Raw genomic sequence first — 57,671 nt, forward strand, 5'->3', positions numbered from 1 at the left:
ACGACGGCGCCGCAGTGCGGGAGGGCGACGAGGGGGAGCAGGGCGTTGCCGCCGCAGTCGATGGCGTACAGGTGGGCGTCGGAGGGAGCGCAGGTGGCGGCGAGGGAGCCGGCGAGGGTGCGCAGGACCGTGGAGCGGCCGGAGCGCGGCGAGCCCGCGACGTACACGTGGCCGCCCTGGACGAGGTCGAGGGCGAGGACGGAGCGGGTCTGGGCGGACGGCAGGTCGGTGAGGCCGAACGCGAGCGGCGGCACGTCGTCGTGGTCGGTGAACACGGCGGGCAGGTCGCCGAGGGTGACGCGGGCCGGGAGGGGCTCGAGCCACGGCGCCGGCTGGTCGTCGAGGCCGGCGCGGTCGGCGGCGTCGCGGATCGCGGCGACGAGGGCCCGCAGGTCGGTGATCGTGGTCGCGTCGTGGTCGGCCGGGCCGGTCACCGGGAGGGGACGGCCGAGGCCCTGCCAGGGGAGGGGGACGACCTCGGCGGGGGTGGTGGCGTGGGCGCCGGGGCGGCGGCCGCCGATGCGGGCCGACTGGACCGCGTGCGGTGCGGCGGCGCCGGATCGTACGTAGCAGCGGCCGGGCGTGGCCTTGGAGATGCGGGCGGCGGACGGGTCGTCGATGATGTCCGTGGACTCCTCGGGCGCGGTGACGCGCAGGGCGATCCGCAGGTTGGTGTTGGCGCGGATGTCGGCGGTGACGACGCCGGCGGGGCGCTGGGTGGCGAGGAGCAGGTGGACGCCGAGGGACCGGCCGCGGCGGCCGATGTCGACGAGACCGTCGACGAAGCCGGGAAGCTCGGCGGCGAGGGTGGCGAACTCGTCGATGACGAGGACGAGGCGCGGCATCCGGATGGAGGCGCGCGGGTCGCCGTCGTCGTGCAGCTCGCAGTAGTCCTCGATGTCCTTGGCGCCGGCGTGCAGGAGGATCTCCTCCCGGCGCCGTAGCTCGGCGCCGAGGGATTCGAGGGCGCGTTCGGTGAGGTGGCCGTCGAGGTCGGTGACCACTCCGGTGACGTGCGGGAGCGCCGCGCAGTCCTGGAACGCGGCGCCGCCCTTGTAGTCGATGAGGACGAAGGTCATCTCGTCGGGGCGGTTCGCGACGGCGAGGGACGCGATGAGGGTCTGCAGGAGCTCGGACTTGCCGGCGCCGGTGGTGCCGGCGATGAGGCCGTGCGGTCCGTCGACGCGCAGGTCGACGGTGAAGACGCCGTCGGCCGACAGCCCGATGGGGACGGCGGTGGTACGCCCGCCGGCGGCCCAGACGGCCTGGACGTGGGCGGCGGTGGGGTTCTGCATGCCGAGGACGTCGAGGAGCCGGGCCTCGCGGGGGACGGCCGACTCGGCGTCGTCGCGGGACACGTCCCGTACGGGGGCGAGGGCGCGGGCCATGCGGTCGCACCAGCCGGTGGAGACCTGGTCGGCGAGGATCGGGCCGGCGGAGTCGAGGCCGTGGCCGCGCAGCCGTACGTGCGTGGGGTGGTCCCAGTCCCACATCGCGACGGCGGTGCACTCCTCCGGCAGGAGACGTTCGTCGTCGTCGATGCAGATCGCGTGCAGCCCGTACGCCGGGCCGCTGGACAGGACCTGCGGCATGCCCGGCATCCGGCGCAGGCGGCGCGCGCCGTCCATGACGAGGAGGATGTTGTACGGGCCGGCGCCCTGGGGGCCGAAGAGGCCGCCGGTGGAGCGGTCGGCGGTGCGGCGGCGTTCGGTGACGCGGATCGCCAGCTCGGTGATGCGGTGCGCGACGGAGGCGGGGTCCGCGCCGATCAGGGCGACGCACTCCTCGCCCTCGCGGGGGGCGGAGTGCGGCAGCCAGCGGACCCAGTTCCAGTGGTCGCCGCCGTCGGGGTCGGCGCAGAGCACGACGATGGCGAGGTCGCGGGGGCTGTGCAGGGCGGCGGCCTGCGCGACGAGCCAGCGGGCGAGCGCGCGGGAGCGGTCGCGGGGGCCGGCGAGCCCGATGACGCCGAGGTCGGCGAGGGGCAGGGTGACGGGGACGGCGTGGGCGACGGGCTGTTCGGGCATGACGGGGTCGGTGTCGCCGCCGCGACCGGGGACGAGCTCGATGTTCGCGGGCTGGTCGGCGAGGCCGACGCGCAGGTGCAGGGTGTCGGCGTCGGAGCGGCGGCGTTCCCAGAGCCGCCGGCGCGGGCCGGTGGCGGTCAGCAGCACCTCGGCGGGGTCCGGCGCGAGGGCGCGGCGGTCCTGCTCGTCGGCGTGGCGCAGTTGCTCCAGCGCGGCGTCGAACTCCTCCTTGGCCCGCCGATGGGCCTTCATCGCCCTCTTGTAGGAGGTGCGGCCGTACATCCGGTCGCCGATCCACTCGCCGACCTGGATGACGGGGTACGCGAGCGCCATCAGCGCCCAGTACCACTGGCCGGTGACGACGGCCATGACGACGCCGGTCGCGGCGAACAGCAGTGAGCCGAGGAGCCGGAGCCGTACGCGCTGCGTCTTCGGCGGCTCCTGCGGGACCTCCAGCCTGGTGCGCCGCTCGGGCGGCAGCAGGCGGGGCGGCCGGTTGTAGGCGAGCCCGCCGTCGTCCAGCGGCGCGAGGTGGGCGTCGGGGGCGGTGGCGGGGACGTAGGTCAGGACGGACGAGCCGACGGTCAGCATCGCGCCGGGCCGCCACTGGGCGGTGCCGTCGAGCGGGGCTCCGTCGAGGAGGGCGTCGCCGGCGGCGGCGACGGCGACGCTGACGGTGACGCGGTGCGACTCGACCGTGACGGTCAGGGCGTGCGCGGGGACGGCCGGGTCGCCGAGGCGTACGTCCACGTCGGGGCCGCTGCCGAAGGTCGTCTCGCCGATGCCGACGCGGTGCACGGCGCCCGCGGCGGGGCCGCCGGTGACGCGGATCTCGGCGCTGCCGGTGGGCTCGGTCAGGACCGTCGCGACGGCGCCGGCGGGGTCGAGGGCCACGAGGGCGCCGTCGCGCAGGACCCGCGCGGCGGGCACGGCCGGATCGAGCATGCGGCCGCCCGCCCACAGGGGCGGCGCGGATTCGGGCACCCAGCGTGCGCTTGGTAGGTGGACGACTTCCGCGAGGGCCTCTTTGACCGGCTCGGTGTTGAGCGCCGTAATTAGTGATCTCGCAACGGTTTCTACCGTCATATCGGAATCACCGTTGACCACGACGTCACGGGGACCTTGATCGGTCATCACCGTGAGCGAGATTCGCATTACCCCTCCGGATTCGCCGTCTGCCGGACCAGGATAGAGAGGGTTCCGGGGTCTCTCCAGCGGCTTCGACCGAGTGCAGTCTTGATCACTTAACAGGACGGCGACATCCGGGACGAAACAATCTGTGGATGCCGCATTGACGCGGAGCGGTAAGGACGGAACGATGGTTCGCCGCGTCCCGTCAACGCCGACAGTCCGCAATCCCCCGAATTGGCGGAGTATCCAGTGACGACGAGCAGTGATCGCAAGAGCGTCGCCGACACCTCCGGGCGGCCGTCGCTCGCGGTGGCGGCCGGCCACCGGATTCCCGTGCCGCCCCGGGAGCGCAAGCCGGCGATGGCGGCGCTGGCCGTCCTGCTCATCGTCGGAGGCGCGCTGGTCAGCGCCTATCTGGTGATGGCCAGCGGGCAGCGCGTCCCGGTCATCCGGGTGGCCAAGCCGGTCGCCGCGGGGCAGCGCATCCCGGCGTCCGCGCTCCAGGAGGTCCAGGTCTCCTCGACCGGCGGCCTGGACTACATTCCGTGGCGGGACCGCGCGAAGGTCACGCAGACGTACGCGACCGTCACGCTCGTCAGCGGGTCGCTCCTGACCAACGGGATGATCAGCACGGCCGCGTCGGCGGCCAAGGGCACCGTCGTCGTCGGGCTGGCGCTCAAGCCCGGTCAGCTCCCGGCGGGCGGCCTGCACCCGGGCGACCGCGTCGCGGTGTACGCCGTGGCGGTCGAGGGACAGACCGCGATCCAGGCCGGTGCCGTGCTCGCGCCGGCCGCGATGGTCTACGACGTCGCCGGGCCCGGTCAAAACGACATCCAGAGCGACCAGGTCCAGGTGTCGGTGACCGTGCCCACGGACGAGGCCCCGCTCGTCACCCAGGCCGCGTCGGCGGGCGCGGTCGCGGTGGCCGTCCTCGCGCCCGGCGAGCAGGCGTCCGGGAAACGGCCGCGCGCCGCCACCGCCCCGACCGCCGTGCCCCCGACGCCGCAGCAGTCGGCGACCGGCCGGCAGCCGGCCCCCGGCCGCACAACACCACACCGGCCGTCCTCCGGCGCCTCCGGTGGCGCGACGGGCAGGCCCTGATGGGGCTCATCGTCCTCGCGGCCGACAAGGGAGCGCCGGGCGTCACGACCGCCGCGATCGCCATCGCGGCGGTGTGGCCGCGCCCGGTGCTGCTGGCCGAGTGCGACCAGGCGGGCGGCGACCTGGTCTACCGGCTGCCCGCCGAGGACGGCGGCATGCTCAACCCCGCGCGCGGCATGCTCAGCCTCGCCGCCACCGCGCGGCGCGGGCTGCGCGCCGACCAGGTATGGGAGCACACGCAGCGGCTCGTCGGCGGCCTCGACGTGCTCGTCGGTCTCACCAACGCCGAGCAGGCGCAGGGGCTCACCTGGCTGTGGGGCCCCCTCGGCCGCGCGTTCGCGGGTCTAGGCGCCCCGGCCCCGTACGCCGACGGCGCCGCGCATCCCGCGAACGGCACGCCGCCGCACGGCCTGACGGCCAACGGCACCCCGCCGAACGGCCTGACCGTGAACGGCGCGCATCCCGGGGCCGGCGCCACGCCCGGCGCCGAGCGGCCGGGGAACGGCACGACGCCGAGCGGCGGGTTCCCCGTCCAGGGCGGCCCGCAGGGCATCGCAGCGGCCGCTCCCGCGCTCCAGACCCCGGTGGACGTGGTCGCGGACTGCGGGCGGCTGGGCGCCGGATCGGCCGTGACCGACCTGCTACGCGAGGCGTCCACCATCGTGCTGTTCACCCGCGCCACCCTCGAACAGGTCGCTCACCTGCGCGAACGCATAAACGCGCTCGCCACCGAACTCGGCGGTCACGCCGCGCCGCCGATCGGGGTCGTCGTCGTGGCCGATCCCCGCGAATACCGGACCGCCATCACCGAGGTCGGCCGCATCATTTCCCACGCCGAATTGCCCGCGAGCGTTCTGGGGGGTTTCGCGCTGGATCCCAAGGGTGCTGAAATGCTGAGGGGACGTTGGGGCGGGAGGCTTGACAAATCACTGCTGATTCGTTCGGCCCGGCAGATCGCGGGCGATCTCGCCGCGCGGGTCGCGGGCGGCCCGGAGGGCCGCGAGGCGCAGGGAGCGGCTAGTGGATCACAGTCTCGTTAAGCGACTCCGGCAGGAGGTGGGCGGGCGGCTCGCCGACCAGCGCCGGCTCGACGCCGCGAACGGCATCGCGCCGATGCTCCCGGAGGACGAGCGCCAGTTCGCCCGCGCCCTGATCGGACAGGTCCTCGAGGAGTACGCCCGCGCGGAGATCGCCGCGGGCCGCCGCCCGCCGAACGCCGAAGAGGAGGAGCAGCTCGCGGCCGGCGTGCACGCCGCCCTCTTCGGCGTCGGACGCCTCCAGCCCCTGCTCGAGGACCCCGAGATCGAGAACATCGACGTCAACGGCTGCGACCGGGTGTTCATCGGGTACGCCGACGGCCGGGAGGTCATGGCCGAGCCGGTCGCCGAGTCCGACGAGGAGCTCGTCGAGCTCATCCAGATCCTGGCGGCCTACAGCGGGCTGTCGAGCCGGCCGTTCGACTCCGCCAACCCGCAGCTCGACCTGCGGCTGCCCGACGGGTCCCGGCTGTCCGCCGTCATGGACGTCACCGTACGGCCCGCGCTATCGATCCGGCGGGCCCGGCTGGGCAAGGTGTTCCTGTCCGACCTCGTCGGCAACGGCACCCTCAGCACCGAGATCGGCCTGTTCCTGCGGGCCGCCGTCGCCGCGCGCAAGAACATCATGATCGCCGGGGCGACGAACGCCGGGAAGACGACCCTGCTGCGCGCCATCGCCAACGAGATCCCCACCGCCGAGCGGCTCATCACCGTCGAGCGCGCCCTCGAGCTCGGGCTCGACCAGTTCCCCGAGCTGCACCCGAACGTCGTCGCCCTGGAGGAGCGCCTGCCGAACTCCGAGGGCCAGGGCACGATCACGATGGCCGAGCTCGTCCGCCGGTCGCTGCGCATGAATCCCTCCCGCGTCATCGTCGGCGAGGTCCTCGGCGACGAGATCGTCACGATGCTCAACGCCATGACGCAGGGCAACGACGGTTCCCTGTCCACCATCCACGCGAACTCCTCCTGGGAGGTGTTCAACCGCATCGCGACGTACGCCCTGCAGTCCGACGAACGCCTGCCGATCGAGGCGACGCATATGCTCATCGCAGGTGCCATCGACTTCGTCGTCTTCATCGAGAAGCGCAACGACTACGCCCAGGGCGGTCGGCTGCGGCGCTTCGTCTCCAGCATCCGCGAGGTGACCGGCTGCGACGGCCGCGTGCTGTCCAGCGAGATCTTCGAGCCCGGCCCGGACGGCTCCGCCGTGCCCGCCGCGCCGATCGCCTGCGCCAACGAACTCGTGCCCTTCGGCTACGACCCGGCCCGCGGGGTCTCCTGGTGAGCGGCGGTCTGACCGACCTCGCCGCGCTGCCCGCGATCCTCGCGGGCGCGATGGCCGGCGGCGGCGTGTTCCTGCTGATCCTCGCCCTCCGCGGCGTACGCCCCCGGCCCGGACGGCCGACGGGACGCAGCCGCGAGGAGATCATCCGCACGCTGAGCACCCGTACGGCGCTGGCCGTCATCGCCGGCGTCGTCGTGCTGATCGTCACGCAGTGGCCGGTCGCCGCGCTCGGCAGCGGCCTGCTCGTCCTCGGCTGGAACACCGTCGGCGGCGGGGCGGCCGAGGAGCGCCGCGCGATGGCCCGGCTGGAGGCCCTCGCCGCCTGGACCGAGTCGCTGCGCGACACGATCGCCGGCGCGGTCGGCCTCGAACAGGCCATCCCCTCCTCGCTGCGGGCCGTCGCCCCGGTCCTGGAACCGCACGTACGGACCCTGGTCGACCGCCTCCACACCCGCGTGCCGCTCGCCGACGCGCTCCGCAGGTTCGGCGACGAGCTGAACGACCCGTCCGCCGACCTCGTCGTCGCGGCGCTCATCCTGAACGCCCGGCTGCGCGGCCCGGGCCTGCGCGACATGCTCGGCGCGCTGTCCACCTCCGCCCGCGCCGAGCTCGACATGCGGCGCCGCGTCGAGGCGAACCGCCGCACGACGCGCCGCAGCGTCCAGATCGTCGTCGGGGTCTCGGTCGGCACCGCGATGCTCCTCGCCGTCTTCAACCGGTCCTACGTGAAGATGTACGACACAGTCACCGGCCAGCTCGTCCTCGGTGTGGTCGTCGGGCTGTTCGCCCTCGGGTTCATCTGGCTGCGCCGGCTCGCCAGGTACGAGATGCCGCAGCGCTTCCTCGGCGGCACCGACACCGACCGGCCCGGCGTGCCCGCCGAGGTCCCCGAGACGGTCGCGCGCTGGCAGGGCCGTACGGGCACCGGCCCCAACCCCACGGTCAAGGGAGGCACGCGATGACGATCGCACTGCTGGCCGGGGCGATCTTCGGGCTCGGCGGCTACCTCCTGTTCCGAGCGTTGTTCCCGCCCCGGCCGGGGCTGGCGGCGCGCCTCGCGGCCTTCGACACGGCCCGCCGGCGCGGCGAGACCGCGCCGGAACGCCGCCCCACCGGCGACTCGGGACGGTTCCCCGGGCTGCGCGCCCGGGTCGGCCGCTCCCTGGCCGCGTTCTACCAGGCACGGGGATGGCAGCAGCGCTCGGCCCGCGCGGACCTGGCCCTGCTGGACCGGTCCTTCGAGGGATTCCTCGCGACGAAGTTCCTGCTGTCGGCGGCGGCGATCGTGTTCATTCCCCTCCTCGCCGGCTACTTCGCCATCCTGGGCCTCGGCGTCGCGGTCTCCGTCCCCGTCTGGGTCGGCCTGTTCTTCGCCGTCATCTTCTTCCTGCTGCCGGACCTGCAACTGCGCCAGGAGGCCGCGGCGCGGCGGCGCGACTTCCGGCACGCCGTCAGCGCGTTCCTCGACCTCGTCGCCATGAACCTCGCGGGCGGGCGCGGCGTGCCCGAGGCCCTCATGACCGCGGCGAACGTCGGGGACGGCTGGGCGATGCGCCGCATCCGCGACGCCCTGTCCAACGCGCGCATCACCGGCATCACGCCGTGGCAGGCGCTCGGACGGCTCGGCGAGGAGATCAGCGTCGACGAGCTCCGCGACCTGTCCGCGGCGCTCGCGCTGGTCGCCGACGACGGGGCCAAGGTCCGCCAGTCGCTGGCCGCCCGCGCCGTCAGCATGCGCAGCCGCGAGCTCGCGGACATCGAGGGGAAGGCGGGTGAGCAGTCCCAGTCCATGCTCGTCGCCCAGCTGCTGCTGTGCGCCGGTTTCTTGATCTTCCTCGCCTATCCGGCGGTGATGCGGGTCATCGCCACCTGACGACGAGGACCGTCCCCCGAGACATCCGAGGTGTTCCATGCAGTGGTTGAATCCGATGAACGACCCCGTCGTCGTCTACGTGCGGTCCCACGTCGAGGCGCGCATCGAGCGGCTCCGCGAGGACTCCGAAAGGTCACGGGGCGCCTCCGCGATCGAGTGGGCGATCATCACCGGGATCCTCGCGCTCATCGCGATCACCGTCGGCTGGGTGATCTTCCGGCGGGTCAAGTCCGCCGCCAACAAGATCAACGTTGACAACGGTCCTGGAGGCTGAGGTGCGCCACCGGACGACGCGGGAGGGCGCTGCGGCGGACGAGGGCGCGAGCACCCTCGAACTCGCGTTGCTGACGCCGATCCTCCTCATGGTCATCCTGCTGGTGGTCCAGTTCGCGATGGTCTACCACGCCCGGCACGTGGCGCTCGCGGCGGCGCAGTCCGGCGCCCGGGTCGCCCGCGAGAGCGGGGCCGCCGACTGGAAGGGAGAGGCGGAGACGAAGGCACGCGAGTACGTCCGGCGGATCGGCCCGGAGCTCCTGACCGGCGTGACACCGCAGGCCGGCGGCGACCAGAAGACGCGGTGGGTCACGGTGACCGGCAGCGCGGTGCGGGTCGTGCCCTTCCTCACGTTCCACGTCAGCCAGCGATCCGGCGGGCCGATCGAGTGTTACCGGCCCGACGTCGGCGCCGGCACGACCTGCGCGGACCGGCCGTGACGAGCCCCGCGGCGAACCCGAACCCGAATCCGCATCCGAAACCGGACCAGCACCGGGACCGGAACCCGGACCGGGACCGGGGCACGATGGCGCTGGAGATGGCCATCCTCACCCCGGTGCTCGTGGCGTTCATGATGCTGATGGTCGGGCTCGGCCGGATCGTGGAGGCCCACGGCCAGGTGGAGGGCGCCGCGCGGGACGCCGCCCGCGCCGCCTCGGTCGCACGCGACCGGACGACCGCCCGGTCCGACGCCGAGCAGGCGGCTCAGGCGACCCTGAACGGCGGCAAGCGGTGCCGGGGCGGGCCGCGCACGGAGCCGGACTTCCGCGACTGGCGTCCGGGCGGCCAGGTCACCGTCACGGTGCGGTGCGACATCGACCTGGGCGGGCTGTCCCTGATCGGGCTGGCCGCTTCCCGGACGATGGTCGGTACGGCGACCGCTCCCCTCGACACGCTGCGGAGGATCGGTTGACGCGGTGGCATCGGGCGGTGGCCGAAGACCGCGACCGTGGGACGGTCGCGATGTTCACCACGATCTTCGCCCTGTTCGTGATCGTGCTGGCCGGCCTGGTCGTCGACGGCGGCCAGGCGATCCACGCCCGCCAGCGCGCGGCGGACATCGCCGAGCAGGGCGCCCGCGCCGCGGCCGACGAGATCGACCTGGACGTCCTGCGGCGTACCGGGCAGGCGCGGATCACCGACCCGCGCGCGGCCTGCGCCCGCGCCGAACGCCTCGTCGCCGCCTACCCCGAGGTGACGGGGCGGGCCAAGTGCCAGATCGAGGGCGGCCGTACCGCGCGGGTCGTCGTACAGATCAAGGTCCGGCTGCAGCTCCTCGGCATCATCCCCGGCTTCAACGACTTCACCATGACGTCGGCGGCGACCGCCCACCCTCAGGAGGGGATCTGATGAGACCGGTCACTCCTCCGGCGAAGGAGAATCCGTGAGTACCATCCGGCGACCGCCGGTGCGGATCGATCGCGGGCGCGGGCCCGGTGACGTGGCCGTCGGCGTGCTCGCGCTCGCCGCCATCGCCGCGCTGCTGGCCGGTGTGCCGTTCGCGCTGGTCACCTTCTTCGGCTCGCCGATTCCCAGCCGGCCGCCGTCGATGGAGACGCTGACGCAGCGGCTCGACACCGCCGCGCTGATGCGCATCCTCGTCATCGTCGTGTGGCTGGCGTGGCTGCAGCTGGCCGCCTGCGTGCTCGTGGAGGTGTACGCCGGGATCCGCGGGGTCGGCGTGCCCGCCCGGGTGCCGTTCGCCGGTGGACCCCAGGCGGTCGCGCACCGGCTCGTCGTCGCCGCCCTGCTGCTGTTCACCGCCACGACGGTGGTCGTGCCCGCGCTGACCGCGCCGCGCGCCACGCACGTCCAGGTCAAGGAGCCGCCACGGCAGCAGCCGCGGCCGGCCGAACGCCCCGAGACCGTGGCCCGGCAGGCTCCGGAGCAGGACGCGGCGCCGACCCCCATGGAGGAGAACGCCGTCCGCAAGATCTACCGGGTCCGGCCGCCGGAGGGACGGCACCACGAGAGCCTGTGGGAGATCGCGGAGAAGTGCCTCGGCGACGGCCGCCGCTACCGCGAGATCTACGCGCTGAACAAGGGCAAGGTGCAGCCGGACGGCACCCGGCTGACGATGGCGAGCCTGATCCGGCCCGGCTGGGTCCTCGACATGCCGGCCGACGCCACGCACGTCGAGGTGATCCACCGGGGGCCGCACGACGGGCAGCACGAGCACGGCGTGCCCCACGCCCAGGTTCCCGGCGGCGTCCACCACCGCAGCGGCGTCACCACCGAGCAGCAGGCGGTCGACGCGGCCCGGCGGGCGGCTCGCCAGGAGGCGCGGGACCATCAGGCCGGTCACGAGGCGCACGAGGGAAGCGGGCCGGGAGCGGAGCACCAGGGCGGCGCCGCGTCGGGTCGCCCGCCCGCCGCGCGGCCGCCGCAGGCGACCTCACCGGGCACGGCCCCGCCGGCCCGGCCGCCCGCGCACGCGTCGCCGCGCGCCGAGCATCCCACTCCGGCCCGGCCGGAGCATTCCGGGCACCCCTCCGAGCAGCGGCAGTCACCCGCCGGGCAGGGGCAGTCACCTGCCGAGCAGCACAGGCCCGCCGAGCAGCATCGGCCCGCCGAGCGGCAGCCGTCCCACCTGCCGGCCTTCGGCTGGCCCGAGGAGCTCGCGGTGGCGTCGCTCCTGGCCGCCGGAGTGCTCGCCGTCCTCGGCCGCCGCCGGCGCGAACAGCTGTGGCGGCGGGCGTTCGGCACCAGGATCGCCCGGCCCGACGGGGAGGCCGCGCTCGCCGAGCAGGCCCTGCGCATCGGCGCGGACACCGACGCGACCCGCCTGCTCGACCTCGGCCTCCGGCAGATGTCTCAGGCCCTCGCCGCCGAGGGGCGCACGCTGCCCACCGTGTACGGCGTGCACCTCGGCGCCGACAGCCTCGACCTGTGGATCGCGCCCGCCGACCGCAACCCGCCGGCGCCCTGGGAGGAGTACGACAACGGGCAGGTCTGGCGGCTGAACGCCGGCGCCCTCGACGGGATGGCCACCGCCGACCTCGCCGACGTCCTGGCGCCGTACCCGGGGCTCGTCTCGATCGGCACGAACGACACCGGCCGGATCCTCGTCGACCTGGAGACCGCGCACGGGCTGATCTCCCTGCAGGGCCCGGACGAGGTGCGCCGTGCCGTCCTCGCCGCCGTGGCCGTCGAGCTCGCGACGAACCGCTGGTCCGACCACATGCGGATCACCCTCGTCGGCTTCGGCGAGGAGCTCTCGCTGATCGCGCCGGACCGCATCCGGGCCGTCGCCACCCTCGCCGAGGCGCTGCCGGAGCTGGAGAGCCGGACCGAGGAGGTGCGGCAGGCCCTCGCCGCCTCGGGCGCGGACTCGGTGCTCACCGGCCGCTGCCGCGGCGTGTTCGGCGAGGCGTGGATGCCGCACTACCTGATCATGGCCGACCCGCCGGCGCCCGACGAGGCCGAACGCCTGGTCGCCCTGGCCCGTACCGGTCAGCGGATGGCGGCCGGGTACATCGTCGCGGGTGAGACGCCCGGCGCCACGTGGACCTGGGACGTCACCTCCGACGGGCGGCTCCGCGCCGGGGTCCTCGGTTTCGACGTCGAGGCCCAGCTCGTTCCCGAGCGGCACTACCGGGCCGTCCTCGAGCTGTTCCGCACGGCCGGGCGGGCGGACGGCGTCCCGTACGGCGGCCTCGACGAGGAGCCGTCGACGGCGCCCGTCATGGGCGAGGTACGGCCGGCCGTCGACATCCGGATCCTGGGCCCCGTCGAGGTGGACGCGCCGGGCGTCGTCGAGGAGAGCCGCCGGGCGCTGTGCACCGAGGTGCTCGTTCACCTGGCCACCCATCCCGAGGGCGTGCACCCGACCGTGCTGGGCGGCGCGGTGTGGCCGCGCGGGGTCTCGGCGCCGGTGCGCGACGCCACCGTCGCCCGGGTCGCCGACTGGCTCGGCCGCGACTCCCGTGGCCGCCCCAACCTGTACTACGACGAGAGCGGCCGGATCCGGCTCGGGTCGGAGGTCCGGGTCGACTGGGAGATGTTCCGCTGGCTCGTCTGGCGGTCCGCCGCCGAACCCGCCTCCGAGACGGCCTACCTCGCCTACGCCCTCGACCTCGTACGGGGCCCGCTGCTGGACGGCCGCCCGCGCGGCCGGTACTCCTGGCTGGCCGCGGAGGACCTGGAGTACGAGGCGACCGCGCGCGTCGCGGACGTCGCGCACCGGCTCGTGCTGATGCGCCTGGACGACGGCGACGCCCGGGGCGCGGTGTCGGCGGCCCGCGCCGGCCTGCGGCTGGCCGTGGAGGACGAGGGCCTGTGGCGGGACCTGCTGCGCGCGACCCACGCGACGGGCGACCAGGCCGCGGTGTACGACGTCGTCGACGAGCTGAGCGAGCGCGTCACCGCCGACCCGTTCGCCGCGCAGTTGCAGCCGGAGACCGAGGCGCTGGTCGAGGAGCTCGTTCCCCAGTACCGCGTCGCCGAGGGAGCGGGCTGAAGGTCCCTACCGGTAGATGCCGGTGTGGCCCAGGGAGAACCGGCCGGGCTGCGGGAAGACGCACAGGCCGTGCGGGGCGGGTCCGGCGGGGAGCCGCCGGATGACCCGCCCGGTGCGCGTGGAGACGGCGAAGACCGTGTCGGCCTGCCGGGCGGACAGCCACAGCACCCGGCCGTCCGCCGACACCCCGCCCATGTCGGGCGCGGCCGGAAGCCGCCACCGGCCGGCCAGGCGGCGTTCGGCGACGGAGATCAGCGAGACGGTCCGCGCGGCGCCGTCGGTGACGTAGAGGGTGGCGGCGTCGCGGCTGGGGTACAGCCCGTGGGCGCCGCGCCCGGTGGCGATGAACCCGGCCGGCCGCAGGCTCGCGGCGTCGACGGCCCACACGCCGCCGCGACCCGCGTCGGCGACGAAGAAGGCCGTGCCGTCCGGCGCCAGGCGGACGTCCCGGAGCAGTGCGTCGCCGGCGAGGGGGGCCGTCCCCGCGGCGACCCGCCGCTGGAGGTCGACGCGGACCAGCCGCCCGCCGCCGCACGCCACGGCCATCGTGGATCCGTCGGCCGACAGGTCCGCCGCCGCCGGGTCGGGGCAGGGCAGGGCGACGGCCGACCGGAGCCGGAGGGTCCGCGGGTCGCGGATCTCCAGCCGTCCCGGCCGCGCGCCCAGGACCAGGGCGGACCGGCCGTCGAGCGTGAAGTACAGGTCGACGGGATCGGGGACCGGCACCGTACGGCCGCGCGTGCCGGTGCGCGCGTCGATCGGCAGGAGCCCGGCCGCCTCCGTGACCCACAGCGTCCGCAGGTCCCAGGAGGGAACGACCTGCCGTGGCACGCGCCCGACCGGGATGCGGCGGATCGGGCGGTACGTGCGGGCGTCGACCACGTCGATCGCGGTACCGCCGCTGACCGGGACGTATACCCGAGGCGGCAGGCGACGCGCGACGGGCCCGAGCATGCCGGCCCGCGTCGCGGCGTAGACCCCCGACGGCCGGTCGGGCGAGGCGGCGGGCCGGCCGAGCGGGGAGGGCGGCGGCGTGACGGGCGGCCGGACGTACGGCGCGGGCCCGCCCAGCGCCAGGACCGGTGACCCGGGCCCCGGCCGACCCCGGAAGGGCACCGTCCGGCACCCGCAGAGCGCCGGCCCGCCGACGGTCAGCGTCAGCGCGACCGCGACCCGCGACGCCGCTCTGCACCCCTTCATATGCGCCGGACTCTAGCCGCCCGAGGGCGGATCGTGAGCGTGTAATTACGAAGAGGTCGCCATCGGCTCGAACGGATTGAGCGTACGCACGCCGGTCCGCTCGACATCCTTGACGTTCCGCGTGACGAAGGTCCAGTCGTTCAGGTACGCCGTCGCCGCCATCAAGCCGTCGACGACAGGGATCGGCGACACCGCTTGCCATCGTCCCCAGATGATCGCCGCCGCGGTGTCGACCGGGATGATTCGCGAGGCGTATTGCTCCTTGATTCCGGTCAGCCAGGCGGCCAACGTGGTCGCCTGGGGAAGGTCGCGCTTACTGAGCTGGTGGATGCCGCGTGTGAGTTCCCCAATGACAAGGGAGCTGAGGTACTCGGTGGAGCCTTCGATCGAGCGGTACCAGGCGCGCACGTTCGGGTCGCATCCACGTGACTTCCGGAGTTCGGAGACCACATTCGTGTCGAGGAGGTAGGCCACTCTCACTCCTCGAGGAGGAACGATATGTCGCGCCCATAGTCCTCGTCACGCTTGATGAGGTCGTCGAAGTCCTCTGGGAACGGGGGTCCGGACAGCAGGTAGTCGTGGAAACTCATCCTCTTCGCCTGCGTATGGCGGTATTCGCTCATGTCGATGATGACTGCCACCTCTTCCCCGTGCCTCGTGATGATTTGGGGGCCTTCGTCGTGGGCCCGGCGTAGGACCTCACTGAAGCGCTGCTTCGCCTCTTGGACCTGCCAGTGCTGTGCTGGGTCGCGATCGTGTGCTGCGGGCATGCCATCACTCTCCTCTGTCCATACAGTCTAGACCGAGGGGGCATTCCGTGTTCACCTGAACACGAAGTGTGCTGGTATTTACGGCAGGGCGCTGGTGCGCCAGGTGCCGGGGCCGTGGGGGAGGGGGCGGCGGAGCCGGCGGGAATGGTCGGCCCAGGCCGAGCGGCGCCGCGGGGGCGTCGCCCGCGCCGCTTCGGCGGCGCGGGCCCGTGCGGTCAGCACCGCCACGAGGGCGGCGATATCCTCCGGCGTCGCGTCTCCGCGCACGACCTGCAGGAAGGGGCGCTCGCTCATCAGGTCCTCTCCTACAGCGGGATGTTGCCGTGCTTCTTGGGCGGCAGGGTCTTGCGCTTGTCGCGGAGCGCGCGCAGCGCCTTGACGACCTGGCCGCGCGTCTCGGACGGCTTGATCACCGCGTCGACGTAGCCCCGGGACGCGGCGATGTAGGGGTTGGCGAGGGTGTCCTCGTACTCGGTGATCAGCTCGGCCCGCCGGGTGTCGGGGTCCTCGGCGGCGGCGAGCTCACGGCGGTACAGGATGTTGACCGCGCCCTGCGCGCCCATCACGGCGATCTGCGCGGTCGGCCACGCCAGGTTGATGTCCGCGCCGAGGTGCTTGGAGCCCATGACGTCGTACGCCCCGCCGTACGCCTTGCGGGTGATCACGGTGACGAGCGGGACGGTGGCCTCGGCGTAGGCGTACAGCAGCTTGGCGCCGTGCCGGATGATGCCGTTCCACTCCTGGTCGGTGCCGGGCAGGAAGCCGGGGACGTCGACGAAGGTCAGCACCGGGATGTTGAACGCGTCGCAGGTGCGGACGAATCGCGCGGCCTTCTCCGACGCCTCGATGTCGAGCGTGCCGGCGAAGTGCATCGGCTGGTTGGCGACGATCCCGACCGAGCGGCCCTCGACGCGGCCGTACCCGCAGATGATGTTCGGCGCGAACATCGCGTGGACCTCGAGGAACTCGCCGTCGTCGAGGACGTGCTCGATGACGGTGTGCATGTCGTACGGCTGGTTCGGCGAGTCCGGGATGAGCGTGTCGAGATCGAGGTCCTCGTCGGTGATCTCCAGTGCCGCCGCGGCGTCGTACGCGGGCGGGTCGGACAGGTTGTTCGACGGGAGGTACGACAGCAGCGTCTTGACGTACTCGATCGCGTCCTGCTCGTCCGACGCCTGGTAGTGCGCGACCCCGGACTTGGTGTTGTGGGTGTGCGCGCCGCCGAGGTCCTCGAACGTCACCTCCTCGCCGGTGACCGTCTTGATGACGTCCGGTCCGGTGATGAACATGTGCGAGGTCTGGTCGACCATGACGATGAAGTCGGTGAGGGCGGGGGAGTAGACCGCGCCGCCCGCGCACGGGCCCATGATCAGGGAGATCTGCGGGATCACTCCGGAGGCGTGGGTGTTGCGCTTGAAGATCTCGGCGTACAGGCCGAGCGCGACCACGCCCTCCTGGATGCGCGCGCCGCCGGAGTCGTTGATGCCGATGACCGGGCAGCCGGTCTTCAGCGCGTGGTCCATGACCTTGACGATCTTCTCGCCGAACACCTCGCCGAGCGAGCCGCCGGCGACGGTGAAGTCCTGGGAGAAGACCGCGACGGGCCGGCCGTCGACCGTGCCGTGGCCGGTGACGACACCGTCGCCGTACGGGCGGTTCCTCTCCACACCGAAGCCGTACGCGCGGTGCTGCGCCAGCTCGTCGAACTCGACGAACGACCCCTCGTCGAGGAACGCGTCGATCCGCTCGCGGGCGGTCATCTTGCCCTTGGCGTGCTGCTTCTCGACCGCGCGCGCGGAGCCGGCGTGAACCGCCTCGTAGCGGCGGCGCTCCAGGTCTGCGATCTTGCCCGCCGTGGTGTGGATGTCGATCTCGTCCGCGGGCAGGGGCTCGGGAGCTTGCGTGGCCATGGAGATCAGGTTAGCCAGCGGCCGGAACGTCCCGCCAGGAGGGTCACGATCTCGGCGCTCGCTGCGGCTTCTCACCAGGCGAGACGGACTCGGATCGCCTTGCGGGACGAACTACCCTGAGGTGCGTGTCGACACGAAACTCAGCTCGGCAGGAGATGCCCGAGCCACTGCGCCGTGACGTCCGGTTGCTCGGTTCGCTCCTGGGCAACGTTCTCGTCGAGTACGGGGGGCAGAGCCTGCTCGATGACGTCGAGGCCCTGCGCCACGCGGTGTTCGCCGCGCGCCGGGGCGAGACCTCCGTCGACGACGTCGCCGCGATCGTCGGCGGCTGGGCGATCGACCGCGCGGAGCTGGTGGCCCGCGCGTTCACCGTGTACTTCCACCTGACCAACCTCGCCGAGGAGCACCAGCGGATCCGCACGCTCCGGGAGCGGGACACCGGCGAGACGCCGCAGCGCGAGTCCGTCGCCGCCGCGGTCGCCGAGATCGGGGAGGACCGCGTCCGTGAGCTGCTGGAGGACCTGGAGCTGCGCCCGGTCCTGACCGCGCACCCGACGGAGGCGCGCCGCCGCGCGGTCGTCACCGCGATCCTGCGGATCAGCAAGCTGCTCACCGACCTGGACGACCCGCGCGCGGGCAGCGGCGAGCGCGAGGAGACCACCCGCCGGCTGGTCGAGCAGATCGACCTGCTCTGGCGCACCTCGCAGCTGCGCCGCACGAAGCCGGACCCGCTCGACGAGGTCCGCACCGCCATGGCGATGTTCGACGAGACGATCTTCCGGGTCGTCCCGGTGATCTACCGCTCGCTGGACGCGGCGCTCGCGCCGGGCACCGGCGAGCGGCCGCCGCTGGCCAAGCCGTTCCTGCACTACGGCAGCTGGATCGGCGGTGACCGCGACGGCAACCCGTTCGTCACCGCGCAGATCACGCGGGAGGCGATCGGCGTCCAGGCCGACCACGTCCTGCGCGCGCTGACCAACGCGTGTACCCGGATCGGCCGCACGCTGACCGTGCACGAGACCACGACGCCGCCGTCCGAGGCGCTGCGCGGCGCGCTCGCCGCCGCCCGTGCCGCCCAGCCCGAGCTGTTCGCCGAGATCGCCAAGCGGTCGCCGGGCGAGCCGCACCGGGTGTTCCTGCTGCACGCCGCCGAGCGGATCAACGCGACCCGGCTGCGCCACGCCGACCTGGCGTACCGCGGCCCCGCCGACCTGCTGGCCGACCTGCGCGTCGTCCAGGAGTCCCTGGTCGAGGCGGGCGCGCGCCGTCAGGCGTACGGCGAGCTGCAGCACCTGATCTGGCAGGTGGAGACCTTCGGGTTCCACCTGGCCGAGCTCGAGGTCCGCCAGCACTCCGCGGTGCACGAGAAGGCCCTCGCCGAGGTCCGCGCCGGCGGGCCGCTCAGCGAGCAGACCGAGGAGGTCCTCGACACGCTGCGGGTCGTGGCGTGGGTGCAGGAGCGGTTCGGCGTCGACGCCTGCCGCCGGTACGTCATCTCCTTCACCCGCACCGCCGACGACGTGGCCGCCGTGTACGAGTTGGCCGAGGCCGCCGCGATCGGCGGCCGCGCGCCGGTGCTCGACGTCGTGCCGCTGTTCGAGACGGGCGAGGACCTCGACCGGTCCCCGGCCGTGCTGGACGGCATGCTGCGGCTCGCGCCGGTGCGCCGCCGCCTGGAGGAGACCGGCCGCCGCCTGGAGGTCATGCTCGGCTACTCCGACTCGGCCAAGCAGCTCGGCCCGACGACGGCGACGCTCAAGCTGTACGACACGCAGGCCGCGCTCGCCGCCTGGGCGGACGAGCACGACGTGCGGCTGACCATGTTCCACGGCCGCGGCGGCGCGCTCGGCCGCGGCGGCGGCCCGGCCAACCGGGCCGTGCTGGCGCAGGCGCCGGGCTCGGTCGCCGGCCGGTTCAAGGTCACCGAGCAGGGCGAGGTCATCTTCGCGCGGTACGGCCACGCGGAGATCGCCCAGCGCCACGTCGAGCAGGTCGCCAACGCGGTGCTGCTCTCCTCGACCGAGGCGGTGCAGGAGCACGCGGTGGCGGCGGCCGAGCGGTTCCGGCCGCTGGCCGACAAGATCAGCGTGGCCGCGGAGCGGACGTTCCGGTCGCTGGTGGAGACGCCGGGCTTCCCGGAGTGGTTCGCCCATGTCAGCCCGCTGAACGAGCTGGGCAACCTGCGGCTCGGCTCCCGGCCGTCCCGCCGCAAGGCGACGACGTCGCTGGACGACCTGCGCGCGATCCCCTGGGTGTTCTCCTGGACGCAGACCCGGGTGAACCTGCCGGGCTGGTACGGCCTGGGCAGCGGTCTGGCCGCCGCGGAGGACCTCGACGCGCTGCGCGAGGCGTACCGGTCGTGGCCGCTGTTCGCCGCGCTGCTGGACAACGCCGAGATGAGCCTGGCCAAGACCGACCGGGCGATCGCCGAGCGCTACCTCGCCCTCGGTGACCGGCCGGAGCTGACCGAGACGGTCCTGGCCGAGTACGACCGCACGAGCTCCCTGGTCCTGGAGGTCACCGGGCACACGCGGCTCCTGGAGAACCGCCGCGTGCTGTCCCGCGCGGTCGAGCTGCGCAACCCGTACGTCGACGCGCTGTCCCACCTGCAGCTCCGCGCGCTGAAGGAGCTGCGGGCCGGGATCGACGACGACGCCGAGCGCGAGCGCATCGAGGACCTGCTCCTCCTCGCCGCCGCCGGCGTCGCCGTGTCCGAGGGCCGTTTCCCCGCCCGACGGCCTGCTTCGTCGTCGCGGTGGTCACTTCGCCGCCGCGGTGGCCGGGCCTCGTCCCGATCGCGCGTTTCGTCCCGTCAACGCCGACGGCAGGGCTCCGTGCCGCGCGTGCGGGGACGGCGCCAAGATCGTGGCGGACGGCCGGCTTCCATCGGCGCCGGCTCCCATCGGCCTGCCCGTGGTTACGCTTCCCGGATGTCCTCGCTGAGATTGCGGCACTCGGCGCGCGCCATCGTCCTGGACGAGGACGACCGCATCCTGTTGTGCCGGTTCACTCCGCCCCAGCCCGCCGGGACCGTCGTGTGGGCGGCGCCCGGCGGGGGTGTCGAGCGCGGCGAGTCGGCGCTCGCCGCACTGCGCCGGGAACTGCTCGAAGAGGTCGACCTCGTCATCGGCGCCGACCCGCCGCACGTCTGGCGCCAGCGAGTCGTGGCGGCCGACCACGCGCCCGGCTACGACGGTGTGGTGAACGACTACTTCGTCGTCCGCACCCAGCGGTTCCGTCCGCGCGGAACGCTGTCCGACGTCGAACTCGCCGATGAGAACATCAGCAGGTTCCGGTGGTGGTCGCCCCAGGAGATCGCCGCGTACGGCGGTCCCGACCTGTTCTCGCCTCGCGACCTCGCCACCCCGCTGGTGGCCTTGATCGATCACGGCGTTCCGGCGCACGTGGTCGAGCTCGGCCTGTGAGCGGCGTCCCGGCGACGTGTGCCGGACGGCGCCCGGCTCGGAGATCATGCGAGCCGTGTCGGGTAGATTCGGATGATTCTCGTCGATCTGACGGTTAGGGATGGGCATGGGCATCAGGCTGGCCGAAGCCGTCGACCAGGACGCGGTAGAGGCGATCGTCAAGGCTGCGTACGACCCGTGGATCCCGGTGATCGGCGTGGCACCCCTGCCGCTCGTCGCCGACTACGCGGAGCTGATCTCTCGCGGGTACGTGTACGTCCTCGAGTACGACCAGGTGGACGCGTTGATCGTCCTCGTTCCCGAGGACGAGACGCTGCTCGTGGAGAATGTCGCGGTGCGTCCCGACCGCCAGGGGCGGGGGCTGGGGCACCGGCTTCTGGCCTTCGCCGAGTTCCGTGCCCGGTCGCTCGGGCTGTCCGCGGTGCGGCTGTACACGAACGAGAAGATGACCTCCAACATCGGCCTGTACGAGTCCCTCGGTTACCGCGAGACGGGCCGGGAGGGCATCGACGGCCGGCACGCCGTCCACCTGCGCAAGGACCTGCTCCCCGAACCCGACCGCGTCTGACCTGGCGGGCGCTTCCGCCCGGCGCCCGGCGGAACGTACGCGCCCGGCCGGTCAGCGGGGGGCGTGGTCGTGGCGGCGTTCGCGGTCCCACATCGCGCGGTACGGGCCCGGGCGGGCCAGCAGCTCCGCGTGGGCACCGCGCTGCACCACCCGGCCGGCGTCGAGGACAACGATCTCGTCAACGGCGTCCAGCCCGGCCAGGCGGTGCGTGACGAGCAGGGTGGTACGGCCCTCGGTGGCCGCCAGCAGGTCGGCGGTGAGCTCGTCGGCGGTCGCGACGTCGAGGTGCTCGGCGGGCTCGTCGAGGAGCAGCACGGGAAAGTCGGCCAGCAGCGCGCGGGCGAGCGCGATGCGCTGGCGCTGCCCGCCGGAGACCTGGGCGCCCTCCTCGCCGACGCGGGTGTCCAGCCCGCGCGGCAGCGTCTCCACCCAGTCCAGCAGCCGGGCCCGGCGCAGCGCGTCGCGGATCTCCTCGTCGGTGGCGGAGCGCCGGGCGAGCCGGATGTTCTCCCCGATCGTCGTGTCGAACAGGTGCGCGTCCTGGCCGCACAGCCCGACCACGCGGCGTACGTCGTCACCGGCCAGGTCGCTCAGGTCCACGCCGTTCAGCGTCGCCAGGCCCGACTCGTAGTCGAGGAGGCGCAGCAGCACGGTGGTCAGCGTGGTCTTGCCCGATCCGCTCGGCCCGACGACGGCGCACCGCCGGCCCGGCGGCAAATCCAAGGAGACGCCGTCGAGCGCGTACGGGCCGCCGGGCGTCCACCGGGCGCGCAGGTCCGTGGCCCGCAGGGTGCACGGCGGCTCGGGCAGCGGGACCGGCGCGGCGGGGTCGCGCACCGGCTCCTCGCGGTCGAGCACGGCGAACACGCGGGCGGCCGACCGGCGGACCCGCTGCAACTGCTGCGCCGCGAGCGGCAGGCCCGCCACCACCTCGAACGCCGCGAGGGGGAGCAGGACGATCACGGCGAGCAGCGTTCCGTCGAGGTGGCCGGACCGCACGGCCGGGATGCCGACGGCGAGGGCGCCCCACACGGCGAGCCCGCCGGCCAGCGCCGTGACGGCCGCGCCGGCGCCCGCCGTCGCGGCGGACCGGGCCGACGCCCGGGTGAGCCCGTCGTCGAGGCGCGCGGCCGTGGCGAGCCGGTCGGTGGCGGCGCCGTAGGCGACGAGCTCCGGCACCCCCTGGAGGACGTCGACCACGTGCGCGGTCAGCTCGCCGCGCAGATCGGCGGTCCGGTGCTCCGCACGCCGCGACGCGGCGGCCGACAGCCACGGGGCGACGACTCCGGCCAGCAGCAGGCCGGCGAGCAGGAGGACGCCCGCGGACGGCAGCAGGCTCCACGCGAGCGCCACCGACGCCCCGCCGACGAGGACGGCGGCCGCGGCGGGCAGCAGCACACGCAGGTAGAGGTCCTGGACGGCGTCGACGTCGGCGACGAGCCGGCCGAGCAGGTCGCCGCCGCGCGCCTCCGGCAGCCCGGCCGGGACGAGCCGCTCCAGCCGCTCGTACACCCGGGCCCGCAGGTCGGCGAGGACCCGGAACGTCGCGTCGTGCCCGATCAGCCGTTCGGCGTACCGGAAGACGCCCCGCCCGATCCCGAACGCCCGCACCGCCACGATCGCGACCATCAGCACCAGCACCGGCGGGTGCTGCGCGGCCCGCGAGATCAGCCAGGCGGAGGTCGCCATCAGCCCGACGCCGCTGCCCAGCGCCAGCGCGCCGCACAGCGCCGCCAGCGTCAGCCTGCCGCCCGCGGGGCGTGCCGCGGCGAGCAGCCGCAGCACCGGCCCATGCTCCGGACCGATCCTCATGACGGTCACGCGGCCACCTCCAGTGGCGCTCCGACGCGGACGACCCGGTCGGCCAGGTCGGCGAGCGCCGGGCGGTGGGCGACGAGGACGACCGTGCGCCCGGCCGCCAGGCGCCGGACGGCCTCGATCACCGCGGCCTCGCTCTCGGCGTCCAGGCCGGACGTCGGCTCGTCGAGCAGCAGGATCGGCGCGTCGCGCAGGAACGCCCGCGCGAGGGCGATCCGCTGCCGCTGCCCGGCGGACAGGCCGGTCCCGCGCTCGCCGAGCGGGGTGGCGAACCCCTCCGGCAGCGCGTCGACGAACTCTTCGGCGCGGGCGTCGCGCGCCGCGCGCCGTACCTCCTCGTCGGAGGCGCCGGGGCGGCCCAGCCGGATGTTGTCGGCGACCGTGCCGGCGAACAGGTACGGCCGCTGGGGGACCCAGGCGATCCGTTCCCGCCAGGCGTCCGGGGCGAGGTCGGCCAGGTCGGTCCCGCCGAGGAGGACCCGTCCGGCGTCCGGGCGGACGAAGCCGAGGAGCACGGCGAGCAGCGTCGACTTGCCGGAGCCGCTGGGCCCGGTCAGCGCGACGGTCTCGCCGGGCCGTACGACGAGGGAGAAGCCGTCGAGGGCGGGCTCGTCCCGGCCCTCGTACGCGACGGTGACCTCCTCCAGGCGGAGCGGCGCGGACGCCGGGTCGGGGACGTCGGTACGGGTGCCGTGGCGGGGGAGCGGCGTCTCGAGCACCTCGAAGATCCGCTGGGAGGCGGTGAGCCCCTCGACGCTGGCGTGGTACTGCGCGCCGACCTGGCGCAGCGGCAGGTACGCCTCCGGCGCGAGGATGAGGACGAGCAGCGCGGTCCGCAGGCCGACCTCCCCGTTGACGAGGCGCAGGCCGATCGAGACGGCGACGAGCGCGACGGAGATCGTCGAGAGCATCTCCAGGACCAGCGCGGACAGGAACGCCACCCGCAGGCTCGCCATCGTCTCCGTGCGGTACCGGCCGGTGACCTCGCGGATCGCCCGCGCCTGCGCCTTCGCCCGGCCGAACACCTTCAGGGTCGGCAGGCCCGCGACGACGTCGAGGAAGTGCCCGGACAGCACGGACAGCGTGCGCCACTGGCGGTCCATCCTCCGCTGGGCGGCCAGCCCCACGAGGATCGCGAAGATCGGGATGAGCGGGAGCGTCAGCGCGATGGTCAGCGCGGACGGCCAGTCGCCGAACAGGATCCGCGCGCCCACCGCCGCCGGGACGAGCACGCCGAGCACGAGCTGCGGGAGGTAGCGGGAGAAGTAGGCGTCCAGCGCGTCGATCCCGCGGGTGGCGAGGGTGGCGAGCTCGCCGCTGCGCTCGCCGGACAGCCACCGCGGGCCGAGGCCCACCGCCCGTTCGAGCAGCAGCCCGCGCAGCCGCGACTTCACCGCGGCGGACGTGCGGTGCGCGGCGACCTCCTGCAGCCAGGCGACGAGCGCCCGGCCGGCGACGACGGCGAGGAGGAGCAGCAGCGGCGTGCGGGAGGCGGCGAGCGAGGCACCGCCGACGAACGCGTGGGCGATCAGGCCCGCGAGCAGCGCCGCCTGGGCGATGACCAGGCCGGCGGTGGCCGCGCCGAGAACCACCGACAGGGCCAGGTACGCCCGGGTTGTGCGGGCGTACCTCAGCAGCCGGGGGTCGAAGGGCCTCATCGCGCAGGCTCCGGCTCCCGCGCCGGCTGCGGGACGTGCGAGGCGTCGATGCGCCGCCGGAACACCCAGTACGTCCAGCCCTGGTAGAGCACGACGAGCGGCGTGAACGCGACCGCCGCGATCGTCATGATCTTCAGCGTGTACGGGGAGGAGGCGGCGTTGGTCGTGGTGAGGCTGTTCGCGGCGGCGATCGTCGACGGCATGACGTCCGGGAACAGCGCGACGAAGAGGGTCGCGACCGCGGACACGATGGCCGTGCCCGTGCCGACGAACGCCCAGCCGTCGCGGCCGCGGGCGATCGCGACCGCCGCGCCGGCCAGGCCGGCGGCGGCGACCGCCACGGTGGCCCAGGTGACCGGCTTGCCGTGCTGCACCTGCGTGATGAGCAGGAACGTCCCGCCCACCGCGATGGCGGCCACCACGGCGGCCCGCGCGGCGCGGACGGCGCGGGCGCGCACGTCCCCGGCCGTCTTGAGCGCCAGGAAGACCGCGCCGTGCAGCACGAACAGCGTGAGCGTGGTCAGCCCGCCGAGCAGCGCGTACGGGTTCAGCAGATCGGTGAGGGTGCCGGCGTACTCGTGCCGGGCGTCCAGGGGGACGCCGCGGCTCAGGTTCGCGAAGACCACGCCCCACACGAACGCCGGGACGACGCTGCCCCAGAAGATGGCGCGGTCCCAGCGGCGGCGCCAGTGCGGCTCGTCCCGCTTGCCGCGGTACTCCAGCGCCACGCCGCGCACGATCAGCGCCAGCAGGATCGCCAGCAGCGGCAGGTAGAAGCCGCTGAAGAGGGTGGCGTACCAATCCGGGAACGCGGCGAACGTCCCGGCTCCGGCGACGATGAACCAGACCTCGTTGCCGTCCCAGACCGGCCCGATGGCGTTCAGCAGGACGCGGCGCTCGGTGTCGTCGCGGCCGAGCACCGGCAGCAGCGCGCCGACGCCGAAGTCGAAGCCCTCCAGGAGGAAGTAGCCGGTCCACAGGAAGGCGATGGCGACGAACCAGACGGTCGTGGCCTCCATGGCACAACCCCTTGTCAGTTGGTCAGTAGGCGAGGGTGAGCGACGGTTCGGCGGCGGAGCCGCCGTCGGACGGGGGCGGCGCGACGTCCTCCTCGGAGGGCGGACCGGCCTTGACGTACCGCGCCATCAACCCGGTCTCGATGACGATCAGTACGGCGTACAGCGCGGTCAGCGCGAGGACGGAGATGAGCATCGACGTGGCCGAGACGCCGGGTGAGACGCTCGCGGAGGTCTTCAGGACGCCGTAGACCGACCAGGGCTGGCGGCCCATCTCGGTGAAGATCCACCCCGCGGAGTTGCCGACGAACGGCAGGACGAGCGACAGCACGCCGGCGCGCCACACCCACCGGTTGCGCGGCAGCCGCCCGCGGCGCATGAGCCACAGGCCGAGCAGGGCGAGGAACGCGGTGAGGAACCCGACGCCGGCCATGATCCGGAAGTTCCAGTAGGTCACCGGGACGACCGGCCGGTAGTCGCCCGCGCCGTACCGGGCCTGCTCGGCGGCCTGCACGTCGTTGATGCCGTCGACCTTGCCGTCGAAGCGGCCGGTGGCGAGGAACGACAGGACCCGCGGCACCTTGACGCTGAAGACCTCCTTGCGGCCGTCGAGCGTGCCGACGGTGACCAGGGAGAACGACGCGGGCTTCTCCGTCTGGTACAGCGCCTCCGCGGCGGCCATCTTCATCGGCTGCTGCCTCGTCATGACCTTGCCCTGCAGGTCGCCGGTGACGGCGACGCCGAGCGATGCGATCAGCGTGACGGCCAGGGCGATCTTCAACGAGGGCCGGAACACCTCGACGTGCCGGCGCCGGGCCAGGTGCCACGCGCTGATGCCGACCATGAACAGGCCCGCCGTGACGAACGCCGCGGTGATCGTGTGCGGGAAGGCGACGAGCATCGTCGAGTTGGTCAGCACGGCCCAGAAGTCGGTCAGCCGGGCCCGTCCCGTCGCCGGGTCGAGGTGGTAGCCGACCGGGTGCTGCATCCAGGAGTTGGCGGCGAGGATGAAGTACGCCGACAGGAGCGTTCCTACAGAGACGATCCAGATGCAGGCCAGGTGGATCTTCTTCGGCAGCCTGTCCCAGCCGAAGATCCACAGGCCGAGGAAGGTCGACTCGAGGAAGAAGGCGAGCAGTCCCTCCAGGGCCAGCGGCGCGCCGAACACGTCGCCGACGAACCGGGAGTAGGCGCTCCAGTTCATCCCGAACTGGAACTCCTGCACGATGCCGGTGACGATCCCCATCGCGAAGTTGATCAGGAGGAGCTTCCCCCAGAACTTCGTCGCGCGGAGGTACCCCGTGTTCCCGGTCCGCACCCACGCCGTCTGCAGGGCCGCGACGAGCGCGGACAGGCCGATGGTCAGGGGTACGAAGAGGAAGTGGTAGACGGTGGTGATCCCGAACTGCCACCGGGCGATGTCGAGCGGGTTCATGCCCGCGCCCTCCCGTTCATCTACTACGACTCGTAGTACTACGTCTCGTAGTGGATCCTATGGTGTGTCCGCCCCCCATGCGTCGTTACCTCGATCACAGCGCCGCGTGCGGATAACGGGCGGCACCGTTCCCGGAATACCGTGCGACCGGAGAGCGGGAACAGCGAGAAAGGCAGCACAACCGAGGACGGGGGGCTGATCTTCACCTAAAGTCATAGGTGATGACTGTTCGCGAGTCCGTGTCTCAACCACCGCCGCTGCCGCGCTACGCGATCCTCGTAGACGTGGGGTACCTCTACGCCGCGGCGGGTGACCTCCTGTTCGGCATCTCCTCCCGCCGCTCCTACCGGGTGGACGCCGAGGGCCTCATCAAGGCCCTGCAGGACCGCGCGAAGACCTGCATGCGCGGCAAGGAGCTGCTGCGCATCTACTGGTTCGACGCCGCTCGCGACCGCGTGCCGACGATCGACCAGCGGGTCGTCGCGCCGCTGCCCCAGGTGAAGCTCCGCCTCGGCAACCTCAACAAGCACAATCAGCAGAAGGGCGTCGACGCCCAGATCCGCGAGGACCTGGAGACGCTCGCCCGCCACGGCGCCGTCACCGACGCCATCCTGCTGGCCGGTGACGAGGACATGCTCCCGGCCGTGGAGGCCGCGCAGACCTACGGGGTCCTCATCCACCTGTGGGGGGTCGAGCCGCCGTACGGCACGAACCAGGCCGAGCGCCTCATCTGGGAGTCCGACACCGTCGACGTCGTGAACACCGACTTCGTCAAGCCGTACTTCACCCTCGACACCTCCCGCGAGCCGGCCTCGGAGACGCCCGTCACCCCGCCGATCCCGTCGCCCACCGCGGTCTTCGGCTCCCGGCCGCCCCGGCCCACTCCGCCGCCGGTCCGCCCGGCGCAGCCGAGCCCGGTAGCCAAGCTCGGCCCCAGCCGCGACCGCGTCGAGGAGATCGGCGAGCACATCGCGCACAAGTGGATCCTGACCCGGGGCCGGGACAACATCCGCGACCTGCTGCCCGGCCCGATCCTGCCCACGGTCATCGACAAGGAGCTGCTGATCGAGGGCGAGAAGGAGCTCGGCCACTCGCTGCGCCCCTACAAGGAGGCCCGCGACTGGCTGCGCGAGGGCTTCTGGGCGCGGGTCTACCGCGAGTTCGACTTCGGCGTCGGCATCTCCGGCAAGGCCCCTCGCTGACGCTCCGGCTCCCGCCCCTCGGCGGCCCTGCGGGCCGTGGAGGCTGGGGGCCGGAGGATGTCATACGGTCGGTGACGGTGATCAGTACATGCGCGAACCACGGCTCGGGCGGCCCGTGCCGGGGCCCAGGTCTCACGGCTTGAGTTTGATGACCACCAGGCCCAGCCCCTCCTCGCCCGCGGAGAACTGCTGGTCGCCGCGCGTCTCGAAGATCTGGTAGCTCTCGACCCGCGGGTGGTCGTCGAGGAACCGCTCCCAACGGGCCCGGTCGTAGGCCGTGTTGGGGAAGAGCGTTCCCTCCCCGGCCGTGTAGCCCTCGCCGGCACCACTGCCCTTGGACTTGGGGAGGTTCAACACGTTGCCGATGACCACGACCCCACCAGGCCGGACGGCATCGATGATCTTGCTGCGGAAGGCGAAGGCCACATCGGGATCGGTGCTCATCGAATCCCCCGCGAAGAATTCGACTGCGGCATCCGCTCGCATCGTTTCCGGCAACGTGAAGATGTCACCGGGGACGACGACGCTGCGCCGCAGGGCCTTCAGGTCGGCATCTTCGAAATTCGCCGGGTGATCCGGGAAGTATTGCGCCCCGCCCTCTTTGAAGATGGGCCGCCAATTCTGCCAGATGGCTCGGGTGTCGATCTCCTGCGGGATGCCGTACCTGTCCTCGCCGTGGTAGATCCCGTCCCCCTCGAAGTCGTACATCACCTCGTTGTACGCGATCTCCTGCGAATTCCCCTCGTACACGAGCCTGGTGATGTGGCCCCCCGGACGAAGGAACGCGCTCATGGCCGCCGCCGGATAGAGGTTGGATCCGGATCCCACATCGAGGATGCTCGAGAAATGCCCCGGGTGGATCCCCATCTCCCGGAAGATCCGGAACAGGGCGTGAATCATCTTGACATCTTCATCGAAGATGCGAAGTTTGAAGTGGCCCGGCGCCCAGCGTCCCGGCTCGGCCCCGATCGGTGGGTTCCAGTGCGCCGGGACGCGTTCCCCGACGTAGTTCCGTCTCGTGTATTCGATCGGGTCGAACTTGGACCAGTCGGTGAAGGCCTTTTCGTGGGCGTGGGTGCTCTCCGCCAGATCCCTGATCGAGTGCACCATGCCGTCAGGGGTGTCCGCCCGCACCTTCCGGTAGAGCTTGAGGAGCTCGTACGGGTCTCCTTTGCCGGTGAGTTTCTCGGCGACGGGCTCGAGGACCCGGAAGGACGTCGAGCGGGGGAGCCCTTCCTCGCCGGGCCACTCCAGTTTGATCAGCTCCTGCAGACGGGCGACCTCACCGAGCATGAACCGGTGTTCGACGGGATTGCGCGCCTCGAGATGCAGGCGGTAGAACTCCGACACCAGGGCGGCGTCCATGAGTGAACGGGTCCCGGAAGGCGGCGACCCCTCCGCCACTCCCACACCGTGCTCCCGCAGAAGGTCGCGGGCGTAATCCCGGACCAGGCCGGGATCCACGTGCTCAAGCCCGTATTCGGCCTGGACCAGACGGACGACGCGCTCCATCGGCCTGAAGTACTTCTCCACGAGCGGCCAGTCCTCGCCGACGAGGTCGATCGCCAGGCTCAGCGTGTGACCGGCGGCTCTCGTCTGTTCGGGCGTCGGCGGATGGTCGAGGCCGAGGAGGTTCTGGGCGATGTCCCCCATCGCCTCCTTGGGGTCCAGCGTCCTGCCCGGATTCGTCGACCACAGCCGGGCGAGGGCCTTCGCGTCCGACGGCGTCGGCATCTCACCAGGCGGCACGTCCCAGTATCTGCGGATCACGTGGTGGATGTCGTCCAAGGTGACCGAGACGTGCCGCCGCTCGCTCGGATCGAGCCGGTCGAGAGCGTCCAGGAGGATGGACAGGTCGGTCCGGCGGGGATCGACCGGCGAGGCCCCGACCCCCGCCACCTCGGTCTGCCTGTGCCCGAAGATCTTCGTAAGCGTGGCGTCGATGTGACTCTGGGTGATCTCGGCGTCGTGGCCGACGCCTGTCGCCGACCGGGCGAGCTGCCGCACCTGGACGTCCCGGTGCATGTGCCGTACATAGTCGAACGGTTCCCCCGGATGCCAGAGGTCGTGGACTCTGAGCACGCGACCGAGCTCCTGGACGGCCTCACCGCCTGCGCGGCCCGGCACGGACGTCTCCGCGAAGCGGTGGAGGTCCCGTACGCCAGGGGGCGCCGTCCCGTCGGGGTGGTACTGCCGGTAGTAGGCGAGCGACCGGTTGAGGGAGTCGACGTCGTACGCCGTGATCGCGGCGCCGTCGTCCAGGCCGAGGGCGTTGCGCGTCCATGCGCGGAGCTGGGGCGGTTCCGGCAGGCGCCCGGGCTGACCGTTCTCCTCGGCGAGCGTACGGACGAGGGAGTCGATCTGGCGCAGGTGTTCCGTGCCCGCGAGGGTGGTGACGTCCTTGGCGACGTCCGGGCCGAAGGCTCCCTCGGACAACCTGCGCAACTCCTTGGCGCGTCCGGCGCCGACCGGGAGTTCGAAGACATGGCCGAAGGACATGACGCCGGCCATTCCCGCCGCCATGCCGAGGTCCTTGGTCCAGTCGACGTGCCCGTGGTTGAAGACGACGTCCCCGCCCACGTTGATCCCGAACCCGACTCCGGTGTTGACCGCGATCTGGCCGGGCGCCCGGTGGGCGAGGAAACCGGCCAGCGCGCTGCCGTCTTCGGCCGACTTGGCCAGCGCCAGGTGGCTCGACGCGAAGATGCGGCCGCCGAGACCGCCGAACACGGCGGTCTTCGCCACCGACGTCCAGTCGGCCGGCAACCCGTTCATGGCGCGGGTCGTGTTACCGATGAGGCTCTGGCCGCCGGCGAGCGCGGCGCCCATGAGCGTCGCCCTGGCCCGGACTCCCGTCAGGATGGAGCGCAGTGCCACCCCGATCCGTTCGGTCTCCTTCAGGGCCGCCAGCCACGCGAGCACGCTGGACGGCATGAACGCCGGCAGGAGTCTCACCACCTGCCACAGCGCGGCGGTGTAGACGGCGGCCGCCTCGAACGCCTCCTTCGCCGCCTTCACCTCGGTGCCGAAGTACCGGCAGTAGGCCGCCAATCCCCGGTAGGCCTTCGCCGCGTCCGTGAGCCTCCCGCGACCACGGGTCAGGACCTCGAAGGACTCGACGAACGCGTCGATGCCCTTGCCGATGTTGTCGGCGGAGACGTTCTTCACATGCCGAGTGGTCACATCGGTGACATCGTCGATGACGTCCGCCATTCCGTCGATGGCGTCCGCGGCCTGATGGTAGGCCTTCTCGTTGCCGCGCGGATAGGTGCAGCCGGCGACCATGATTTCGAGCAGTTCGAATACCCACTGAAGGCTCGCCGTGGGCGTCTTCTGGGACAATCCTGAGACGGCCGTCTCTCCGGCCACCAGCGTCAGGGCGGCTTTGCGCTCCGCGACCGATCCGTGATCCTCGAGTAGGAGCGGGAACGCGGGGTTGATCGCAGGAGAGGTGACGTCGCCCGCATGCTCTGCCTGTGCGTAGACGTATGCCGTCTGCTTGACGCGGTGCGCGTGGTCGCGCAACGTCAACGCCAGTTCGGCGGTACCGCCCAAGAGGTCGTCGCGCGCCTCGCGGAAGGCAAGGGAACCGTTCTCTCCGTGGAAGAAGGAGTGGCCGAGGTCGTCGTTTCCATACCACGGGCTTTCCGATGGGCTGCCGAAGTAATGCGAACGCTCGCGATCGAGTTCGTCGAGTCTCCAGACGAGCGCTCTCAATCCCGCTTCCAGCGCGTCGCACGCGTCCTCGATCCCATGCCCCTGCGCGGCGATCTGTCCCGGTTTCACTTTGAGGTGCTGATCGTCGCCGAACGTACCCATGCGCGTGACCGCCCGTTCCACCGGCTGGCCGCCGGGGCCATCCTCCATGATCAACAGCAGCGTAGCGACCAATAACGTCAGTCACAATCGCCCATAAATGGATGTCCGGTGATGGGAAGGCATGAAGCCCCCATGGGGGCGGCACCGCTGTTCAGGTCGATGCCTGGTTCGCCTGCTGCCAGAGCGTGTAGATGCCGTTGTCCCACTGGGAGGCGTAGCTGACCGACGGCGTCGTCCCGCCCTCCTGGTAGCCGCCGAGGACCGCGCCGATGGTCGTGGAGTTCCAGGGGGCGGGCTGGTAGTGCTGGAACGAGGTGCCGCTGACGCCGTCCGTGAACGCCGCGCAGTCGACCCGCCAGTAGCCGACGTTGCTGAACTTCACCGACGTGACGGGCGTGTCACACCCATAGGGGACGTCCTGGTCACCGGGATATCCGAGAAGGTGGACCTGCTCCCCGGACTGGAAAGGGTCGGCCGAAATGCGTACGGTTCCGGTCTTGTCGCCAAGCGAATAGTCGTGACCGGTTTTCGACAGCGAAACGATGGCGTAGTCGTATCGTGGATTGTCGAGGAGGCCCCAGCGCGAGTCGATGTAGTAATCGGCCAGCGGCCAGACTCCGTACGGACTGTCGCCACCTGAGTACTCCGGCACGAATGCGCCGAGCTTTCCGATCGGCAGACCGTAGCGCTTGATGCAGTGGGCGGCCGTGACGATCAGATTCGCGCCCACCACGGTGCCCGTGCAGTTGTCCCCTGTCGGGAAGACGATCCTGCCGACGGTGGGCACCGGCCGGGCCGCGCCCGACGCCTTCACACTCGCCCGTCCGGACGCGCCTCCAAGGGCGGTGGTCCAGTACCGGATCGTCGCCTCGGCCTCGGCCTTCGTGTCGTTCAACGGGCCCGAGTCGACCTTTATCGACGACGCCTTCTTCGCCGTTGACCGTGGCCGTGGGGTCGCCGCGTCGGCGTTCGCCATGGACACCGCGGCCGCGCACGTAACCGCGGCCAACGCGAACGAGATTCGTTTGAACACGATGGCCCCTTACGTTCGTCCGGATTCGCGACGAGATGATATTGAATAACGGGATCAGAGGCCACCTATTGCGGTGTATTGGAATTAGTTCGTTTGCCGCGCCCGGGGCGGCGCGGGGCCGGCGGTCCGGCGTTCCGGCAGGCTCCGGCCCCTACGCTGGGATGGGTGAGCCCTTCGCCGTACACCGATCTGGACCGTCCGCCGCTGAACGAGCGGGCGCTGAACCGCGCGCTCGTCCGTCCCGGTGGGGTGTGGCGCCGGATCGAGGTGGTCGACGAGACCGGCTCGACCAACGCCGACCTGGCCGAGGCCGCGCGGGGCGGAGCGGAGGAGGGCCTGGTCCTGGTCGCCGAGGCGCAGACGGCCGGGCGCGGCCGGCTGGACCGGGCGTGGACCGCCCCGCCGCGTTCGGGGCTGGCGTTCTCGGTGCTGCTGCGGCCGTCCGTCCCGGTCGCCCGGCTCGGCTGGCTGCCGCTCCTGGCCGGGGTGGCGGTGGTGAGCGCCCTGCGCGGGTTCGCCGAGGTCGAGGGGGTGTCACGCGGCGGGATGGCCGACGCGGCGCTGAAGTGGCCGAACGACGTGCTGATCCACGGCCGCAAGCTCGCCGGGATCCTCGCCGAGCGCGTCGGCGACGCCGTCGTCCTCGGCATCGGTCTCAACGTCAGCCTGCGCGCCGGTGAGCTGCCGGTGCCGACCGCGACGTCCCTCACCCTGGAGGACGCCCCGGCCGACCGCGACCCGGTGCTGCGCGCGATCCTGCGCGAGCTGGCGCACCGGTACGTCGAGTTCTGCGGGGACTGGACCGAGGGGGAGCTCCGGGGCGCGTACCGCGAGGTGTGCGCGACGCTCGGCCGTCAGGTGCGCGTGGAGCTGCCCGGCGCGGTCGCGGGCGCGCCGGACGGCGTGCTGACCGGGGAGGCCGTGGACGTCGACGCGAACGGCTGCCTGGTGGTCCGCGCCGCCGACGGCGATCACGCGCTCAGCGCCGGCGACGTCGTCCACGTCCGTTAGGGGAACCCGGCCGAACCGGTCACATGACCGTTGGTCGGACCCAACTGGACCGGTCCGCGACGCGCCGGTTTAATTGGGCTATCCCCATCCTCCGGAGGTCGTTGCATGGCCAGTGTGGCTGAGCTCAAGGGCGCCATCGCCCAGGCCGGTGAAGAGGCGGAGCAGGCCGTGCAGCTGCTCGTCCAGGCCGGGAGCCGAGCCGAGTCGGCGCTGCAGTACCTGATCGCGGTGGCCCAGGGGAGCGACCACGACGCCCTGAGCGGCGCGCTCGGCGCGATGGGGCAGGCGGTCGAGAGCATCGAGGAGTGCCAGGGCCAGATCGGCGCCGCCATCGAAGAGGCGAACACCTACGCCGAGGGGCTCTAAGGCGACCACGACCCAGCACGTCCCCGACCGAGGAACCCCGCCCACCGCCGTCTGCGTGAAAGCCGCAGGAACCCCCACATGACGCTCAAGCCCGGCGATCTCGTTGCCGCCGTGCGCAAGGACATCCGGCAGGCGCGCGGCGCGATCCGCGCTCGCCGGGCCCGGCTCGACGAGATGATCGCCGAGGCCGAGGCGGCGGTCGAGCAGGGCCGCCGGGACGTCGCCGCGACGAGCGGCCCGGAGACGGCGATGGCCGTGGCGGGGTGGCGGGAGCTGGCCGCCGAGGCCGCGCCGGGCGCCGCGTCCGCGTCCTGGGCCGACTGGCCGGCCGAGCCCGAGCCGGCCGAGTCCGGGCCGTGCCTGTACCGCGTGGGCACGGCCGCCGGTGAGGTGCCCGCCCTCGTCCCGCTGCTGGACTCCGGCCATCTGAAGATCACCGGGAGTCAGACGCCCCTGGCCGACGCCATCGTCGACGCGCTGCTCGTCCGGATCGTGGCGACGACGCGGCCCGGCTCCGTACGGGTGAGCCTGTACGACCCGCGGCGCCTCGGAGCCGGGCTCGGCGGCTTCCACGCACTGTCCCGGCCGGGCCTGCTCACCGTGTACGGCGTCGAGGAGTTCAAGGACCTCCTCGGCTCGTTGGATCGTGACATCCGGCGCATCCAGCGGGACGTGCTCGGCGGCGGGCACTCCTCCCTCTCCGAGCTCGCCGCGGCCACCGGGCGGCGGCCCGAGCCGTGGCAGGTCGTCATCGTGCAGAGCCCGGCGCGCGGCTTCCGCGACGACGAGGTCGCCCACCTGAACAGCGTGATGCACGCCGGCGCGGCCTGCGGCATCCATGTCATCTGCCGCGACGTTCCCGTCGAGGACGCTTCGGGCATCGAGCGGGTCGACCTCACGGCGGATGGCCGGATCACCACCTCGATGACGGGGGAGCTGCCGGTGACGGCCGAGCCGCCGCCGCCGGAGCTGGTCCGCGCGGTCTGCGAGCGCGCCGCCCGCTGGGCGGGCATCGAACGCGACCCGCCCCGCTTCGCCGAGCTGGTCCCGCACCGCATGTGGAGCGAGTCGTCCGCGGCCGGGGTACGCGCCCCGATCGGCGAGGACGTCGACCGGTACGAACCGGTGGAGGTCCTCCTCGGCGACGACCCGGTGCACGCGCTCGTCGGCGGCCCGCCCGGCTCCGGCAAGACGAACTTCCTCTACGCCATGATCGGGTCGATGGCCGCGCGCTACTCGCCCGAGGAGCTGGAGTTCTACCTGCTGGACTTCAAGGAGGGCGTGTCGTTCGCCCGCCTGGCCAGCGGCCGTACCGACAAGACGTGGCTGCCGCACGCCCGGCTCATCGGCGTGAACATCAACAACGACCGCGAGTTCGGCCTGGCGCTGCTGCGCTTCCTCGCCCGCGAGCTCGAACGCCGGGGCGCCGCCGCCCGCGAGCACGAGGTCACGAAGATCGAGGAGCTGCGGGCCGCCGACCCGGACGGGCACTGGCCGCGTATGGTCGCGGTGATCGACGAGTTCCAGGTGCTGATCCAGCAGCAGGACAAGATCACCGACGAGTCGCTGTACCTCCTGAACGACCTGGCCCGCCGGGGCCGGTCCCAGGGCATCCACCTGGTCCTGGCCAGCCAGAACATCGGCGGCGTCCAGACCCTGTGGGGGCGCGGGGCCATCCTCGACCAGTTCACGCTGCGGATCGCGCTGCCCAAGGCGCGCCGCATCCTCGCCGACGACAATCCTGCCGCGCTGCAGGTCGCGCGCTTCTGCGCGGTCGTGAACGCCGAGTCCGGCGCGCGGCAGGCCAACCGCATCGCCCGCCTGCCGGACGCCGGCGTCGCCGGCACGTTCGACGCGCTGCAGCGGGAGCTGTGGCAGCGCCGGCCCGAGCACCTGGCGCCGCCGCGCATCTTCGACGGCGCGCACGTGCCCGAACTGATGACCGCGCCGGCCCTGCCGCCGGGCGAGAGCGCGGTCGGCCAGCTCATCGACCTGGCCGGCAGCGCGGCGACCGTGCGCTTCGACCGCGCGCCCGGCCGCAACCTCGCGGTCGTCGGCACCCGCGCCGACGAGGCGTACGACGTGCTCGCCTCGGCGGTGCTGTCGCTGTCGCGCGGGCACGCGCCGGGGTCGGCGGTCTTCCGGCTGTACGCGCTGGACCCGCAGCTGGAGCCCCGGGTCGGCCTGCTGGCCCGGCGGCTCGCCGACGACGGCCACGAGGTGACGCTCGGCGGGGAGCTGCCCGAGCCCGCCGACCGGGACGTGCCCGAGTACCTCGCGCTGTTCGCGGTGGACGCCGCGACCGGCCGCGCCGAGGACCTGCGCCGCGCGGTCCGCCGTCTCGTCGAGCACGGCCCGGAGCGCCGGATGCACGTGCTCGGCTGGTGGCGGACGACGGACCGGCTCAAGGCCGACGTCGTCGAGCGTGTCGGGAACGTCCGCAACATCGACGCCTGGGTCGCCCTGGACGTACGGGACAGCGAGCTGTCGCCGCTGCCGGGCGGCCAGATGCTGAGCTGGACCCCGCGCCACCGGCGGGCCCTGTTCCACGACCAGCGCACCGGCGTGCCGCCCCAGCCGATCATCCCGTTCGAGGTGATGAGCGAGACAGGGGACGGCGTCGCGTGAGGGCGGAGGGCCGGATGACGGATCCGCAGGCGGCGCGGCGCGCGTACAAGGAGTACGCCGCCGAGGCCGGCCGCAGGCTGCTCGCGGCGGAGCAGGCCCGGCGCGGCCTGGAGGAGGCCGAGGAGCGGCGGACGGCCGCGTACGCCTCCGTCGAGCAGGAGTGGGCGCGCCTCGACGGCCTGGAGGAGCGGGCGGCGGGCGTCTGGCGGGAGCTGACCACCCGCTTCGGCCCGCACACGGTCGGCCCGCTGCCCGAGCCCGCCGACGACGTACGGCCCGACCAGGAGGCCGCCGAGCTGGTCGGTGACGCGCACCGGCGGGTGCGCGAGCCGGTTCACTACGCCCTCGGCGGCCGGTACGTCCAGATGGCGGTGCTCGGCTTCGTGGTGGCCGTGGTCGTCACCGCCATCGGCTTCGAGCTGGCGAAGAGCCTGCACGGCCTGGGGCAGGCGCGGCTGGCCCTGGCGTACGGGCCGGTGCTGGCGGCGCCGTGGCTGGGGCAGGTCACGGCCGCGGGCTGGATCAGGCTCCGCACGTCGCACGAGGAGCGCGAGTACGCCGTCGACACCGCCATGGGGGGCCTGATCGGGGGCGGCGGCGTGTGGGTCCTCGCCCTCATCTTCATCGTTGTCCACTTTGTGACCTGATGACAGCTGCCGCCGGGCGGTTTCTGCCAGGATGACGCCATGGGTCTTGCGAAGAGCTCGTTGGGCGAGGACGAAGAGATCGTCCTCGAGTTCCACCCGCACTGGTCGACGCTGGTCGGCACGATCTTCTGGGCGGTCGTGACCGTGGCCGTCGCCGCGGTGGCCATCGTCTTCATCCCGGGCGGCAGCGCGCAGACGCTGATCCGCCTGATCATCGCGGCGGTCGCGGTCGTCGTGATCCTCGTCGTCGGGCTGATCCCGTTCCTGCGCTGGGTCACCACCTCCTACACCCTCACGAACCGGCGGTTCGTGCTGCGGCACGGCATCCTGTCGCGCTCCGGGCGCGACATCCCGCTCACCCGGGTCAACGACGTGTCGTTCGAGCACAACCTGATCCAGCGGATCCTGGGCACCGGCACGCTGATCGTCGAGTCGGGCGGTGAGAACGGCCAGCTCGTCCTGAAGAACATCCCCCGGGTCGAGTCCGCCCAGAATCACCTGTACCGGATCGTCGAGGAGCTGACCGACGGCGACGGCGTCAAGCCGTAGCCGGGCCGGGAACCGAGCCGTGGGTGAGCCGTAGATGAGCGACGCGCCGGAGCCGAGGGAGATCGAGGAGCTCCTTCTCGGTGGTGAGCTGCGGTTCACCCGGATCGACGCGATCGAGCGGTCCGGGGTGTCGGAGGAGTTCACCCAGCGGCTGTGGCGGGCCTTCGGCTTCCCGCACCTCGCCGACGAGACGGTCGCCTTCACCGACGGCGACCTCGACGCGCTCGTCCGCATCAAGGACCTCCTCGGCGAGGGCCTGCTGGACGAGGAGATGGTCCTGCGGATGGTCCGCGCCGTCGGCCAGACGATGGCGCGGCTCGCCGAGTGGCAGATCGACATCATCGTCGGCGCGCTGGCCGACCCGCTGCAGCCGCCCTCTCCGGACGTCGTCAACATGATCATGGACCACGCCGAGACGCACATCGCGGCGCTGGAGCCGCTCCTCGTCCACGCGTGGCGGCGGCAGCTCGCCGCCGCGGGCACCCGCGCGCTGACCGCGTCGGCGGCGGAGGACGCCGTTCCGGGGCGGCTGCGGGTGGCGGTGGGGTTCGCCGACATCGTGGGCTTCACCGCGACCAGCCGGAACCTCGGCGAGCTGGAGCTGGCCGAGCTGGTCGAGCGGTTCGAGGAGACCGCCTCCGACGTCGTGGCCGAGCACGGCGGGCGGATCGTCAAGACCCTGGGAGACGAGGTCCTCTACACGGCCGACACTCCCACGCTGGGCGCGGAGATCGGGCTGAGCGTCGCCGAGGCGGTTCGCGCCGGGGGAGACACGGACGTGCGGGTCGGCATGGCGTACGGCCTCGTGCTCTCGCTGATGGGCGACGTCTTCGGCACGACCGTGAACCTCGCCAGCCGGCTGACCTCGATCGCCCGGCCCGGCACGGTCCTCGCCGACGCCGCCCTGGCCGACGGCCTGCGTGGCGACGGCGCGTACGAACTGATCCGCATCGGCCGCCGCCCGGCCCGCGGCCTCGGCATCGTCCAGCCCTACGTCGTGCGCCGCGCCCGCTGAGAGAGTCTTTGCCGGTCAGCGGCTTGATAGGGGGATTTGGGCCGGAAACATCTCGTTCGCTTTCCGTTCACCAAAAATGGGGACCATATACCTCATGAGCGTTGAACCAGGGCATTTCGCCCGATCCGTGGACGGGCTGCCAGAGGATCGGTTCCTTGATCGAGAAGAGAGCTGGCTCCGGTTCAACCAGCGCGTCCTGGATCTCGCCGCCGACCCGTCGCTGCCGCTGCTCGAACGCGTGCGGTTCCTGTCGATCTTCGCGACCAACCTGGACGAGTTCTTCATGGTGCGGGTCGCCGGGCTGACCCGGCGCATGGCCACCGGCATCGCCGTCCAGAGCGCCAGCGGCCGCCAGCCTCGCGAGGTGCTCGCGCACACCTCCGAGGTCGCCCGCGACCTCATGCTGGAGCACGCGGCCCTCTTCCGCGAGGAGATCCTCCCGGCCCTCGCCAAGGAGGGGATCGAGGTCCTGCGCTGGGACGAGCTCGCCGACACCGAGAAGGAGAGCCTGAACCGCCTGTTCCGGCGGCGGATCTACCCGGTGCTGACGCCGCTGGTGGTCGACCCGGCGCACCCCTTCCCGTACATCTCCGGGCAGTCCCTCAACCTGGCGGTGCTGGTCCGCGACCCCGAGGTCGGGACGACGATGTTCGCCCGCGTCAAGGTCCCGCCGGTGCTGCCGAGGTTCCTGGAGGCGTCCCCGTCGCGGTTCGTGCCGCTCGAGGACGTGATCGCCGAGAACCTCCCGGAGCTGTTCACCGGCACCGAGATCCTCGAGCACCACGCCTTCCGCGTCACCCGCAACCAGGACCTGGAGGTCGACGAGGACATCGCCGAGAACCTCCTGCAGGCCCTCGAACGCGAGCTGCTGCGCCGCAGATTCGGGCCCGTCGTGCGCCTGGAGGTCGAGGAGTCGATCACGCCGGAGGTCCTCGACCTGCTGATGACCGAACTGGAGGTCGACGAGCGCGCGGTGTACCGCGTGCCAGGCCCGCTCGACCTCGGCGGCATGTCCGCGATCGCCGACCTCGACCGCGGCGAGCTGAAGTACCCGCCGTTCGTGCCGTCCGAGGCGGCGCTCCCGCACGACACCGACATCTTCGCCACCCTGCGCGACCACGACGTCCTCGTCCAGCACCCGTACGACTCGTTCACCACGAGCGTCGAACGCCTCATCGAGGACGCCGCCACCGACCCGCAGGTCCTCGCGATCAAGCAGACGCTGTACCGCACCAGCGGCGACTCGCCGATCATCGACGCCCTCATCGACGCCGCCGAGGCGGGCAAGCAGGTCGTCGTGGTCGTCGAGATCAAGGCGCGGTTCGACGAGCAGGCCAACATCACCTGGGCGCGCAAGCTGGAGCGCGCCGGCTGCCACGTGGTGTACGGCTTCGTCGGCCTCAAGACCCACTGCAAGACCGCGCTGGTGGTCCGGCTGGAATCCGACGGGACGCTGCGCCGCTACTGCCACATCGGCACCGGAAACTACAACCCCAAGACCGCCCGGATCTACGAGGACTACGGCCTGCTGACCGCCGACCCCGAGGTCGGCCAGGACGTCAGCGCCCTGTTCAACCACCTGACCGGTTATTCGCGCGACACCGACTACCGGCGGCTCCTCGTCGCCCCCGACTCGCTGCGCACGGGCCTCGTCGAGCGCGTCGAGCGGGAGATCGAGCACCACGAGCAGGGCCGGCCCGCCCGTATCCGGTTCAAGTGCAACGCGCTGGTCGACGAGGTTCTCATCGACGCGCTGTACCGGGCGTCGCAGGAGGGCGTGCCGGTCGACGTCTGGGTGCGTGGGATCTGCGCGCTCCGCCCCGGAGTACCCGGCCTGTCGGAGACCATCCAGGTCCGCAGCATCCTCGGCCGGTTCCTTGAGCACTCCCGCGTGTACGCCTTCGAGAACGGCGGGAACCACGAGGTGTGGATCGGCAGCGCCGACCTCATGCACCGCAACCTGGACCGCCGGGTCGAGACGCTCGTGCGCGTCACCGACCCGGCCCACTGCGCCGACCTCGTCGGCCGCTTCGACCTCGCGATGGGCGCGGACACCAAGTGCTGGGTCCTCGGCGAGAACGGCGTATGGACCCGGCACGAGGGGGACGTCGACGTGCAGACCCACCTGATGCGGGCACGCCGCTGGAGGACCGTTGATTCCTGACCCCCCGGGAACGATCAGCGCCGCCGGCGCGGTGCTGTGGCGGCCCGGCCCGGACGGCCGCCCGCTCGTCGCCCTGATCCACCGCCCCCGGTACGACGACTGGTCCTTCCCCAAGGGCAAGGTCGACCGGGACGAGCACGTCGTACGCGCCGCGGCCCGCGAGGTCTGGGAGGAGACCGGCGTCTGGCCCGTCCTCGGCCGCCGGCTGTCCACGGTCCGGTACGAGGCGCGCGGCCGGCCCAAGCGGGTCGACTACTGGACGGCCACCGGCGACGAGGGCCGGTTCGTTCCGAACGACGAGGTCGACCGGGTCGACTGGCTCCCGATCGCGGAGGCGGAGGACCGGCTCAGCTACGACCACGACCGCGGCGTGCTCGGAGAGTTCGCCACCGGCCCCCTCCGCACGACGCCGTACATCGTGCTCCGGCACGCCACGGCCGGGCAGAAGCGGGACTGGGAGGAGGACGACCTGCTGCGCCCTCTCGACCCGGAGGGCCGCGCGCAGGCCCAGCGGCTCGACGACGTCCTGATCTGCTATGGCCCGGCCCGCCTGATCAGCTCGGCGACGGCCCGCTGCGTCGAGACGGTCCTGCCCTACGCCGCCCGTACGGCCGCGGACGTGCGCACCGACTGGGCCGTGACGGTCGGCACGGCCAAGGCCCCGGGAGACCGGCTCGCCGAACTCCTCGCCGACGGCGTCCCCGCCGTGATCTGCACCCACGGCGAACTCGTGCCCGACCTCATCACCCGTGCCTGCGACGAGCTCGGCGCCCCGCCCCCGGAGGACCCCCGGCTCCCGAAGGGCGGATTCTGGGTCCTCCAGGTCGCCGACCGCGCCCTCGCCTCCCTCGAACGCCACACCTGCTGACCGCGCTCACCTGGTTCCGCCCCTGCGCGGAACCAGCAGCACGGGGATCAACGTCACGGCCAGGATCACGGCCGCCCACCAGAACGTGTCCGTGAACGCCGCGGTCAACTGCGCGGGCATCCGCGCGGTGCGATGGGTGACGGCCTCCCGGAGGTTACCGGTCGCCCCCGGCACGTGATCGCGGATCATGATCTGCAGGACGATCGCGAGGATCGCGGTGCCGAACGAGCTGCCGACCCGGATGAGGATGCTCGCGCCGGTCGTCGCGGCGGGCACCGACTCACGCGGGATCCCCTGATACGCGGCCGCCATCAGGACCGGGGACACGGCACCGTGCCCCAGGCCGATCACCAGCATCACGGCCATCAGCGCCGGACGGCCGGTGGACGGGTCGATCCGGGTCAGGACCAGCGCCCCGGCCAGCACCAGCGCCACCCCGGCCGTCGCGATCCAGCGCGCCCCGTACCGGTCGGTCATCCTCCCCGCCACGGTCATCGTGAGCATCGCGCCGAGACCGAGCGGGGAGATCAGCCACCCCGCCTCCATCGGTGACTCACCCCGCACGACCTGGGAGAACAACGGCAGCAGCACCGTCAGGCCGAACACCGGAACGCAGTAGGCGAACAGCCCGCCGGTCGCGGCGGCGAACGAGCGGTCGCGCAGCAGCCGCACATCGATCAGCGCGCCCGCCCCCTTGCGCAGCGCGTGCGCCACGAACGCCGCGACCAGCACGGCACCGGCCCCGATACCGGCCAGGAAGCGGGAGCTGGACAGGCCGGTGCCCTCCCCGGCCTGCGCCAGGCCGTACACGAGCGCGGCCAGGCCGGGGGAGAGCAGCAGCATGCCGACGAGGTCCAGGGGCGCGCTCGGGTCGCGCTCGGCGTCGCGCGGCATCATGCGCAGCGCGGCGGCCAGCGCCAGCGCGCAGAACGGGACGTTGATGAAGAACAGCCAGCGCCAGCTGACGCTGTCGAGGATCACGCCGCCGAGCAGCGGGCCGAGCACGGGCGCGAGCATGGCCGGCACCGAGACGATGGTCATCACCCGGCCCATCCGGTCCGGTCCGGCGGCGCGGGCCAGCACGGTCTGGCCGATCGGCATGAGCATGCCGCCGCCGACGCCCTGCAGGATCCGGAAGGTGATCAGGGCGGGCACCGACCAGGCCAGCCCGCACAGCAGCGAGCCGGAGATGAACAACGCGATCGAGGTCAGCCACATCGTGCGCGCCCCGAAGCGGCGGACCGACCAGCCGGTGAGCGGGATCGCCATGGACAGGGCCAGGGTGTAGCCGGTCATCACCCACTGGATCGACGACAGCGAGGCGTCGAAGTCCTTGCCGAGGGTGGTGACGGCGACGTTGACGATCGTGGTGTCGAGGATCGTCATGATCGCGCCGAGCAGGACGACGATCGCGAGCCGGCGCAGCTCGGGATCGATGCCGCGCTGTTCCGCGGCCTGCTCGCGCGTGGGTACGGCGCTCATTCGACTCTTCCTCCGCCGAGGTTTCCGTACGCTGTATCGTCTCAACCGTACGCCGTATCGCTGTTTCCGTACAGCGTTTCGCTCGGAACGTACGCCGTACGGATACGATCGGGGCATGACACTCGACGGGGACCGGCCCTCCACAGTCCCTGAGCGCTACGGGCGCGCCGGCGACCGCAAACGCGCCGCCGAGCCGGTGTGGTCCCGCCCGCGCGGCGGGCGCCGGCCGAAGCTCAGCCGGGAGGCGATCGTGGCCGCCGCCATCGCGATCGCCGACGCCGAGGGCCTGGACGCGGTGTCCATCCGGCGCGTCGCGAGCGAGCTCGGCGTCCGCGCGATGAGCCTCTACACCCACATCGACGCCAAGGAGGACCTCCTCGACCTCATGCACGACGAGGTGGCCGCCGAGGTGCTGATCGAGGGCGAGCTGCCCCCTGACTGGCGCGAGGCGTTCCGGGAGATCACCGCCAGGGAACGGGAGGTCACGCTGCGGCACCCGTGGGTGTTCCAGCTCGCGGGACGCTCCCCACGGGTCGGGCCCAACGGCCTCATGCACGCCGAGCAGTCGTTCACCGTCGCGAGCCGGCTCACCGACGACCCGCGCGAGATGCTGGCCATCGTCAGGGCCATCGACCACTACATGCTCGGCTACACCCTCCGCACGCAGGGCGGTCGCGAACGCAAAGCCGCCGGCCTGGGCGGAGTAGGCGAGGAGCCGTACGTGCGCACCCTCCTGGCCGAGGGAACCTTCCCGCACTTGAAGCCGGTGCTCGACGCGGGAATCCATGACCAGGATGACTTCGAGCAGGGCCTCACCTGGATCCTGGACGGCATAGAACGCGAATACGGCCACCGCCGCTAACGACAGCGCCCTACCCGATCAAATCGCCCAGCGACTTTGCCGCCGCCGCTGACGCGCAGCCCCGGCGAATCGGTCACCGACCCGTCAACACCGACGGCAATGCGACCACAGCGACGGCAAAGTCACGGAGGCCAAGCACGAAGATTCCCTACCGGGTGCTCTCAAGTGTTGACGGTGGCGACCTCGACGCAGGCGTCTTGCTGCTGCGAGCGCAACGCCTTGCGCCAATCGATTACGCAGGTCAGGCCTCGGGTCGAGTCCATGGGCGTACGTTTCCTCGTAGGGGGTGGTCAGGCGTTGACGACGGCGACCTCGACGCACTCACCGGAGTCCGTGGACCGCTCGGCCTTGCGCCACTCTGCACGCGAAAGATCGACCTGGGGCATGGGCGTACGCCTCTCGGCTCGGTGGGTCAGGTGCTGGCCAATTCCTCGGCGATGAACGTCATCGTAGCCGCGGGTGACAATGCCGCCCCGACCAGATGGCGGAACGCCCCGTGGAATCGCTCGACCTCGGCCGCCTCCTCGATGTACAACTCGCCGGCGAAATTGTCGACGTAGGCGGCGTCACGGTCGGCGTCGTCGGGGAATTGGAGGATCGTGAACGGGCCACGCCCAACGCCTGGATGAGCGCCGATGGAGAACGGGATCAGCTGCAGTGTCACCGAGGGCATGCGCGCTGCTTCTGCGAGGCGTTCGAGTTGGCCGTGAATGACCTCGGGGCCGCCCACCGGTCGCCGGATCGCGGCCTCGTCGATGACCGCCCATAGGCTAAGCGGGCTGGGGCCGGTGAGTATTTGCTGGCGTTGCATGCGTACGGCGACGCGGTCGCTGGTCACCTGGTCAGAGACCTCATCGTGCGGATTCTCCACCAGCGCCCGAGCGTAGTCCTCGGTCTGCAGCAGACCGGGGATGACGAGCGGCTGGTAGGTCAGCAGCGTCGATGCTTCGGCTTCCAAGCCGATGTAGGTGGTGTAGGTCTCCGACAGCATCTTGCTATGGGGCTGCCACCAGCCACGCTGGCGTCCCTCGCGAGCCAGGGTGAGCAGTTCTTCGTGCTGCCGAGCGTCCTTCACGCCGTAGACATCCAGCAGCGCCCGCACGTCGCCGATGTTCGGCCGCACCCACTGAGCGTTCTCGATGAAGCGCAGCTTGGCCGTGGAGAACTCCAGCCGCTCGGCGACCTGCTCCAGGGTCATGCCGGCGCTGGCGCGGAGCTGTCGTAGTTCGGCCGACAGGCGACGCCTGCGCAGGGTTGGACTGCGGCGTTCTGGCATGGCAGCGATCGTAGCCACGGCTGGCTTCCGTCTCATTGAAAACCGGCAATTGCTATCTAATAGTACTCGTTCAAAGATTGCGATTGAAAGTTTGCCTGTAGGAGTCCATCCTGACGCTACTCAACACGTCCGCCAGGGGCCATGCACCCTGGCACGATTACAGGGAGTTGATATCCCGTGACACCCGATCCAGCGGTCATCACCGACCGCTCCCCATATCCCCCCGAACCGGCATCCGCTTCCGTCTCGCTCCACGTCCGGCGTGACGCCGTACGCGACGCCCGGCGCTTCGCCGCCGGCGCGGTGGCCGGGCACCCGTACGACTCTTACGAGATCGCGCTGGTGGCCTCGGAGCTGGCGACCAACGCCGTACGCGCCGCCGAGACCATGCACCCCACCTGGCCCGACGACATCCGCCCGATCGGCATCACGCTGACCGTCACCGACCGGTACGCGCACCTGGCCGTCAGCGACCCCGACCCCGAACCCCTGCCCGCCCAGCAGCACGGCGGCCTGCTCGCCGAACGCGGACGCGGCCTGACCATCGTCGACCAGCACGCCGCCGCCCGATGGGTCACCTACACCGACCGCCACAAGACCGTCCATGCCCTCATCACCGCACCCGGCGTCATCCTCACCGCCACAGAACTCGCCGAAATCCAGGAGGCATCGTGATCCGGCGACTACTCGCCTCCCTCGGCATCCTCATCGCCAGGCCCGGCCGGTCCCCGTGGCCGCCTCCGCCGCACCGGCCCGAGCCACCCGATCCCTCCCCGGCCCAGTTCGCCGAAGTCCAGGCCCTGTGCTCCCAGTGGCTGGTGATGTGGTGCTGGTACCGCCGCGCATACGCCGCCATCGCCAAATTCGGCCCCGCGCCGACGATCATCTACGCCCGCGACCCACGCCATTTAGTCTTCCAATGCCGCGCGGCCGAACTGGCGGCGCCGATCCCCTGAGCGTGCACGCAGTCGCGCTGGCGATCGCTGCGGCTAGAGCGCAGCGATCGCCAGGAGAACCGAGTCAGAAGCGTGTTTCGGAGCCGTGCGTGACTTCGCCGCCGGGGTGGTCACCTTGCCGTCGATGGTGACGGATCGATGACCGGTTTGCCGGGACGTGTCACGTCACGATCGACGTCACAGTGGCTGCTCGACCCGTTCGCTCCGTCAGGCGCGGGCTCCGGGGAGCCTGGCGATCAGGGCGTAGCGCTCGTCGGTGACGGGGCCGCCCCACAGGTCCGGGTCGTCGCTGAGCGGCTCGATCCGCAGGTCTGTGGCGAGGGGGCGCACGGCGGAGTCGGCGGCCAGGTCATGGGCGCCGACTCCGCCGTGCCACGGCAGGCGTTCCGCCCCGCTCACGGAGGGCCTCCCGATGCCCCGACTCACGCCACCGGCCCTCGACCAGGACCACCCGGCCGCCGGGCCGCAGTCGCTGCACCCACTCGCGCAGCGCGGCCTCGGGATCGGGGAGGGTCCACATCAGGTGGCGCGACAGCACGACCTCGAAGACTTCGTCGCCGGTCGGCGGCGAGGTCGCGTCACCCACGAGGAACCGGCACGGCAGGCCGGGCGGCCGCCAGCTTGGCGCGGGCTTGGGAGACCATTCCCGGCGCCAGGTCCACACCGGTCACGCGATGCCCCGCCTGCGCCAGGAGCAGAGAGAGCGAGCCGGTTCCGCAGCCGACGTCGAGGACGTCGACGGCGCCGGGCGGCATCCAGGTGTGGAGCGACCGCGCCCAGGCCGCGCGAGTCCGTTCAGCCCGCAGTCCGTGATCCGGCTCGTCGTCGAAGGTCAGTGCGGCGGCGTCCCAGTAGCCGGCGATGGCGGCGGTGTCGTCGCTCATGACCGGCATCCTCGCAGTGGAGTCCGACAGGCGCGGCTCGGCGGCTCGGCGCCGAGGTTCTTGGTGCCGGGAGCGACGACGATCCTCGGCGCTGACGGCGGCTCAGGGACGCGCGGGGAGACGGGGCGTCAGTCCACCATGCGTTCGTACGGTTCGTCGTCGTCCTCGTCATCGCCGGCGAAGTCCTCCCAGTCCATGTTGGCGAGGCCGAGGTTCGTGCTGATCTCGATGGCCGCGTTGGGCAGCAGGCGGAACTGCGTGACGAATCCCTCCTCGTCCTCCTCGAAGGGCTCACCGTCCCATTCGGTCGAAACGGCCAGCAGTGGATGATCCGGGCCGCGCATCGTGGTGCTGTCGGTGATGAAGATCGCCGTTGGCCGGCTCGAACCGGGCATGGCCGTGCGAACGTCTTTCAGCACCCGCTCGATGGAGGCATCGGCGTACCTGGGGTCGCTGACGAGGTAGGGAGTCACCGGCTCGTCGTCCACCCAGGGCATACGCAGTTGCTCGACCACCCGGTTCCAGGCGTCATCGTCGGTGAAGTCGGTGCGGATCACCAGCGGGTACATCTCGTCGTGCCCTTCGATCGCCGGGAACGATTCGGCCGGCTCGGCCGCAGGCGCCGCGGAGGGTGACGGGGCCGGTACCAGGACCCCGCCGAGCAGCGGGCCGCCGAGCTCGGCGGCGCTGGGAACCAGCCCGGACACGCGGAACACCAGCTCGTGGCGGTGCAGGTCGTGCGCGAGGTCGTCCAGTGCGGCGGCGACGTCCGGCACCTTCGTCCCCTTGCGGCGGCGCGGCTCGTCCCGCACCTCGGCCACGAGGCCGCCGTCCTGATGAAGGCTGAAGGTCCCGCCGTAGGCGTCCCCGCCGGACGGCTGGTGGAGGGCCACCACCGAGGTCGAGGGTGCCAGCGCCGCCACCGGCAGGGTGGGGTCGTCACTGACCAGGAGAACGTCCGGACCCACGGCGATCGCCGCCACCACCGTCCCCTCGCCCGGGTGTGCGGTGTCCCGGTGCCGCTGGAGCCGGTGCCACGTGGTCCGCGTCACCGAGCCCGGCGCGACACCGGTGCGCTCGAGTACGTCCTGCGGGGTGCTCTCCCTCACCACCGCGACGCAGTAGCCGCGGCCCTGGCCCACCAGCGCGCCGAACCAAGCGGCCAGGTCGTCGTTGTGCGGTATCGCCGGCTCGCGCACCGAGGCCACCCGGCTCCAGGAGCCGGCGGAGGACCAGACGACGGCTCCCGTGTCGTCACGGAGCTCCGCCGCGCCGCGCACGACCACGAGCTCGGCGCCCGGCCCGGCGATCTCCTCCACCATGGCGCCGTCCGGGGTCCGCAGGCGCAGGAAGCCGTCCTCGTCGAGCACCAGGACGGTCTCCCGCTCGGGGAACCGGTCCCAGTGCGAGGTCCGTCCCCGCAGGATGACGAACGCCACGGAACCGCCGTGGGACAGCACGGTCGACCCGTCTTCGCTGGTCAGCGACTGTCCGTACAGGCTCTCGCCCCGGCGCATCCTCGACCCCCGGGCCACCGTGCGGTGACCGGTCCCCGCGGCCGCCGGCACCTGGGGGATTCCCGAGCTCCACACGACGGCGCCGTTCGCGTCGGTCAGGGCCAGCTCACCGCTGTCCCGCATCTCCAGGCGCCGCACGCCCAGCCACGCCGTGCCGGTGCTCCACACCCGGTCGCCGTGGTGGTCCCAGGCCACGAGATCCCCGTCGGGGCCCAGGCATACCCGGTCCGATCGCGGCGAGACGCCGGCCCACACCCGCTCCCGTGTGACGTTGTCCCGTACGGCCAGGGACGGCTCGTAGATCGAGTGCAGCACGGTGAACCGCCCTGACGGCGAGGTCAGGGACTCCATCGACAGCGTGCCGCCGAGCGGCAGCCATGATCCTCCCGGTTGCCATCCCTCCCACTCGGCCGGGCGGTCGCCGTGGGCTCGGGGCGTGGGCGGAATCTCGGGCACCGGCCTCGCGTGCGAAGGCGCCGGCGTGTCGGCGAGCGGTGCTTCCGGCGTCCGGCCAGGTGACGCCTGCGCGACGCGTACGCCCCGGTAGGCGACGGGGGCGTGGCCTTCCCGCTGGCGGTAGCCGACGAATCCGGCAGCGGCGTCGGCCAGGAACCGGACCGCCTGAAGCTGCAGGTGCGGGGAGCCGTTGCTGCCGGTGATGTCGAGGCGATAGTGGGCATAGGAGCCGGGCTCGGCGATCCGGTACGTCCTGGCCTGGTGCCGCCGGCTGAACGACTCACCCGAGCGGATGTCGAGCGTTCGCCATACGGTTCCGTCCGCGGAGCCGCGCAGGGTCCAAGTGGCCGGGTCGCGGTCGGGCGCGTCATCGGCGGAGGTGAGGACGTACCGATCCACCGCGATCGGCCGGGAGAGCTGGAAACCCAGGGACGCGCGGTCGTGCGGTGCGAACCACTTGGCGGCCGACGCGTCCGTCAGGTTCGCGGCCACCTCGCCCGCGTCGCGATGTTCGGCACTGGCCCACACGACGCTCACCAGGTCGGTGACGTCGGCGTTGCCGGAGGGACTCACCGAACGCAGCGTGACCGAACAGGCGAGACCCGATCGCTCGCGCCAGGCCGCCCACCGTACGGGCGCGTCACCGCCGTCATCGATCAGCAGCCGTAGCGGTCCCGCCGGCCGCCGGCCGTCCGGTTCCTCGACCTCCGTTTCGAACTCGAGCCATCGATCACCGGAGGCTTCCTCCGGGTACTCTCGCCGGTCATCGCGTTCGCCCTGCACCTCCACCACGTCACCGCGGTGGTGCGGCAGTGGCCATAGCAGCTCGCCATGTCCGGGGAGAAGGCCACTGCGGACTGCGAGCCGTCCTCCGTGCCCCAGTGCAGGTGCGCCGGCACCACACTCTCACCGCGGCTCAGGTGCACGAGCAGCGGTGACGCCGGCAGCCACTCCGCGGAGTCCCCCGCGCGCCGCCACATGCGAAACGCGAACACCGAACCTTCGACCATTGTGCGATCGCGCCTTCCGTCCACTCGGCAGCCGTATGCCCCTGCATGGGCATACGGCTGCCGGTGGCCGATTGTTCACGGCCGCGTGGCGGGGGCCCGGTGATCGCGTCCGCACGCGATGTGGATCGGCGAGGTCAGGAGTCGGGGAAGAGCCAGAGGTCCTGGGCGGCGGTGGCGCGGACGAACGCGGCGAGCGCCTCGATGCCGCTCAGGGGAACGGTCGTGGCGTCGTCGAGCGGCACCTCGTCCGTGCCGGCGGCGCGGGCGTCGGTGAGCCAGTGGTCGAGGCGGTCGGCGAGGTCCCGGACCTGCGCCGGGTCGAGCAGCTCGTACAGGTTGAACCCGAGCGTGCGGTTGACCCACTCCCGGTAGACCTGGCCGCGGAACCCGGTGGAGTCGCCGTCGGAGGGCCAGAACAGGCCTTCGGGGAAGTCCCGTGGGACGTCCTCGAACGGGTCGAGGTCCGCGGGCCCCTCCCACTCCCAGGTCACGGGCGTCCGCAGCGTGTCGTGGCCCTTCACCGCCGGGTCTCCCGGGCGGACCGCATAGACATCGAGTCCCATGCCCCTGATCGTCGCACAATGTGACCAGGTGTGCCGAAAAATGACACGGTCAGCGGACCGGCCGGCGGGTACCCAGGTCGGCGCGGTCGGCGGCGGCCCGGCCGGACAGCCAGCCGCCCCGGTCGCTGACGCTCATCCGGCGGCCGGTGAGCCGGGGGAACATCGCGGTCATCGCGTCCTCGACGGCCCGGTCGCGGGCGGCGAGGACCGGGAGGAGGTCCGTGCCGGGCGTCTCCGCCGCGGCCCGGTGCTCGGCCGCGGCGGCGGCCTCGGTGAGACGCTCGCCGACCCGGACGGCGTAGGACGCCAGGAACGCCCGGCGGAACGCGCGCGTACGGGCACGGTCGCCCTCCTCGTGGACGAGCGCGGACGTCGCCTGGACCAGCAGGGACGTGAAGAGCAGTTCGACGGCGTCCAGGTCGGCGGGGAAGCCGACCACGGTGCAGAAGCCGAGCGACCTGCTCCAGGCGGCACGGCACCGGTTCGCGTCGGCGACGGCGCCCAGCAGCAGGGCCTTCGGCGACTCGTAGGGACGGTCGATCGGCAGGCGGCGGCCGACGGGGCCGTCACCGGTCCGTCCGGTCCGCGCGGTGAGGAGCGCGGAGTCGAGGCTGTGGCGGGCCATCAGCTCCTGGGCCCGGGTGGTCAGGGCCTCCGCCTCCTCGGGGAACTCGGTCGACTCGGCCTTGGCCAGGAGCGCCTGGACCTTGTCGAGGACGCGCCGGTCGGCGTGGACACCGGGCTCGGAGGGATGGGCGCCGGGCACCGAGGACCGGGTGCCGGGCTCGGAGGGGCGGGCGTGGCCGGGCGGCGGGCAGAGGATCTCCAGGCGGGGCAGCGCGCGCAGCAGGGCGGTCAGGCGCAGGGCGCAGCCGGCGGCCGCGGCCTGGTCGGTGCCGTGGCGGGCCGCCCACTCGGCCAGGTACGTGTCGTCGCGCCGCCACCACACGGTGGCCCCGAGCGCCGTCAGCCGGCCGCGCCACCATTCGTCCACGGTGCCCGCCGCGTACGCGCGCATCTCGGCGGCGATCGCGTCGGTCATCATCCGGCCGGCCCGGTTCCCGTGCGTACGGGCCGCGTGGCGTACGAGGTCGGCCGGCTGCCAGCCCAGCCGCCACGCCGCCGTGACGCCGGCGATCAGGGCGCCCGGCAGCGCGCGGTCCGCTCCGGGGGCCTCCCGGGGCGGGCGGCTCACTCGCCCGGAGGCTCGGCGTAACGCTGGAGGTAGAGCGGCTCGCCGAGCTTCTCCAGGAGCTCCAGCTCCGTCTCCAGGTAGTCGATGTGCTCCTCCTCGTCCGCGAGGATCTCCTCGAAGATCCGGGCGGACGTGACGTCACCGCGCGAGCGCATCAGCTCGATGCCGGGACGCAGGCGGTCGACCGCCTCGATCTCGACGGCGAGGTCCGCGCGGAGCTGCTCGGGAACGCTCTGGCCGATGCGCAGCGGGTTCAGGCGCTGGTAGTTCGGCAGGCCCTCGAGGAAGAGGATGCGGTCGGTCAGGCGTTCGGCGTGCCGCATCTCGTCGAACGACTCGGCGCGGGTGTGGCTCGCGAGCTTCGTGAAGCCCCAGTTCTCCTGCATCTTGGCGTGCAGGAAGTACTGGTTGATCGCGGTCAGCTCGGCGGTGAGCTGCTCGTTCAGCAGCGCGATGATCTCCCTGTCACCTTCCATACCTCACCATCGTGGCACGGGAGGGCGCCGGTGGAGCCGACCGACCCGCGGTCAGGCCGCGGTGGTCATCGCGTCGTCGGGCTCGGCGGGGGTGAAGTGCTGCTCGATCAGGGCGCGGATCCGGTTCACGCACGAGCCGCAGCCGGGGCGCATGCCGCAGGCCGCGCGGACCTCCTTGGCCGAGCAGGCCCCTGCCGCCACATGATCGCGCACGTCCTCGTCGGTGACGGCGTGGCAGACACATGCGTACATTGAGGGGAGCCTCTCGGTCAGATCCATTAGGTAAGGCTCTCCTAAGGTAACGCAGGGTGTGTGACCAGGCAATACGGGGTGGCGACACTCGGCCCGTTCGGCTACGAACCGGCATGAACATCCGCGTGTGAGGCGATCACGGTTGGGAAGCTCACCCATGTGACACGCGTATGGCCGGGCGATCCCTACCCCCTCGGCGCCCACTACGACGGCGCCGGCACCAACTTCGCACTGTTCTCCGAAGCGGCCACCCGCGTCGAGCTGTGCCTCTTCGACGACGAGGGCGGGGAGACACGGCTCGAACTGCCCGAGACCTCCGGGTCCGTCTGGCACGGCTACCTGCCGACGGTCGGGCCCGGGCAGCGCTACGGCTACCGGGTGCACGGCCCGTACGACCCGGGGAACGGGCAGCGCTGCAACCCGAACAAGCTGCTCCTCGACCCGTACGCCAAGGCGGTCGAGGGGGACGTCGACTGGGACGAGTCGCTGTTCTCCTATCGGTTCGCCGACCCGTCCGCCCGCAACGACGACGACAGCGCCCGGCACCTGCCGAAGTCCGTGGTGATCAATCCGTACTTCGACTGGATGTCCGACCGCCATCCCCGGACGCCGTACCACGAGACGATCATTTACGAGGCGCACGTCAAGGGCCTCACCAAGCTGAACCCGAACATTCCGGAGGCGCAGCGCGGCACCTACGCCGGGCTGGCGCACCCGTCGATGATCGATTACTTCAAGGACCTCGGCGTCACCGCGGTCGAGTTGATGCCGGTGCACCAGTTCGTCCACGACGACGTCCTGCTCCAGCGGGGACTGTCGAACTACTGGGGCTACAACACGATCGGCTTCTTCGCCCCGCACAACGGGTACTCCTCCACCGGGCAACTCGGCGAGCAGGTGCAGGAGTTCAAGCTGATGGTCCGGACCCTGCACGAGGCGGGCATCGAGGTGATCCTCGACGTGGTCTACAACCACACCGCCGAGGGCAACCACCTCGGCCCGACCCTGAGCTTCCGCGGCATCGACAACGCGCACTACTACCGGCTCGTCGACGGCTCGCCGGAGTACTACATGGACACGACCGGCACCGGCAACAGCCTCAACGTCCGCCAGCCGCACGCGCTCCAGCTGATCATGGACTCGCTGCGGTACTGGGTGACCGAGATGCACGTCGACGGGTTCCGGTTCGACCTCGCGTCGGCGCTGGCCCGGGAGTTCCACGAGGTCGACCGGCTGTCGGCGTTCTTCGACCTCGTCCAGCAGGACCCGATCGTCTCCCGGGTCAAGCTGATCGCCGAGCCCTGGGACGTCGGCGAGGGCGGCTACCAGGTCGGCAACTTCCCCGCGCTGTGGACGGAGTGGAACGGCAAGTACCGCGACACCATGCGCGACTACTGGCGGGGCGTGGAGGGCCGGCTGCCGGAGTTCGGCAGCCGCTTCACCGGCTCCAGCGACCTGTACGCCGACGACGGGCGGCACCCGATCGCCTCGGTCAACTTCATCACCGCCCACGACGGGTTCACCCTGCACGACCTCGTCGCCTACAACGGCAAGCACAACGAGGCGAACGGCGAGGACAACCGTGACGGCGCCGACGACAACCGCTCCTGGAACCACGGCGTGGAGGGCGAGACCGACGACCCGGACATCACCGCGCTCCGGGAGCGGCAGAAGCGGAACCTGCTGACCACGCTCCTGCTGTCCCAGGGCGTGCCGATGATCTCCCACGGCGACGAGGCCGGCCGGACCCAGCGGGGCAACAACAACGTCTACTGCCAGGACAACGAGCTGTCCTGGCTGGACTGGTCCGACTCCCCGGCGAACGACGTCCTGCGGGCGTTCGTGCGGCGGGTGACCGAACTGCGGCGGGAGCACCCCGTGTTCCGGCGCCGCCGGTTCCCCACCGGCGAGGGCGACGTCGTCTGGTACACCCCCTCGGGCCGGCCGATGTCCGACGCCGACTGGCAGACCCCGTACGCCAAGGCGGTCACGGTCTTCCTCGACGGCGACCGCATCGCGGAGCCGGACCCGCGCGGCGAGCAGGTCCACGACGACTCGTTCCTGCTGCTGTTCAACGCGGCCGACACCGACCTGGACTTCGTGGTGCCCGATACCGGCGGAGGGATGTGGACCGGCGTGCTCGACACGGCGACCCCGATCGAGGTGTACGAGTATCACGAGCGGCCGGTGCGCCGCTCCGGCGAGAAGGTCCGCGTCGAGTCCCGCTCCCTTCAGGTGCTGCGTCGTGTCTAGGCGGCCGACCGGAACGTACCGGCTGCAACTGCGCAGGGGCTTCGGGTTCGCCGAGGCCGGGGAACTGGCCGGTTACCTCGCGGCGCTCGGCGTCTCGCACGTGTACCTGTCGCCGATCCTGCAGGCCACCCCGGGCTCCGCGCACGGCTACGACGTCGTCGACCACGCGCGGATCTCCGACGACCTCGGCGGCGAGGAGGGCTTCCGGGCGATGGCGGCCCGGATGCGCGAGCACGGCCTGTCGATCATCGTGGACGTCGTGCCGAACCACATGGCGATCCCCGCGCCGGAGAGCCTGAACCGGCAGTTCTGGGACGTCATGCGCCGGGGAGCGGACTCCCCGTACGCCCGATGGTTCGACATCGACTGGTCGCAGGGCGTCGTCGTGGTGCCGGTCCTCGGCTCGCCCGACGACGAGCCGCGCCCGGACGGCGACGTGCTGCGCTACCACGACCACGTCTTCCCGCGCGAGGGCCGCTACCGCCCGGCGTACTGGCGCGAACCCGCCCTGAACTACCGCCGCTTCTTCGACATCTCCTCCCTGATCGGGCTGCGCGTCGAGGACCCGGAGGTCTTCGACGCAACGCACGCGGTGCTCCTGCGGCTGGTCGATCAGGGCCTCATCGACGGTCTGCGGATCGACCACCCCGACGGGCTCGCCGACCCGCGCGGGTACCTGCGGCGGCTGGAACGGCCACGCGGCTGGGTGGTCGTCGAGAAGATCCTTACCGGCGACGAGCCGCTGCCCGGCGACTGGCCCTGCGCGGGCACCACCGGGTACGACGCGCTGGGCATGGTCGGCGGGCTGTTCGTCGACCCGGCGGGGGAGAAGCCGCTGACCGAGGCGTACAGCGCGCTGACCGGCGGCCCCGCCGACTTCACCGAGGTCGAGCGGGTGGCCCGGCGGTTCGCCGCCGAGCGGATCCTCGTCCCGGAGGTGCGCCGCCTGACCGCGCTGCTGACGCGGATCCTGCCGGAGGAGGACCCCGGCGCACTGCGGGAGGTCCTGGTCGAGCTGCTGGTCGCGATGCCGGTCTACCGGGCCTACCTGGTGCCCGGCGAGGAGCCGCCGGCCCAGGCCCTGGAGATCGTCGCCCAGGCCGCCGCCGAGGCCCGCGCCGTCCTCCCGGACGGCGACCTGCTCGACAAGGTCGTCCCGCTCGTCCTGGGCCTGGGCGGCCGCGACGAGACGCGCGACGAGTTCGTCGTACGGTTCCAGCAGACGTCCGCGCCGATGACCGCGAAGGGCGTCGAGGACACCGCCTTCTACCGCTGGTCGCGGCTGGCCGCGCTGAACGAGGTCGGCGGCGACCCGGCGCGGTTCGCCGTCGCGCCGGAGGACTTCCACGCCTACTGCGCGCGGATCGCCGCCGACTGGCCGCGGACCATGACCACGCTGTCGACGCACGACACGAAGCGGCAGGAGGACGTACGGGCGCGGCTGGCCGTCCTGTCGGAGCTGCCGGACGAGTGGGTCGCCGCCGTCGGCCGCTGGCGGTCCCGGGCGCCGGAGAGCCCGCTGGAGCCCGACCTGGACTACCTCATGTGGCAGACGATCGCCGGCGCGTGGCCGCTGCCGCCCGACCGGCTCCGGGAGTACCTCACCAAGGCGATGCGCGAGGCGAAGACCCGCACGTCCTGGACCGACGGCGACCCGGCGTACGAGGAGGCGGTCCTGGCCCACGCCGACGCGGTGCTGTCCGACCCGACGCTGACCGCGGACGTCGAGCGGTTCGTCCAGCGGATCACCCCGTACGCCCGGGTGAACTCGCTCGGCCAGAAGCTGGTGCAGCTGGCCATGCCGGGCGTGCCGGACGTGTACCAGGGCTGCGAGCTGACCGGCCTGTCCCTCGTCGACCCCGACAACCGGCGCCCGGTCGACTACGCGCACCGCCGCGAGCTGCTCGCCGACCTCGACGCCGGGACCACCCCGGCCGACCTCGACGGCGAGAAGCTCCTCGTGACGTCCCGCCTGCTCCGGATGCGCGAGCAGCACCCGGAGTGGTTCGACGGCCCGTACGATCCGGTGGCCGCCACGGGTTCCGCCGCCGCCCACGCGGTGGCGTTCCGGCGCGGCGGCGTCGTGATCGTCGCGACCCGGCTGCCCGCCGGGCTCGAACGCCGCGGCGGCTGGGCCGACACCCACCTCGACCTGCCCGGCGGCCCCTGGCACGACGTCCTCACCGACCAGTCCTACCCCT

The 57,671-nt window shown here is 72.2% G+C and carries 50 protein-coding genes and 2 pseudogenes (2 of these 52 running past the window's edge); 28 read left to right on the plus strand and 24 right to left on the minus strand.

Features of this window, described 5'->3' with window-relative positions; genetic code table 11:
• Positions 1-3,011, minus strand: the 5' portion of a protein-coding gene (locus NE235_RS21105) for an FtsK/SpoIIIE domain-containing protein (RefSeq protein ID WP_252805579.1). The gene continues 1,312 nt to the left of window position 1, outside the view; the window shows 3,011 of its 4,323 coding nt (coding positions 1-3,011); its start codon is at positions 3,009-3,011; the stop codon falls past the left edge of the window.
• Between the two features lie 396 nt (positions 3,012-3,407).
• Here NE235_RS21105 and NE235_RS21110 point away from each other — a divergent pair, with 396 nt between their 5' ends.
• From NE235_RS21110 to NE235_RS21155, 10 genes are read left to right on the plus strand one after another with little or no spacing between them, the layout of a single operon-like run.
• Positions 3,408-4,259: a CpaB family protein gene (locus NE235_RS21110; RefSeq protein WP_252805582.1), complete on the plus strand. Its 852-nt coding sequence runs from the start codon at positions 3,408-3,410 to the stop codon at positions 4,257-4,259.
• The gene (locus tag NE235_RS21115) at positions 4,259-5,299 is read left to right on the plus strand and encodes a hypothetical protein (protein ID WP_252805584.1); all 1,041 of its coding nucleotides are present in this window, start codon (positions 4,259-4,261) and stop codon (positions 5,297-5,299) included. The genes NE235_RS21110 and NE235_RS21115 overlap by 1 nt, the downstream gene beginning before the upstream one ends.
• Positions 5,280-6,581 carry a CpaF family protein gene (locus NE235_RS21120; RefSeq protein WP_252805586.1) on the plus strand — a complete coding sequence of 434 codons (1,302 nt, stop codon included), beginning with the start codon at positions 5,280-5,282 and terminating at the stop codon, positions 6,579-6,581. The genes NE235_RS21115 and NE235_RS21120 overlap by 20 nt, the downstream gene beginning before the upstream one ends.
• A complete protein-coding gene (locus tag NE235_RS21125) occupies positions 6,578-7,543 on the plus strand; it encodes a type II secretion system F family protein (protein WP_252805588.1) in 966 nt (321 codons plus the stop codon). Before NE235_RS21120 ends, NE235_RS21125 begins: the two co-directional genes overlap by 4 nt.
• Positions 7,540-8,454, plus strand: coding sequence for a type II secretion system F family protein (locus NE235_RS21130; protein ID WP_252805591.1), 915 nt, complete (start codon positions 7,540-7,542; stop codon positions 8,452-8,454). Before NE235_RS21125 ends, NE235_RS21130 begins: the two co-directional genes overlap by 4 nt.
• A gap of 37 nt (positions 8,455-8,491) precedes the next feature.
• The gene (locus NE235_RS21135; protein WP_252785871.1) at positions 8,492-8,728 is read left to right on the plus strand and encodes a Flp family type IVb pilin; all 237 of its coding nucleotides are present in this window, start codon (positions 8,492-8,494) and stop codon (positions 8,726-8,728) included.
• A gap of 1 nt (position 8,729) precedes the next feature.
• Entirely contained in the window at positions 8,730-9,167 is a 438-nt protein-coding gene (locus NE235_RS21140; RefSeq protein ID WP_252805593.1) for a TadE/TadG family type IV pilus assembly protein, read from the plus strand.
• On the plus strand, positions 9,164-9,640 hold the full coding sequence (locus tag NE235_RS21145) for a TadE family protein (RefSeq protein ID WP_252805594.1): 477 nt from the start codon (positions 9,164-9,166) through the stop codon (positions 9,638-9,640). Before NE235_RS21140 ends, NE235_RS21145 begins: the two co-directional genes overlap by 4 nt.
• A complete protein-coding gene (locus NE235_RS21150; RefSeq protein ID WP_252805595.1) occupies positions 9,637-10,077 on the plus strand; it encodes a pilus assembly protein TadG-related protein in 441 nt (146 codons plus the stop codon). Before NE235_RS21145 ends, NE235_RS21150 begins: the two co-directional genes overlap by 4 nt.
• Before the next feature lie 34 nt (positions 10,078-10,111).
• Positions 10,112-13,186, plus strand: coding sequence for a hypothetical protein (locus tag NE235_RS21155; RefSeq protein ID WP_252805596.1), 3,075 nt, complete (start codon positions 10,112-10,114; stop codon positions 13,184-13,186).
• Positions 13,187-13,192: 6 nt separating this feature from the next.
• Here the strand turns inward: NE235_RS21155 and NE235_RS21160 are convergent, their stop codons facing one another.
• The 5 genes from NE235_RS21160 to NE235_RS21180 all read right to left on the minus strand — a co-directional run bounded on the left by NE235_RS21160 (position 13,193) and on the right by NE235_RS21180 (position 17,066).
• Positions 13,193-14,386 carry a YncE family protein gene (locus NE235_RS21160; protein WP_252805598.1) on the minus strand — a complete coding sequence of 398 codons (1,194 nt, stop codon included), beginning with the start codon at positions 14,384-14,386 and terminating at the stop codon, positions 13,193-13,195.
• Positions 14,387-14,431: 45 nt separating this feature from the next.
• On the minus strand, positions 14,432-14,860 hold the full coding sequence (locus NE235_RS21165) for a type II toxin-antitoxin system VapC family toxin (RefSeq protein ID WP_252805600.1): 429 nt from the start codon (positions 14,858-14,860) through the stop codon (positions 14,432-14,434).
• Positions 14,861-14,862: 2 nt separating this feature from the next.
• Entirely contained in the window at positions 14,863-15,156 is a 294-nt protein-coding gene (locus NE235_RS21170; protein ID WP_252805601.1) for a type II toxin-antitoxin system Phd/YefM family antitoxin, read from the minus strand.
• A gap of 78 nt (positions 15,157-15,234) precedes the next feature.
• The gene (locus NE235_RS21175) at positions 15,235-15,450 is read right to left on the minus strand and encodes an acyl-CoA carboxylase subunit epsilon (RefSeq protein WP_252805603.1); all 216 of its coding nucleotides are present in this window, start codon (positions 15,448-15,450) and stop codon (positions 15,235-15,237) included.
• Positions 15,451-15,461: 11 nt separating this feature from the next.
• Positions 15,462-17,066, minus strand: a complete 1,605-nt coding sequence (locus tag NE235_RS21180; protein WP_252805606.1) for an acyl-CoA carboxylase subunit beta — start codon at positions 17,064-17,066, stop codon at positions 15,462-15,464.
• A 155-nt stretch (positions 17,067-17,221) separates the two neighbouring features.
• Here NE235_RS21180 and NE235_RS21185 point away from each other — a divergent pair.
• The 3 genes and pseudogenes from NE235_RS21185 to NE235_RS21195 form a co-directional block, all read left to right on the plus strand.
• Positions 17,222-19,774 (plus strand): annotated as a pseudogene (locus tag NE235_RS21185) (phosphoenolpyruvate carboxylase); the annotation flags it as partial.
• A 222-nt stretch (positions 19,775-19,996) separates the two neighbouring features.
• Positions 19,997-20,491 (plus strand): NUDIX hydrolase, encoded by a 495-nt coding sequence (locus tag NE235_RS21190; RefSeq protein ID WP_252805699.1) that lies wholly within the window; start codon positions 19,997-19,999, stop codon positions 20,489-20,491.
• Between the two features lie 106 nt (positions 20,492-20,597).
• Positions 20,598-21,059 carry a GNAT family N-acetyltransferase gene (locus NE235_RS21195; protein ID WP_252805608.1) on the plus strand — a complete coding sequence of 154 codons (462 nt, stop codon included), beginning with the start codon at positions 20,598-20,600 and terminating at the stop codon, positions 21,057-21,059.
• Between the two features lie 51 nt (positions 21,060-21,110).
• Here the strand turns inward: NE235_RS21195 and cydC are convergent, their stop codons facing one another.
• From cydC to NE235_RS21215, 4 genes are read right to left on the minus strand one after another with little or no spacing between them, the layout of a single operon-like run.
• Positions 21,111-22,871, minus strand: a complete 1,761-nt coding sequence (cydC, locus tag NE235_RS21200; RefSeq protein WP_252805701.1) for a thiol reductant ABC exporter subunit CydC — start codon at positions 22,869-22,871, stop codon at positions 21,111-21,113.
• Positions 22,872-22,876: 5 nt separating this feature from the next.
• Complete coding sequence (cydD, locus tag NE235_RS21205) at positions 22,877-24,535, minus strand: thiol reductant ABC exporter subunit CydD (RefSeq protein WP_252805610.1); 1,659 nt, start codon at positions 24,533-24,535, stop codon at positions 22,877-22,879.
• Entirely contained in the window at positions 24,532-25,554 is a 1,023-nt protein-coding gene (cydB, locus tag NE235_RS21210) for a cytochrome d ubiquinol oxidase subunit II (RefSeq protein WP_252805612.1), read from the minus strand. Before cydB ends, cydD begins: the two co-directional genes overlap by 4 nt.
• Positions 25,555-25,576: 22 nt before the next feature.
• Complete coding sequence (locus NE235_RS21215; RefSeq protein WP_252805614.1) at positions 25,577-26,986, minus strand: cytochrome ubiquinol oxidase subunit I; 1,410 nt, start codon at positions 26,984-26,986, stop codon at positions 25,577-25,579.
• Between the two features lie 221 nt (positions 26,987-27,207).
• On the opposite strand from NE235_RS21215, the gene NE235_RS21220 reads away from it, so the two are divergent.
• Positions 27,208-28,188 (plus strand): NYN domain-containing protein, encoded by a 981-nt coding sequence (locus tag NE235_RS21220; RefSeq protein ID WP_252805617.1) that lies wholly within the window; start codon positions 27,208-27,210, stop codon positions 28,186-28,188.
• A gap of 132 nt (positions 28,189-28,320) precedes the next feature.
• Here the strand turns inward: NE235_RS21220 and NE235_RS21225 are convergent, their stop codons facing one another.
• On the minus strand, positions 28,321-31,719 hold the full coding sequence (locus NE235_RS21225) for a WXG100-like domain-containing protein (protein ID WP_252805619.1): 3,399 nt from the start codon (positions 31,717-31,719) through the stop codon (positions 28,321-28,323).
• On the opposite strand from NE235_RS21225, the gene NE235_RS21230 reads away from it, so the two are divergent.
• On the plus strand, positions 31,696-32,082 hold the full coding sequence (locus NE235_RS21230; RefSeq protein WP_252805622.1) for a hypothetical protein: 387 nt from the start codon (positions 31,696-31,698) through the stop codon (positions 32,080-32,082). The genes NE235_RS21225 and NE235_RS21230 overlap by 24 nt on opposite strands.
• A 76-nt stretch (positions 32,083-32,158) precedes the next feature.
• Here NE235_RS21230 and NE235_RS21235 read toward each other — a convergent pair whose 3' ends face one another.
• Positions 32,159-32,902, minus strand: coding sequence for a trypsin-like serine peptidase (locus tag NE235_RS21235; RefSeq protein WP_252805623.1), 744 nt, complete (start codon positions 32,900-32,902; stop codon positions 32,159-32,161).
• A 303-nt stretch (positions 32,903-33,205) separates the two neighbouring features.
• Here NE235_RS21235 and NE235_RS21240 point away from each other — a divergent pair, with 303 nt between their 5' ends.
• From NE235_RS21240 to NE235_RS21275, 8 genes are all read left to right on the plus strand, one after another.
• Complete coding sequence (locus NE235_RS21240; protein WP_252805625.1) at positions 33,206-34,051, plus strand: biotin--[acetyl-CoA-carboxylase] ligase; 846 nt, start codon at positions 33,206-33,208, stop codon at positions 34,049-34,051.
• 105 nt (positions 34,052-34,156) lie between these two features.
• A complete protein-coding gene (locus NE235_RS21245; protein WP_252805628.1) occupies positions 34,157-34,417 on the plus strand; it encodes a hypothetical protein in 261 nt (86 codons plus the stop codon).
• 78 nt (positions 34,418-34,495) lie between these two features.
• Positions 34,496-37,045, plus strand: a complete 2,550-nt coding sequence (locus NE235_RS21250; protein ID WP_252805630.1) for an FtsK/SpoIIIE domain-containing protein — start codon at positions 34,496-34,498, stop codon at positions 37,043-37,045.
• Between the two features lie 14 nt (positions 37,046-37,059).
• A complete protein-coding gene (locus NE235_RS21255) occupies positions 37,060-37,692 on the plus strand; it encodes a hypothetical protein (RefSeq protein ID WP_252805632.1) in 633 nt (210 codons plus the stop codon).
• Between the two features lie 39 nt (positions 37,693-37,731).
• On the plus strand, positions 37,732-38,241 hold the full coding sequence (locus tag NE235_RS21260; protein WP_252805634.1) for a PH domain-containing protein: 510 nt from the start codon (positions 37,732-37,734) through the stop codon (positions 38,239-38,241).
• A gap of 34 nt (positions 38,242-38,275) precedes the next feature.
• Positions 38,276-39,256, plus strand: coding sequence for an adenylate/guanylate cyclase domain-containing protein (locus NE235_RS21265; RefSeq protein ID WP_252805636.1), 981 nt, complete (start codon positions 38,276-38,278; stop codon positions 39,254-39,256).
• Between the two features lie 94 nt (positions 39,257-39,350).
• Positions 39,351-41,420: an RNA degradosome polyphosphate kinase gene (locus NE235_RS21270; RefSeq protein ID WP_252805638.1), complete on the plus strand. Its 2,070-nt coding sequence runs from the start codon at positions 39,351-39,353 to the stop codon at positions 41,418-41,420.
• On the plus strand, positions 41,410-42,288 hold the full coding sequence (locus tag NE235_RS21275; protein ID WP_252805640.1) for an NUDIX hydrolase: 879 nt from the start codon (positions 41,410-41,412) through the stop codon (positions 42,286-42,288). The genes NE235_RS21270 and NE235_RS21275 overlap by 11 nt, the downstream gene beginning before the upstream one ends.
• Positions 42,289-42,294: 6 nt before the next feature.
• Here the strand turns inward: NE235_RS21275 and NE235_RS21280 are convergent, their stop codons facing one another.
• Entirely contained in the window at positions 42,295-43,770 is a 1,476-nt protein-coding gene (locus NE235_RS21280) for an MDR family MFS transporter (protein WP_252805642.1), read from the minus strand.
• 115 nt (positions 43,771-43,885) lie between these two features.
• Between NE235_RS21280 and NE235_RS21285 the strand changes: the two genes are divergently transcribed.
• Positions 43,886-44,632, plus strand: a complete 747-nt coding sequence (locus NE235_RS21285) for a TetR/AcrR family transcriptional regulator (protein WP_252805644.1) — start codon at positions 43,886-43,888, stop codon at positions 44,630-44,632.
• Between the two features lie 290 nt (positions 44,633-44,922).
• Here NE235_RS21285 and NE235_RS21290 read toward each other — a convergent pair whose 3' ends face one another.
• Positions 44,923-45,018 (minus strand): DUF397 domain-containing protein, encoded by a 96-nt coding sequence (locus tag NE235_RS21290; RefSeq protein WP_252805646.1) that lies wholly within the window; start codon positions 45,016-45,018, stop codon positions 44,923-44,925.
• A gap of 26 nt (positions 45,019-45,044) precedes the next feature.
• Positions 45,045-45,908 carry a helix-turn-helix domain-containing protein gene (locus tag NE235_RS21295; protein WP_252805649.1) on the minus strand — a complete coding sequence of 288 codons (864 nt, stop codon included), beginning with the start codon at positions 45,906-45,908 and terminating at the stop codon, positions 45,045-45,047.
• Positions 45,909-46,085: 177 nt separating this feature from the next.
• On the opposite strand from NE235_RS21295, the gene NE235_RS21300 reads away from it, so the two are divergent.
• Both NE235_RS21300 and NE235_RS21305 read left to right on the plus strand, forming a co-directional pair.
• On the plus strand, positions 46,086-46,583 hold the full coding sequence (locus NE235_RS21300) for an ATP-binding protein (RefSeq protein ID WP_252805652.1): 498 nt from the start codon (positions 46,086-46,088) through the stop codon (positions 46,581-46,583).
• Positions 46,580-46,864 carry a hypothetical protein gene (locus NE235_RS21305; RefSeq protein ID WP_252805655.1) on the plus strand — a complete coding sequence of 95 codons (285 nt, stop codon included), beginning with the start codon at positions 46,580-46,582 and terminating at the stop codon, positions 46,862-46,864. The genes NE235_RS21300 and NE235_RS21305 overlap by 4 nt, the downstream gene beginning before the upstream one ends.
• 207 nt (positions 46,865-47,071) lie before the next feature.
• Here the strand turns inward: NE235_RS21305 and NE235_RS21310 are convergent, their stop codons facing one another.
• From NE235_RS21310 to NE235_RS21340, 9 genes and pseudogenes are all read right to left on the minus strand, one after another.
• A complete protein-coding gene (locus tag NE235_RS21310; RefSeq protein ID WP_252805657.1) occupies positions 47,072-47,263 on the minus strand; it encodes a hypothetical protein in 192 nt (63 codons plus the stop codon).
• Positions 47,214-47,528: a class I SAM-dependent methyltransferase gene (locus tag NE235_RS38725; RefSeq protein ID WP_406567612.1), complete on the minus strand. Its 315-nt coding sequence runs from the start codon at positions 47,526-47,528 to the stop codon at positions 47,214-47,216. Before NE235_RS38725 ends, NE235_RS21310 begins: the two co-directional genes overlap by 50 nt.
• A complete protein-coding gene (locus NE235_RS21315) occupies positions 47,443-47,748 on the minus strand; it encodes a class I SAM-dependent methyltransferase (RefSeq protein ID WP_252805659.1) in 306 nt (101 codons plus the stop codon). Before NE235_RS21315 ends, NE235_RS38725 begins: the two co-directional genes overlap by 86 nt.
• Before the next feature lie 128 nt (positions 47,749-47,876).
• Positions 47,877-50,513: a DUF6924 domain-containing protein gene (locus tag NE235_RS21320; RefSeq protein WP_252805661.1), complete on the minus strand. Its 2,637-nt coding sequence runs from the start codon at positions 50,511-50,513 to the stop codon at positions 47,877-47,879.
• A 23-nt stretch (positions 50,514-50,536) separates the two neighbouring features.
• Positions 50,537-50,731 (minus strand): annotated as a pseudogene (locus tag NE235_RS38730) (hypothetical protein); the annotation flags it as partial.
• A gap of 134 nt (positions 50,732-50,865) precedes the next feature.
• A complete protein-coding gene (locus NE235_RS21325; RefSeq protein WP_252805663.1) occupies positions 50,866-51,294 on the minus strand; it encodes a hypothetical protein in 429 nt (142 codons plus the stop codon).
• Positions 51,295-51,343: 49 nt separating this feature from the next.
• Positions 51,344-52,489 (minus strand): DUF2786 domain-containing protein, encoded by a 1,146-nt coding sequence (locus tag NE235_RS21330; RefSeq protein ID WP_252805665.1) that lies wholly within the window; start codon positions 52,487-52,489, stop codon positions 51,344-51,346.
• A complete protein-coding gene (gene bfr / locus NE235_RS21335) occupies positions 52,486-52,965 on the minus strand; it encodes a bacterioferritin (protein ID WP_252805667.1) in 480 nt (159 codons plus the stop codon). The genes NE235_RS21330 and bfr overlap by 4 nt, the downstream gene beginning before the upstream one ends.
• 51 nt (positions 52,966-53,016) lie before the next feature.
• Positions 53,017-53,217: a (2Fe-2S)-binding protein gene (locus NE235_RS21340; RefSeq protein WP_252805669.1), complete on the minus strand. Its 201-nt coding sequence runs from the start codon at positions 53,215-53,217 to the stop codon at positions 53,017-53,019.
• Positions 53,218-53,376: 159 nt separating this feature from the next.
• On the opposite strand from NE235_RS21340, the gene glgX reads away from it, so the two are divergent.
• Entirely contained in the window at positions 53,377-55,470 is a 2,094-nt protein-coding gene (gene glgX, locus NE235_RS21345; RefSeq protein ID WP_252805670.1) for a glycogen debranching protein GlgX, read from the plus strand.
• Positions 55,463-57,671, plus strand: the 5' portion of a protein-coding gene (treY, locus tag NE235_RS21350; RefSeq protein WP_252805672.1) for a malto-oligosyltrehalose synthase. 65 nt of this gene lie beyond the right edge of the window; only the first 2,209 of its 2,274 coding nucleotides appear in the window; the start codon lies at positions 55,463-55,465; its stop codon lies beyond the right edge, outside the window. The genes glgX and treY overlap by 8 nt, the downstream gene beginning before the upstream one ends.

Source organism: Actinoallomurus spadix (genome assembly GCF_024055725.1).
Taxonomy (GTDB): Bacteria; Actinomycetota; Actinomycetes; order Streptosporangiales; family Streptosporangiaceae; genus Actinoallomurus; species Actinoallomurus spadix.

Coding starts and splice junctions, on each gene's coding strand:
- NE235_RS21180 (WP_252805606.1), bottom strand. CDS start 17,066: ATGGCCACGCAAGCTCCCGAGCCCCTGCCCGCGGACGAGATCGACATC.
- NE235_RS21170 (WP_252805601.1), bottom strand. CDS start 15,156: ATGCCCGCAGCACACGATCGCGACCCAGCACAGCACTGGCAGGTCCAA.
- NE235_RS21130 (WP_252805591.1), top strand. CDS start 7,540: ATGACGATCGCACTGCTGGCCGGGGCGATCTTCGGGCTCGGCGGCTAC.
- NE235_RS21315 (WP_252805659.1), bottom strand. CDS start 47,748: ATGAGCGACGACACCGCCGCCATCGCCGGCTACTGGGACGCCGCCGCA.
- NE235_RS21285 (WP_252805644.1), top strand. CDS start 43,886: ATGACACTCGACGGGGACCGGCCCTCCACAGTCCCTGAGCGCTACGGG.
- NE235_RS21220 (WP_252805617.1), top strand. CDS start 27,208: ATGACTGTTCGCGAGTCCGTGTCTCAACCACCGCCGCTGCCGCGCTAC.
- NE235_RS21260 (WP_252805634.1), top strand. CDS start 37,732: ATGGGTCTTGCGAAGAGCTCGTTGGGCGAGGACGAAGAGATCGTCCTC.
- NE235_RS21280 (WP_252805642.1), bottom strand. CDS start 43,770: ATGAGCGCCGTACCCACGCGCGAGCAGGCCGCGGAACAGCGCGGCATC.
- NE235_RS21265 (WP_252805636.1), top strand. CDS start 38,276: ATGAGCGACGCGCCGGAGCCGAGGGAGATCGAGGAGCTCCTTCTCGGT.
- NE235_RS21290 (WP_252805646.1), bottom strand. CDS start 45,018: ATGCCCCAGGTCGATCTTTCGCGTGCAGAGTGGCGCAAGGCCGAGCGG.
- cydC (WP_252805701.1), bottom strand. CDS start 22,871: ATGAGGATCGGTCCGGAGCATGGGCCGGTGCTGCGGCTGCTCGCCGCG.
- NE235_RS21190 (WP_252805699.1), top strand. CDS start 19,997: ATGTCCTCGCTGAGATTGCGGCACTCGGCGCGCGCCATCGTCCTGGAC.
- NE235_RS21250 (WP_252805630.1), top strand. CDS start 34,496: ATGACGCTCAAGCCCGGCGATCTCGTTGCCGCCGTGCGCAAGGACATC.
- NE235_RS21270 (WP_252805638.1), top strand. CDS start 39,351: ATGAGCGTTGAACCAGGGCATTTCGCCCGATCCGTGGACGGGCTGCCA.
- NE235_RS21245 (WP_252805628.1), top strand. CDS start 34,157: ATGGCCAGTGTGGCTGAGCTCAAGGGCGCCATCGCCCAGGCCGGTGAA.
- NE235_RS21160 (WP_252805598.1), bottom strand. CDS start 14,386: ATGAAGGGGTGCAGAGCGGCGTCGCGGGTCGCGGTCGCGCTGACGCTG.
- NE235_RS21135 (WP_252785871.1), top strand. CDS start 8,492: ATGCAGTGGTTGAATCCGATGAACGACCCCGTCGTCGTCTACGTGCGG.
- NE235_RS21175 (WP_252805603.1), bottom strand. CDS start 15,450: ATGAGCGAGCGCCCCTTCCTGCAGGTCGTGCGCGGAGACGCGACGCCG.
- NE235_RS21295 (WP_252805649.1), bottom strand. CDS start 45,908: ATGCCAGAACGCCGCAGTCCAACCCTGCGCAGGCGTCGCCTGTCGGCC.
- NE235_RS21215 (WP_252805614.1), bottom strand. CDS start 26,986: ATGAACCCGCTCGACATCGCCCGGTGGCAGTTCGGGATCACCACCGTC.
- bfr (WP_252805667.1), bottom strand. CDS start 52,965: ATGGAAGGTGACAGGGAGATCATCGCGCTGCTGAACGAGCAGCTCACC.
- cydD (WP_252805610.1), bottom strand. CDS start 24,535: ATGAGGCCCTTCGACCCCCGGCTGCTGAGGTACGCCCGCACAACCCGG.
- cydB (WP_252805612.1), bottom strand. CDS start 25,554: ATGGAGGCCACGACCGTCTGGTTCGTCGCCATCGCCTTCCTGTGGACC.
- NE235_RS21325 (WP_252805663.1), bottom strand. CDS start 51,294: ATGGGACTCGATGTCTATGCGGTCCGCCCGGGAGACCCGGCGGTGAAG.
- NE235_RS21115 (WP_252805584.1), top strand. CDS start 4,259: ATGGGGCTCATCGTCCTCGCGGCCGACAAGGGAGCGCCGGGCGTCACG.
- NE235_RS21195 (WP_252805608.1), top strand. CDS start 20,598: ATGGGCATCAGGCTGGCCGAAGCCGTCGACCAGGACGCGGTAGAGGCG.
- NE235_RS21255 (WP_252805632.1), top strand. CDS start 37,060: ATGACGGATCCGCAGGCGGCGCGGCGCGCGTACAAGGAGTACGCCGCC.
- NE235_RS21340 (WP_252805669.1), bottom strand. CDS start 53,217: ATGTACGCATGTGTCTGCCACGCCGTCACCGACGAGGACGTGCGCGAT.